Source organism: Marinobacter sp. L-13 (assembly GCF_056857715.1).
Genome location: NZ_JBSXNQ010000053.1, coordinates 57672 through 114260, shown reverse-complemented (window position 1 = coordinate 114260; position 56589 = coordinate 57672). Strand labels below are relative to the sequence as shown.

Here is a 56589-nt window from a genome sequence, read left to right as displayed (position 1 = left end):
GCAACGGCAGCTGGTCTGATCTGGGCGGTCAGCTTCAGGATGGACTGATTGATGTGGTTGCCTTCGCCGCCGGTATTCCCATTCCTGCGGTCAGCCAGCTGGAAGTGCAAACCGACGTGAACATCATCGGTATGAACGATGCCGAGGCCGAGACCATTATCAGCAACTTCCCGGTGTCCGAGTTCATCATTCCGGCGTCCACCTACCAGTCCCTGGATGCGCCTTCCCGCGTGGTATCCATGTGGAACTTCGCGATGGTCAACTGTGATGTATCTGAAAGCTTCGTGTATGAAATCACCAAGCTGACCATGGAGAACAACGACAAGATGGTCTCCATTCACAAGGCGGCCCGTAACTCGGTACCCGAGAACTACACAAAGAACAACGTCCTGCCCTGGCACCCGGGCGCTGCGCGTTGGTTCAACGAGAATGGTTACCCGATCGAAGACAGCCAGATCAAGTAACAGTGCTCGAGCAGGAGGCTGCCCTGCAGCCTCCTGCAATGTATGGCCAGCCGAGTTCTGGCTCCGATTTGCCTGCAAGCAGGGTGTGTCATGACTACCGAACAAGATTCCAAAGACCTTCCGGACATTGAAGTGGGCGAAGACCATGTACTCGCGCACAACGTGGACGAGGAACCGGTCGAAGCCAACCGCCGGCTTTTCGAAGGCGGCCTGCTGAAATTCGTCGCGCTGCTGGCGATAGCCTATTCAGCCTTTCACCTGTATTCCCTGAACATAGCGCCCCTGGAAACCTGGTCGTTCCGGATTGTGCACATTGCCGGTGCCCTGGTGCTGGGTTTCGTTCTGTTTGCCGGCGCCCGGTTTGTGTCATCGGAAGAGGGCGGCGCACGCCACCGGTGGACAACCTGGATCAGTGCCGGTGCCATGCTGCCGGCTCTCTATGTGTTGTATCAGACATTTTCGTTCTGGCAGATGGTTCAGAACGGCGCCATGCGGATTCCGGTCGAACTGGAGGTGTGGCACTTTGGCTGGCCGCTGCTGGCGGCGACCGGTGTTGGCATTGTCATGAGCTGGTTTCATCAGCGCGAGCGATCGGTATTCAGTGTGCCCGACCTGGTGTTGATCGTCTGCTCGCTGGCCGTGGCCGCCTATTTCCTGGTGGTTTATAACACGTCCATGCGGATGTCGACCGGCACCTCCTTTGCGCCGGTGGGTATCTCGTTTGCAGCCATTGCCGGCACGGCCCTGATCATGGAACTTACCCGGCGCGTGGCGGGGATGGCACTGGTGATCATCGGTCTGGTGTTTCTGGCCTATGTTTTCGCAGGACCCTACCTGCCAGGTTTCCTCGGTTACCCGGGGCTTTCGGTTCAGCGTTTCTTCAGTCAGGTGTATACCGATGCCGGAATCCTTGGGCCGACCACGGCGGTGTCTTCGACATACATCATTCTGTTCATCATTTTTGCCGCCTTCCTGCAGTCCTCGAAGGTGGGTGACTACTTCGTGAACTTTGCCTTTGCGGCGGCCGGCCGTTCCCGGGGTGGCCCGGCCAAGGTATCGATCTTTGCATCGGGCCTGATGGGTATGATCAACGGCACCAGTGCCGGCAACGTGGTATCCACCGGCTCCCTGACGATTCCATTGATGAAGAAGGTGGGCTACAGCAAGCAATCCGCAGGCGCTGTCGAGGCGGCCGCGTCCACCGGTGGTCAGATCATGCCGCCGATCATGGGCGCCGGCGCCTTTATCATGGCGGAGATTACCGGCATTCCCTACACCGAGATAGCCATCGCGGCGATCATTCCGGCGATCCTGTATTTTGCCTCGGTCTACTTCATGGTGGATTTTGAAGCCGCCAAGACCGGCATGCGCGGCATGCGTGAAGACGAGCTGCCAAAGCTCAGAACCATGATGAAGCAGTGCTATCTGTTCGTGCCGATCATAATCCTGATTGTCGCCTTGTTCATGGGCTATTCGGTGATCCGGGCCGGCACCCTGGCGACCGTTTCTGCCGCGGTCGTGAGCTGGCTGTCACCCAACAAGATGGGTCTGCGGCATATCCTTCAGGCACTGGAAATTGCTTCCTATATGGCGATCCAGATTATCGTGGTGTGCGCAGCGGCCGGGGTAATCGTGGGCGTGATTTCGCTGACGGGAGTGGGCGCGCGCTTCTCTGTGCTGTTGCTGGACGTTGCGGCCACGAGCCAGTTGCTGGCGCTGATCTTCGCCATGTTCATTTCCATTCTACTGGGTATGGGGATGCCGACCACGGCGGCCTATGCGGTAGCTGCCTCAGTGGTCGCGCCCGGCCTTGTCCAGTTGGGTATTGAACCGCTGACGGCGCACTTCTTCGTGTTCTACTTCGCTGTAGTTTCCGCGATCACACCGCCGGTTGCGCTGGCCTCCTATGCCGCTGCAGGCATATCGGGCGCCAACGCCATGGAAACCTCCGTGGCCTCGTTCCGGATCGGCATCGCAGCCTTCATCGTGCCTTTCATGTTCTTCTACAACGGCGCGTTGTTGATGGAAGCCGGCTGGTTCGAGATCGCGAGGGCGCTGGTAACCGCAACCTTTGGCGTTTACATGCTTTCTGGCGGCGTGCTCGGTTGGTTTGCGAGCATTTCCGCGTCCTGGATAACGCGACTCCTGCTGATTGCGGCCGCGTTGCTGATGATCGAGGGAGGGCTCTGGACGGATCTCACCGGTATTGCCCTGGCGGTCCTGGCGTTCGTCATCCAGAAGCAGCGTAAAACTCGCCTTGCCACAGCTGGCGCCCTGTAACGGGGGCTTGCTGTCTGGGTCAGAACAACCGTGCCATGGAAGCATCGCACGGTTGTTCTGCACCCGGCCTGGCTATACTCTAGCGGCTTTCCGCGGTTTTTCGGGAACCGGACCCTATGCCTTACCGTATTGGCGTTTTTCTCCTTTTCGTGGCGACCCTGGTGGCCGCCTGGCTGCTCGGTGGCTGGGTTGGATACCGGCAGGTGGAGCAGGAGAGCCTGGAGGAGTCCTTCCGGTATCGCCAGTTGGTGGCCAACGAACTGAACCGATATCTCCCGGTGCCCGAGCTGATGGCCGAGCATCCGTTACTGCAACGGGCGCTGGAGGCGCCTGACAATCCCTCTGCTATTCTCTCGGCCAATGAACAGATGCAGCGCATGGCCACTATCGTAGGCAGTTCGGATGTCTACCTGATGGATACTCGCGGCCTGACGATCGCAGCCAACAACTACCTGCAGCCAGACAGTTTTGTCGGGCGGAATTTCAATTTCCGGCCGTATTTCTATGAGGCGATGGAGTCGGGCGATTCGGCGATCTATTTCGCCCTCGGCCTGATGTCTGGCGTTCGGGGTCTGTATTTCTCGCATCCGGTTCGGGACGAGGGCGGCCAGATTATCGGGGTGGTCGCCGTGAAGGTTCTGGTTCACGAACTGGAATCCCAATGGGATCGCCCTACTGGCTTGCGAGAGGCGGAGATGGTCGTGCTTGATCATAATGGCATCAGTTTTCTCGCGAGCAGGCAGGACTGGCTTTACCGCAATTTCTCGGGGATGGCCGATGCCGTGCCCGACGAGTATTCCCGCCGGCGTTATCCAGGCCGTGATTTGACGCCAATGGCACTGAAAACGTTGGGAACCCCATGGGGGCTTCTCGAGCAGTCAGCAACGGTCCGTATCCAGGACAGTGGCAAACCCCGGGAATATCTGAGCGTAAGCACGCCTCTGCCAAGGATGGACTGGACGCTTCAAGTCATGGTGAGCACTCGCTCGGTCGTCTGGACCCGGTTGGGTTTTGCGGTCGGTGGGGCGGCGCTGTTCTTTGGTGGCCTGTTGACCTGGCTGTACCTGCGCGAGCGCTACCGGCGCGAGGCTGAACTGGCTCTTCGGGGCGAGCAGCTGGAGCGAAGCGTGGCCGAGCGAACCGCAGACCTGGAGAACTCCAATCGCAAACTGGTGGAGGAGATCCGGGAGCGAGAACGCACCCAAACCGAGCTGCGGGAAACACAGCAGGAGCTGATCCAGGCTGCAAAACTGGCGGTGCTGGGTCAGATGTCCGCGGGCCTCAACCATGAAATGAACCAGCCTCTGACGGCCATTCAGACCTATGCCCGAAACAGCCGCCGCTTCCTTGAGAAAGGTGCCGGGGAGATGGTGGATGCTAACCTGTCAGAAATCATCCTGCTGTGTGACAAGATGGCGGAGCTGACCCGGCAGTTCAAGGTTTTTGCGCGCAAATCCGAAGGCCCGCCAGCGGTGGTGGATCTCCGGCAACCGATTGACGCATCCCTGAAAATTATCGTTGCCCAGCAATCGAGCTCGGAAATCGATATCCAGTGGCACCGTCCGGACTCGCCGGTGATGTGCCACGGTGACCTGATCCGGATAGAGCAGGTTATGGTTAACCTGATGGCGAACGCGGTTCAGGCGGTAGAGGGTGGTGCTCGGCCGGAAATCCGGATTGATATAGAAGAAACCGAGCAGCACTGGAAATGCCTGGTGCGCGATAACGGGCCCGGATTGCAGGGCGACACCGAACAGATTTTCGAGCCCTTTTTTACCACCAAATCGGTCAAGCAGGGACTGGGTCTTGGGCTTTCCATATCGCGCCAGATTGTGGATGCGCTGGGTGGCAGCCTGACCGGTCGTAACCGCCGGGATGGGCCGGGCGCAGAATTCGTCGTAACCCTCAAGAAGCGGGAGGCCATGGAATGACAGAACCCTCGGTAATCTTTGTGGACGACGATCCACACATCCGCCAGGCTATTGCCCAGACACTGACCCTGGAGGAGTTGCCGGTCAGCTGCTTCGAAGATGCGCCATCGGCGCTGGGACATATCAACGCCGACTACGACGGCGTGGTTCTCTGCGACTACAACATGCCGGAGATGACCGGCCTGGAGTTGCTGGACCGGCTTCGAGCTATCGATAACACCATTCCCGTGATCATTCTTACCGGGCAGGGCGACATAAGCACGGCAGTAACGGCCATGCAGCAGGGCGCTTACGACTTTATCGAGAAGCCGTTTGATCATGATGAACTGATTGAACTGCTCCGTCATGCCCTGGAAAAACGGCATCTGGCCCTCGAGAACCGTCGACTGAAAGCACAGCTGCGACACCTGGCCAGACCCGGTCCACGAATGTTGGGGGATTCGCCGTTGATGCAAAAGGTCATGGCGACCGTTGATCCCATCCTCGATATTTCGGCCAATATTCTTCTGCACGGGGAAACTGGGTCCGGGAAGGATGCGCTGGCCCGATACATTCATGAGAACAGTGGACGCAGTGCCCACAACTTTGTAGCAATCAACTGCGGCGCGGTGCCCGAGAACCTGATTGAAAGCGAGTTGTTTGGCCATGAGGCCGGGGCGTTCACCGGGGCTGAAAAGCGCCGTATCGGCAAGATCGAGCACGCCCACAAGGGCACCCTGTTCCTGGATGAGGTTGAGAGTATGCCCGTGCCCTTGCAGGTGAAACTCCTGCGGGTGCTGGAAGAACAACGGGTCGAGCGTCTGGGCAGCAATCAGGTTCAGGAGGTGGATGTCCGGATCATTGCCGCCACCAAGGCGGATTTGAAAAAACTCAGTGACGACGGCGAATTCCGGCCTGATCTCTATTACCGGCTGAATGTGGTCAAAGTTGACATCCCGCCGTTGAGAGAGCGGAAAGAGGACATCCCGCTGCTGTTCCATCATTTCGTGCTGATTGCCGCGGCCCGTTACGATCGGGAGAGCATACCGCTTGATGCTGGTCAGGCAGCCCGGCTGATGCAACATTCATGGCCCGGCAACGTTCGCGAACTTCGGAACCTGGCTGAACGTTATGTCCTGCTGGGGCCGGCAGCGCTGGATGAGAACGAACCTGCGGATACGGCCAATGTGGCGGGTCGACAGACGCTCGCCGAAATGATGGACGGTTTCGAGCGTTCTGCCATTATCAGCGCCCTGAATGCCAGTCATGGCAGCATCAAGGACACCATGGTCCAGCTCGGTATTGCCCGGAAAACCCTGTACGACAAGATGCGCAAGCATGGGTTGGACAAAGCCCAGTTCAAGGATTGATGAGCAACAAAAATTTACCGGCATGGTTACAGGCTGGAAACAAACTACGCAGTATCATCAATGATATTGCCCCCGGTTTTTGCGTAGTCTTTGCGACTTTTTCCATGCCGGATCGCCCGGCGAATTGATCACTTAACCAAAAAGACTACCAGTCATGAAAAACCTGACCATCCAGACACGGGTACTGTTGCTGGCCCTGGTGCCGGTGATTGTGCTCACGGCATTCCTGACCAGTTACAACCTTAACCAGGCCAGTGCTATTGGCGAAGAGGCCGTTGCCGGTTTCTCCTCCGATATGGAAGAGAGTAAACGCCAGGAACTGCAGAATTATCTGGCCGTTGCAAAGTCTTCCATCGAGCATCTCTATAATCAGCCTGGGTCCGCAGACGATCCGGAGGTGCGCGAGAAAGCGTGGGAGATCCTGCGACAGCTTCGTTTTAACGATTCGGGAAGCACCGGTTATTTTTTTGCGTATGACACCCGGGGTGTCAATGTGATGCACGGCGTCAACCAGTCTCTGGAAGGCAAAAATCTCTGGGACTTCCAGGATCCCAACGGAACCTTCCTGATTCGTGAGCTGGTAAAGGCGGCGCGCAATGGCGGCGGTTATGTGCCTTATGGTTGGAAAAACAGCGAAACCGGACAAGTAGCGCCCAAGCTGGGCTATGCGGAAATGCTGCCCAAGTGGGGTGTGATGATCGGCACCGGCTTCTGGATTGACGGCCTTGAGGCCCAGGTAGCGGCGATGGAAAGCCAGGTGGGGACTTCACTCGAGGACGCCGTGATAGGCTCAGTCAGCACCTCACTTGTCGCATTGGCGCTGATCGTCCTGCTTGCCCTGATCGTGGTCCGCAGCATCATTCGGCCCCAGAAATCGGCCGTGTCGGCAATGAATGACATCGCCAGCGGCGATGGCGACCTGACCCGTCGTCTTGACGTTTCCGGCAAGGATGAGCTTGGACAGTTGGCGACTGCCTTTAACAGTTTCGCCGACCAGGTGCACGGACTGGTTGAACGCGTGCTGTCGTCTACCCGCACGCTGAACGAGGCCACGGCTGATTTGAACCAGGTCATGACTGAAGCCGAGCAGGGCGTCGAGCGACAGAAATCCGAGAGTGATCAGGTGGCAACGGCGATGAACGAAATGACCGCAGCTGCCCAGGAGGTTGCGAGCAACGCGAGTGAAGCCTCCACGGCCGCCGATCATGCCAATGGACAGGTTTGCGATGCCCAGGGCCTGGTACATCAGGCTACCGAAGTTATTGGCGGGCTCTCCGAGCAGGTGGGAGAGGGCGTTCGGGTTATCGAGCAGCTTGGCACTGACTCTCGCCGGATTGATAGCGTACTGGAGGTCATTCGCGAAATTGCTGATCAGACCAACCTGTTGGCCCTCAACGCTGCGATCGAAGCGGCACGGGCCGGCGAGGCCGGTCGGGGTTTTGCCGTGGTGGCTGACGAAGTTCGAACGCTGGCTCGCCGGACCCAGCAGAGCACCCAGGAAATCCAGGATATGATTGAGCGGCTTCAGTCTGGGGCAGGGAATGCGGTCAAGGTAATTGCTTCCATCAGTGAGCGCAGCGAAGCGACCGTGGAAGAAACCCGGCAGGTCAACGATGCGCTGCAGCGCATTGGTCAGGCTGTGGCAACGATCACGGACATGAATACACAGATTGCCAGCGCAGCCGAAGAGCAGACCAGCGTTTCCGAGACCATTAATCAGAACGTGCATGAGATCGTCGCGATTACCGAACAGACGGCGCAGGGAACCCGTCGGGCCGGAGATGCAACTCAACGGCTGAAGAACCTGGCGTCCGAGATGTCAGAGCAGGTCAGTCGGTATCGGGTGTAGGCATTACTGATTAAGTGAGAAAGGGGCAGAACTCGGGTTCTGCCCCTTTTTTTCGTTCTTTAAATGCTCGCCAATGTCAGAGATTGGCTTCGGCAAATTCTGCCAGTAGCGACCGGGGAACACCCTGCAGGTGGATGTGGGCGCCATGTCGAAAGCGCTTGAATCGTTCGGTCATGTAGGTGAGGCCCGAACTCAGGGCACTCAGGTAGGGCGTATCGATCTGCGCAAGGTTGCCGAGGCAGATCACCTTTGACCCGTTGCCGGCCCGGGTAATGATGGTCTTGATCTGATGGGGCGTCAGGTTCTGTGATTCATCGATAATGATCAGACTGTGCTGGAAGCTGCGGCCCCGGATGTAATTCATGGATTTGAAGTGCAGGGGCACCTTGCTGAGGATGTAGTCGACGCTGGCGGTCATGTTCTCGTCGTCCTCATGGAGCGCTTCCAGGTTGTCGACGATGGCGCCCAGCCAGGGCTCCATTTTCTCGGCTTCAGTGCCGGGCAGGAACCCGATGTCCTCGTCGAGGCCCTGGGTGGAGCGGGTGGCAATAATGCGCTTGTAGAGCTTGCTGGCCACGGTCATCTCGATACACGCAGCCAGCGCCAGGATGGTTTTGCCCGAGCCGGCGGAGCCGGTGAGGTTGACCAGGTGGATGTCCGGGTCCAGGAGCAGGTTCAGCGCCATGGCCTGATAGATGTCCCGGGGAACCAGGCCCCAGACTTCCTCGTTCATCAGGTCGTGTTGGTGCAGGTCCTTGATGATCAACTGGTCGTCGGAGAGGTCCACCACCTTGCCGACGAAGCCCATTTGATCGATGACGAATTCATTGATGTTCAGCTTCGCCAGCTCGCCTTCCCGCTTGAGGATATGTTCGGTCGAACCCTCCCGCTGAACAGTCTCCACTTTCTCGATGGTGTCCCAGAAGGAGTTGGGGAATTCCCGGTAGCCCTTGGGCAGAAGATCAATGTCATCGAGCAACTGGTCGTTGTGGTAGTCCTGAGCTTCGACGCCGAAGCCCCTTGCCTTGAGGCGCATGTTAATGTCTTTCGACACCAGGATAATGTCCCGGGACTTGTGGCGGTTCTGGAGAGCAGCCAGGGTGTTGATGATCTTGTTGTCGTTCAGATGCTCTGGCAGCGAATGGTTGCCACTGTCACCGGTGCTCATCAGGATCGAAAGAGTGCCCAGGGGTTCGGCCTTCTTGCCACGCACGATGGGAACACCTTTCTCGATCACCTTCGGGCTGGCATCGCCCAGCAACTTATCGATGTTGCGGATGGCCTGACGGCAGTCAGCGGCCACGGCTTGCTTGCCGGATTTGAGGCTGTCGAGTTCTTCGAGGACCGTCATCGGGATGATGACATCGTGTTCTTCAAAGTTGAGGAGGGCGTTCGGGTCGTGGATCAGGACGTTGGTGTCGAGGACGTACATCTTTCGGCGAGCTTGCGGTGCTCTGGGCATAAGTGGCGCTACCTCTCTGGTGGCTCAGTCGTTATCGGCGCAGCGTTGCGTGAGTTCCTCATCCGAGATCACTTTCAGCATATCGTAAGTCGTTATGATGCCGGTAATTTTTGAATCATTCGTGACAAAGATCCGGTGCAGGTGATCGCGCATCATGATATTCGCAATGTCGCGCACCGGCGTCTTCTCGTCAACCGATAAAACAATGGGGGTCATGATGTCCCGGACTTCTACCGGCACCTTGCCCATTTCCTCAAAGATCACCATTCGCAGGCGTCGGGCTTCCTCCCGTTCTTCGGGAGTCAGATGCCGGTCGGCATCGGAGCGCGTGGCGTTCCAACGGAATTCGGTGATGTCTTTAAGAGTGGCAATGCCGACAATTTCGCCGTCGTCATCGGTGACGGGGCTGCCGGTTATCTCGTTGTCGGTGAGGAAGCGGGCCAACCGGTCCATGGTCCAGGATTGCGGGACGGCCTTGATGCTGGGTGTCATGATCTCGTAGGCGAGAACGGTCATTGATCTGGGCTGCCTTCTAGAGTCCTTTCATAAAGCTTAGCGCGTGATACTCCGCGCGTCATCCCTTACTGTGCGCCGGGACTCAGGGTTTGTTCATGCGAAGGCCGGTCAGTTGGCCCTGCTCGTCATAAACCAGTTGGTACCCCTGGTACTTTTTACTGTTGGCAACGCGTTCCAGCGCTTTCATCGACCTCACGGGAATATCCACCAGCAGGGAGTTCACCAGCCAGCCGGGTAGCGCTCCGTTGGGGTCCGTGTGCTGGACCCACACCATCCGGGTGCTCTCCCCCTCCGGCGTGAACCGGTAAAGGGTGTCCGAGCGATCGACTCTCACCCGGCTACTGTTTTCCGCCCTCTGATCGGGCATGGCGTTCAGATCCATGACGATCTCACCGGAGGTCTGATCACCTCGTGTGCGTATGCGCAGGACATAGTCGCGGTCAGTAACCGGCCAGGGCATGTCATTCACGGAATAGGCAAAGCGATCGTGAAACACGCCATTGCCAAACCCATGGGATTCCGTGCAGTTGTGCACCCACTCGATGCAGGAACCGGGGTTGGCCATCACAGCCATCAGGTTTTCGATAGGCGCGTCGAGCACCGCCACGGCCTTGAAGGCCTTGAAGCTGGAGCCTGGCTGCTCGATGGTATAGACCCGGATGTGATCGGCTTCCTTGCGTAGCGTCCACGCCTCGTCGCTTTCACTGGGCAGTTCAGCACGGGCGCTGGCGGCAACAGCAAACACCAGCAACGCACAGACCAGCCCACTGATCACCGAGGCCCAGCCCGTAATGCCATGGGCTATGCTCTTTCTCATAGGGTACACTTCCTTGCAGATGGTGGGCCGAGTCTAGCATGGGGCTTTTGCCGGCATGGCCACGGAAACAGTGGATTGTGAACCAGGTAGCGACCTGTTGATTTGGTAACCGAAATTGGCCCGATCTGACGACGACTATGACCATTAAGAAACTTATCAACGGCAAAGGGCAGGTGATTCCGGGACTGCTGGATGAACCGGTAGAAGAGATCAACTACCTGGACTATGACCTGCGTACGGTGATGGACCGCCCGCGTTCAAAGCTGGCAAGACGCTGGCGGTTCAACCAGTTCCAGTTTGTCAGTGCCATGGGCCCGGGTTGGGTGTTTGGTCTGGGGGTGGTGGATCTGAAACTGCTGGGCAGCGGATTCTTCTATCTCTATGACTTCGAGACTGGCCAGATGATGGAGCAATCGTTCCTTCAGCCATTGGCCCGGCAAACCTGCATTGAGCCACGGCCAGAGGAAGGGGTGACAAGGTTCAGCAAGGGCGAGGTAGCCGTGCGAATTGCGCCTTCTGCGGATGGCCGGACAATTACGGTCTCGGCCCCGGGAGGTATTCGTATTGAACTGACGCTTTCAGAGGATCGGGACCCGCTCCGGCTGGTATGCCCGGCCGGCTACAATGGCTGGGTATTTACCCGCAAGTCGGCAGGTTTGCCGGTGGAAGGGGAAGTGCGCTGGGATCATCGTATCTGGCGCTGCGACGAGCAGACTCGGGGATCCATCGATTGGAGCTGTGGCTTCATGCGCCGGGAAACAGCCTGGAACTGGGCCTGCCTGGCCGGCCAGCTTGCGGATGGCCGGTCCGTGGGATTGAACCTTGCCGCTGGGGTCAATGAGACGGGAATGACGGAAAATGCGCTCTGGCTGGATGGTGTCTGCCACGAACTGGGCGCGGCAAGGTTCCGTTTTGATCGCTATCAACCAGGCGGCGACTGGCATGTGAGCACCGAGGATGGTCGGGTCGATCTGCACTTTGTCCCCGCTGGTGTGCGCAAGGAAAAACTGGACGCCTGGGTACTGGCATCCAACTTCCGGCAGTACGTGGGCTCGTTCAGTGGAACGGTGACGGATGAGGCTGGCGGAAAAATTGAGGTTAAAGGTCTGCGGGGCCTGATGGAAGACCACTTTGCGAGGTGGTAAGAACTGGCCTGTCCCACCCGGGACAGGCCAAATAAGCGGGTTATCGCTCCGGTAGCGTGACGTTCAGCTCCAGTACCGAGCAGCTCTCGTTGCGGTCTACCTCAACCTGAACCATGTCGTCGCTGATCTGAACGTACTTTCGAATGACCTCCAGCAGCTCCTGCTGCAGCTGGGGCAGGTAGTCCGGCTGGTCACGTTGGCCCCGCTCGTGAGCCACGATAATCTGGAGGCGCTCTTTGGCCACGCTGGCGGTGTTCTTCTTTTTACCCTTGAAGTAATCGAGGAAACTCATCCCTTAGCCCCCCTTGAACATCCGTGAGAAGAAACCCTTCTTCTGGGACGTCATGAAACGGTGTTCCCGTTCCTCTCCCAGAAGGCGTGCAACCGCATCATCGTAGGCCTGGCCGGCATCGCTGTCCTCTTCGAGGATAACCGGCAAACCCTGGTTTGAAGCGTTCAGAACAATCTGGCTTTCCGGAATGACGCCCAGCAGAGGTATCGCGAGGATTTCCTCTACGTCCGCCACGGACAGCATCTCGCCCTTTTCGACACGGGACGGGTTGTAACGGGTCAGGAGCAGGTGTTCCTTGACCGGGTCCTGGCCCATTTCGGCTCGACGGGATTTGCTCTGCAGAATGCCCAGAATGCGGTCGGAATCCCGCACCGAAGACACTTCGGGATTGGTAACCACAATCGCCTCATCAGCGTAATACAGCGCCATCAGGGCACCATGCTCAATGCCGGCAGGAGAGTCGCAGACGATGTAATCGAAGGTCTCGGAAAGCTCGTTGATGACTTTCTCGACGCCATCTTTGGTCAGTGCTTCCTTTTCCCGCGTCTGGGAGGCCGGAAGGATGTACAGGGTATCGACCCGCTTGTCGCGGATCAGCGCCTGGTTCAGGGAGGCTTCGCCCTGGATCACGTTTACGAAGTCGTACACCACGCGACGCTCGCAGTTCATGATCAGGTCCAGGTTGCGCAGGCCCACGTCAAAATCGATGACTACTGTCTTGTGGCCTCGCTTGGCAAGGCCGGTGCTGATCGAGGCGCTGGTGGTGGTTTTGCCAACGCCGCCCTTTCCTGAGGTAACGACAATAATTCTAGCCAAGGTTCTGTTCCTGTTTCTCGGTGGATTCGTCGTGTCTGCCGAATTATCCGGTCAAGTTATTGTGTTCAGCTCCAAAATCAGGCCTTGTCCAGTGGCGTTACCACCAGCAGGTCGTCCCTGAGCTGGATTTGCACAGCGCTTTTCCAGCCATTGTCCTGAAGATCTTCGGAGATTTTATAGTGTCCCGCGATGGACACAAGCTCCGCTCCCAGCGATTGACAGAAAACTCGTGCGGATTCTGCGCCATGGATGCCGGCCAGGGCCCGGCCCCGAAGCGGGCCGTAAACATGGATGTTGCCCGCCGCGAGCACTTCGGCACCGGCCTGCACCGGCGCCAGGATAACCAGGTCACCTTCCGGTGCGTGGATCTGTTGGCCGGAGCGGACCGGCTGGGAGATGATTTTGGCCGGAGGTGGGTCACCGGCAGCGCTTGTCGAGGCTGCAACCACTGCCGCTTCCGCTTCGTCCGCGGCCGCCTGTTCGGCTTCATGGGTGCGATCCCGCTGGCCGTTACCCGGCAGCAGCGCCAGTGCAGCGCCCCGGGCAAGGCGGCGCTGGTCGTCGGTGCCACCGCGAACGCCAATCACATGGATGTGGTTACGCCGGCAGGTGCCGATCATCTTGAAAAAATCCAGTTCACTGTCCAGTCCCTGGTATTTCTCAAGGCTGATGATCAGCGGAATATCCTTGAAGAACCCGGGGGCCTGGCTGATCTTGTCTCGCAGTACTTCTTCAAATTCGCTGTCGTCAAAATAATAGAGCTCCAGGGCTGTCATGGACACGCTGGCGCTTTTTAGCTGAAAACCCTGTTTTACCCCGGAGGTGGCGGTATCGCTCATGAAGGAGTCTCTTCCCTGGTCATGTTGTCGGTTGGGTTCGGGCGCTGCCGTAGTGGCACGCCTTCGAAGCGGATGCCTGACCATCCTGTACTGATAAACTGGCGAATGTTGCCGTGGCTCTCGCCGGTCGGATCGTCCAGAACCTGCTGATAGTGCTCGGCAAACAGCTTGAGCGTGTCGACTTCGCTCAGATTGCAGTACTGGCCCAGACCAAAGATCCGGCAGGAGCCGGCATTCTCGCCTTCTGCGTTTACCAGCGGGCCATTGCGGAAGCCGCAGGGCTGGTACTCGAAGTGCTGTTCAATCAGGGCCAGGGAATCTTTGAAACTGGCGTGGCCAGCGTCCAGGGATGCCAGATGAATCCTTACGGCATCGTTGACGCTCATTATTTGTGTTCCTGCTTGGGGCCTGTCTGATAGAGCGCCTTCCAGTCCTCGTACGGCATTCCGTAGATTTCTTCACGGGCCTGGGGATCTGAAATCTCGAAACCACGCTCATTCGCTTCTGCCAGATACCACTTGGACAGGCAGTTGCGGCAGAAGCCCGCCAGGTTCATCAAGTCGATATTCTGGACGTCGGTGTTTTCGCGCAAATGCCTCACCAGTTTACGGAAGGCTGCGGCTTCAATTTCGGTGCGTTCTGCTTCAGGAATCGGGTTGCTCATGATGGCCTCGCAATGGTTGATGCGCCGGTTGTTGGGTTTCCTGACATTCTCTGCATGTTAGCTTAAGATACAAGGCTGTATAAATGTACAGAAAGTCGACGCGAGCCCTCTGATTATGCCACAACGCAAGATCATCCATGTGGATTGTGACTGCTTCTACGCGGCCGTGGAGATGCGGGACGATCCCAGCCTCCGGGATGTGCCGCTGGCAGTGGGTGGTGATGGTGGCCGGGGCGTGGTAACTACCTGCAATTACAAGGCCCGCGCGTATGGTGTGCGTTCGGCGATGCCGGGTAGCGAGGCGCGTCGGCTGTGCCCGGGTCTGGTGACGGTACCGACGGACATGGGCCGGTACCGGGCGGTCTCACAGCAGGTGATGGCTATCCTGCGGGAACTGACAGACCTGGTGGAACCGCTCTCTCTGGACGAGGCCTTTCTGGACGTCTCCGATGTGACCGATCATAAGGGCAGTGCCACTCTTATGGCGCGCCACGTTCGGGAGCGGGTGCGCCAGGAAGTCGGTATCACTATTTCCGCCGGCGTGGCGCCCAATAAATTTCTCGCAAAGATTGCCAGTGACTGGGAAAAGCCGGACGGGCTGTTCGTGATTCGCCCTGAGGACGTTGGGAGTTTCGTGCAGGCGTTGCCTGTCGAAAAACTGTTCGGAGTGGGGCAGGTGACCGCCTCGAAACTGCATGCTCTGGGGGTCAAGACCTGCGGCGACATGCAGGCGCTCGGGCCCGATGTATTGATTGATCGGTTCGGCAAGCAGGGCTATCGACTCCACGAGATGGCCCACGGCCGGGATGAGCGGGCGGTGGTGGTATCGCGGATTGCCAAGTCGGTAAGCGTGGAACGAACGTTTTCCCAGGATTTGCCAGATATGGCCGCCTGCCAGACCGTCATGGCCTCACTGGTTGCGGATCTCAACCTTCGCCTGTCGCGCAAGGCCCGCCGAAAACCGATCCACAAACTCTTCATCAAGATCCGCTACAGTGATTTTTCAACCCATACCCTTGAGCGGGTTCGTGAGCAGGTCAAAGAGCCGGCTCTGGATGATTATCTGCCACTGCTGGCTGAGCTGGTCACTAACCGGGAGCGGCCGGTGCGGCTGCTGGGTCTTGGTGTGCGTTTCCGCAATGATGATGCGCCGGTTACCCAGTTGCGTCTGTTCGATTAGAAGTGCAGCCAGCTCATGGCCGCGTAACCCATCAGGCCACCGATCAGGGCGCCGGCAGCGACATCGCTGGGGTAGTGCAGGCCGAGCACCACCCTCGATGCCGCCACACTCAACGTAAACGGAAGCACGATGAGAGCCAGCGCCGGTTCCGCCACGGTCAGCATGACCTGAAAGCAGGCAGCGTGCAGCGTGTGGCCGGACGGGAAGCTGTAGCGGTCCAGGGGCGGTGTGCCGCAGTTGATGGCGGGAAAGGATATAAATGGACGTTCACGGATGAGCCAGCGCTTCAGTAACTTGTAACTGAGGGTGCAGGTGAGGCCGGTCAACGCCATAAGCAGTGCCAGCCCTGGCCCGGATTCCGGTCGGAGAAAGGGGATGAACAGAATCAGTGCGTACCAGAACCAGCCGTCGCCGAGTCGGCTGACCAGTCGGAAATACCCGAGGGCGGGCCGGAACTGAACAGCGCGGTTAATAGACTGGCAGAAAGCGACTTCCCGCTGGTCTGCCAGTTCAAAGAAGCGAGATGCTTTGCTTGTTGATGGCATGGTATCCGGCCTTTGCGGTTTGGTTGAAAACCAGTTGTTCAAATTGTTCGATCTGCGAGTTCCAGTTCTGTTCCAGAGCGTCCAGCCTTGCCTGGGCCCTGATCCGGTTCAGCAAGGTTGGTTGATCGGCCAGGCGGAGAGCGCTGTCGACGTATGCTTCATCCTCGTCCAGAGGCACCTTCATGCCGTTTTCTTCGTGGCGTATGTGTTCGGCTGCGGCGGCGTCGTCAAAGCTGACGACGCCCAGTCCGCTGGCCATTGCCTCCAGCACCACGTTGCCGAAGGTGTCGGTTTTGCTCGGAAACAGGAAGAGGTCGCCTGAGGCGAAATGGCGTGCCAGGTCGTCGCCCCGGCGGGTGCCGCAGAACACGTAATCGGGGTGGCGTTCAGCCAGCTGGCGCCGTAGCGGGCCGTCGCCAACCAGTATGAACCTGGCCTGGGGGTGAAGGCCGCGAATACGTTCGAAGCAGGCAACCGCCATCCGAAGGTTCTTTTCCGGTGCAAGCCGGCCGACATACAGAATGGCGCGGTCATTGGCCTGTAAGCCCCAGGATTCCCGCAGTGCGCTGTCTCGCTTGTGGGGAGTAAAGCGATGACAGTCCACGCCCCGACTCCAGAGGCCGGTCGCCGGAATACCCATGGCGCGGGTTGTCTGCTGCATTTTTCGAGTCGGCACCAGGGTGATGGCCGTGCGGTTGTGGAACCATCGACCGTAGAGGCACAGCAGCCTCTCCAGCATGCCGACGCCATAATAACGGCTGTAACTGTGAAAATTTGTGTGGAAGCCCGAGCTGACCGGAATCCCTATCTGCCTTGCGGCTGTGGTCGCCGCAACGCCCAACGGGCCCTGAGTGGCAACGTAGACGGCATCGGGGCGGTCAGTGGTCAGGAGCTTTTTCAGATGGCCGGTTCGGGCGAGGCCAAAGCGCAGGTCGGCGTACCCGGGTAGCGGCAATCCGGTCACCACATGTTCACGGGAGAAGAGTGCCTCGCCAGCACTGGCAAAGTGGCCTTTGCGCTCATGCTGCTGTCGCGGCCGTATAACCGTTACCCGGTGCCCACGTTGCATCAGCCCCTGGCAAAGCTGCCTGAGCGTGTTTGCCACGCCATTGATTTCCGGCGGAAAAGTCTCCGAAACAATGGTAATGTGTTGTGAGCGCCGGTTGGCCTGCATGGTCTCGGTCACGGTGTTTCCTGTGCTTCCTTTGACATGCCCCTACTATGAAAAGCCGGCATGACAGTTATGCGACACTCCCGTGACATTCCCTTTACCCGTTAACCGAACCGAATCGGAGACGATATGCAAACGCGAAAGCTTGGAAAGACCGATCTCGACGTTACCCTGATTTGCCTGGGCACCATGACCTGGGGGGAGCAGAACACCGAAAAGGAAGCATTTGAACAGCTGGATTACGCAGTCGCCGAGGGTATCAACTTTATTGATGCCGCAGAGATGTACCCTGTGCCGCCCCGGGCGGAAACCCAGGGGCTGACCGAGACCTACCTGGGAAACTGGCTTGCAAGCAGGGGCAACCGCAACGAACTGGTAATTGCGTCGAAAGTGGCGGGACCGGGCAACGGACTGAAGTACCTGCGTAATGGTCCGCGCCTGACCCGGGATCATATTATGGAAGCCTGCGACGCCAGCCTGAAACGCCTGCAGACCGACTACATTGATCTGTACCAGGTGCACTGGCCGGATCGCAGCACGAACTTTTTCGGCAAGCTCGGTTACGAGCACAACCCGGAAGAATCTTTCACGCCGATCGAGGAAACACTCGAAGCGCTGAATGATCTGGTTCGGTCCGGGAAGGTCCGGCACATCGGACTGTCCAATGAGACGCCCTGGGGCACCATGGAGTACCTTCGTCTGTCCGGCGAGAAAGGCTGGCCGAGAGTGGCCAGTATCCAGAATCCCTACAACCTCCTGAATCGTTCATTTGAGGTGGGGATGGCGGAAATTGCCCACCGGGAACAGGCCGGTTTGCTCGCCTACTCACCGCTGGCTTTTGGCATGCTCTCCGGCAAATATCTGGGCGGCAAGTGGCCTGAAAAAGCCAGAATGACCCTGTATGAGCGTTTCAGTCGCTACACCGGCAGTCGTGGCATGGATGCCACCCAGGCCTATGTTGAGCTGGCTCGGCAGAACGGATTGTCTCCGGTCCAGATGGCGCTGGCTTACGTGAACAGCCGTAGCTTTGTGACCAGCAATATCATCGGAGCAACATCCATGGAGCAGCTGCGGGAAAACATAGGGTCCGCAAAGGTCACCCTGAGCCCCGAGGTACTGGAAGCGATAGAGGCCATTCATCAGGAATTCACCTACCCCTGCCCCTGAGCCCGCCGGCTTGGTTGGCTTGAACCCCCGGCTGAGAGGCGCTGGCCGGGGGTGCTGTTACAGTCTGAAATATCGGGGATCATAAATTGACAAAAAGATGCTGATGCCGTGACAAAAAGTCGGCGTCTTTGTGTGCAGATTCACATTTTTCCGGCTCTTAATCATTAGACTTAAGCCTAAGGTATCCGTAGACTCCCGTGTCGGAAAAAAGGTCTCAGGCAGTGTCATGATTATTCGAATCTTTGTTGCGTTACTCGCTCTCAATCTTGTTGCTTTCGTCGTTCGCGCCGAAGCATCCGAGCGCGTCTTCGAACAGGTCGAAAGCAAGACAGCCAGCGAGCAGATTTTCGAAATCCAGGAACGGGTTTCCGGTGATTTTGGCGAGGACAGTTCCGATGCGTTTGCCGAAATCGGTTCCCGCCTGCTGAGCCTTACCTTCACCCGTTCGAAGCACTCCGGCAAGCATTATGCGTCAGATCCGGCCCAGGCCGACCATGGCATTGCGCTCCTGAACGAGGGTGCCTGCCTGAACCTGAAGTGGAACTTCTGAACCCCGCAATTCCCCGCACCCGGCAGTATCATCAAACCCCAGAATCATGATCTGGCGCATTGTCTGTGCCCGATGCTCGTGTGATCATCTCCGTTAACATGCTGATTAGCCAATAAGGAGCTTGGTAATGGCGGGTGATAGAGGGCAGTTATCAAATGATGTGAACGCCTGTGTTGACGAGGTGATTCGCCGGGTTGGCAAGGAGATTACTCTCGGTTTGCCGCTCGGGCTCGGAAAACCGGTTCGCTTTGTTAATGCGCTATACCAGCGGGCGAAAGACGATCCGGAAATCAGCCTGCACATTGTTACGGCACTGTCGCTGCTGGCGCCAAAGGGCGGCTCCTCGCTGGAAAAGCGTTTCATGGGGCCTTTTGTTGAGCGCCTCTATGGCCGGATTCCTGAACTGGCCTATGCCAAGGATGTATCGGCAAACCGTCTTCCTGAGAATGTTCAGGTCTCGGAGTTTTTCTTCAAAGCCGGCAGTTATCTGAACAATCGTTCCCAGCAGCGGCATTACGTGTGTACCAACTATACTCATGCCGTTCGCGATCTGATGGCGGTGGGTGTCAATGTCGTCGCCCAGATGGTGTCGCCGGGCGAGGCCCATGGGCAGCCCGGCCAGGTCAGTCTGAGCTGCAACCCGGATCTGACGCTGGACCTGATTCCCCTGCTCCGTGAGCGCGAGGCGGCTGGCACGCCGGTGGCGCTGGTGGCCGAGATGAACCAGAACCTTCCCTGGTTTGGCCATCATGCGGCGATTGAAGCAGACCGGTTCGATGTCTTGCTTGATCAGCCTTCGGGAGACTATCCGCTGTTCTCAGCGCCCCAGATGTCGGTCAGCCCGGAAGACCACCTGATCGGATTCTACGCCAGTACCCTCCTGAAGGACGGCGGTACGCTCCAGGTTGGCATCGGCTCACTGGGCGCGGCCCTGGTCCACAGTGCCATTCTCAGACACAGTCACAATAAGGCCTGGCGGCAGGTGTTTGACCATCTCCAGGTTGATCAGCATTTCCCCGTCGTTCGCGAGGACGGTGGCACCGGCCCCTTCGAGGAGGGGCTTTATGGCTGTAGTGAAATGATGGTGGATGGTTTCCTGTACCTGATGCAGGAAGGCATCCTTACCCGCGAGGTATACGATCACGCCGGTCTGCAGACATTGATCAATCGCGGTGATATTCCCAGCGAAGTGTCTCTCGCAACCCTCGATGTCCTGCGGCGCGAAAAGCTTATTGATAGCCCGTTGCGGGCAAAGGATGTTCATTGGCTGGTCCAGCACGGCATCTTTAAAGAAGCTGTCGAGTTCAAGGGCGGCCGTTTACGTATTGGTGATCAGTCGGTCGAGGGTGATCTGGACAATCCGGAGGCCCGGCAGGCCATCCAAACCCTCATCCTCGGGGAACGGCTGACTGGCGGTATCGCCATGCACGGCGGTTTTTACGTTGGTCCCGAGCAGTTTTACCAGTACCTCAGGGAAATGACCGACGAGCAGCGTGCAAAAATCTGCATGACCAGCGTGAACTTCATCAACCACCTGTATGACCACCGGTTCGGAGACCAGAAGCTGAAAGCGGCGCAGCGCGTTCATGGCCGGTTCATCAATTCGGCTATGATGTACACCCTCAACGGTGCTGGCGTATCGGATGGTCTTGAAGATGGTCGTGTGGTCAGTGGCGTCGGTGGCCAGTACAACTTCGTTGCCATGGCTCACGAGCTGCCGGGCGCACGTTCGATCCTGTCGCTGCGCAGCACCCGGTCATCCCAGGGCAAGGTACTGTCCAATATCGTGTTCAATTATGGTCATTGCACCATACCCCGCCATCTGCGGGACATAGTCATTACCGAGTACGGGATTGCCGATCTGAGAGGGCAGTCCGACGAGCAGGTCTTCCTGAGGCTGATCCGCATTGCCGACTCCCGGTTCCAGCAGGAGCTTCTGAAAAAAGCCCAGAAGGCGGGCAAGGTGGATCCTGCGTTCAAGCTGCCTGCCGACTGGTGTAACAATACCCCGCAAGCCATCCGTCGTGCCGTTGCGGCTGCGGGAGATGCCAGCCTGTTCCCTCCGTTCCCGTTTGGCAGGGACTTTACCGATGAGGAGCTGACGTTGGGGAAAGCCCTTAAGGGGCTCAAGGCCGCAACGGCCACTCGCCGTGGTAAACTGTCCACTCTGTTACAGGCCCTCCGGGCCCGGGATGACGAAGGCCGTTACGGGTCCCTGCTTGAGCGCATGGGCCTGAGTAACCCTTCAGGATTGCGGGACAAGCTGGATCAGCGACTGGTTATTCATGGCCTGCAACAGCTCGAAACACCACCGGATACAGGAAACTCGAAAACCTGATGACAGCTTCACAAGCAAGACCCGACGTTTTTACCGTTCACTATGTTTTGAAGAACAAGATCGGCGAGCTGGTTGATACTTCCGAAGGCAGTGAGCCCCTGCACTTCGTCTATGGCAGTCCCGAGATTATTGAAGGGATCCAACAGGCGGTGAAAGACCGCAACGTGGGCGATTGCCTCGAGGTAACGGTACCGCCGGCCATGGCGTACGGTGAGCACAAGCCCGAGCTGGTGCGCAAGGTGCCACGTTCACTGTTCGAAGGTATCGAGAACCTGCAGATTGGCATGAAGTTCCAGACCAACACGGGCGATGAAGCGCAGATCGTGCAGGTTGTCGGGATTGATGGCAACCTGGTTAAGGTGGACGCCAATCACCCATTGGCGGGCTTTACCCTGTACTTTGATCTGGAGATCGTTGGCCGCCGTGAAGCGACGGAAGATGAGGTAGCCCAGGGTCGTCCCCTGTTCTGAGACACTCGGTTGCCGGTCTGTCGTATTCACCACGGTATATTCGGGTCAGTCCTTCCAGAACGGTCTCTCTCAGGCTGGCGGCGAACTCTCCGGCCGGGATCTTTTCCGACGGGTGCACAGGTTCGTGGAAGACTACGTCGACCCGGGCAGAAGGCTGGGCTAGCATCCGCAACAAATGGTGGTGGAACTCATCATCACCAATGAAGGGAGCCAGATGGTCGGGGCGGCCTTCCCGGCGATAGGCAATAGTGATCGGTTGTACCGGCGTTCTGCTCTCTGGAGCGGCCTTGAGCAACAGGCCATGGAACGGCAATACCGTCAGACCTGCGCTGGTGGTTCCTTCCGGGTATATCAGGACACTGTCCCCGGCCCGCAAATTCCCGATGACCTGGTCCCGAACCCGGCGGGCCTGACCACCGCCGCGTCGAATGAAGAGCGTGCCGGCCTGTCGTGCCAGCCAGCCTATGACCGGCCACTGGCCGACCTCGGCTTTTGACAGAAACCGGATCGGTGCCAGGCTCCCCAGAATCGGAATATCTGACCAACTGATGTGGTTGCTGACGAACAGAACGGTATCGTCTGAGGGTGAGCCATGCTGGTGTATACGCAGTCCCAGGCACGGGCAGGCCCACCGGAAACAGAATCTGGCCCAGGGTGTCCGATCGATGGCTTTGCGGGTAACCACTTCACTGACCCTCAAACCGGCGGCCAGCATCGTGGTGGCTGCCAGAAAAGCCATAAAGGCAGTGATCCGAACGCAGAGTCTCAGCCAGCTCATCTCACAGACTCCCGTCTTCAGGATGCCGAGCGCATGAAGTGCCGGCTGTAGCGGCCGGCCAGTTTGCTGACCTCCAGCACAACCAACAGGTCGGCACAGCGAAAATCCGGATCCCAGCAGGGCTCACCGCAGACACGGGCACCAAGACGCATGTAGGCTCGGATCAGCGCAGGAACGTCCACCGGTCGATCGCTGTCCCGGGTGTGGGTCAGATGCGGCATCGCGCGAAGTGGCTTTACCAGAAAGGCCGGATCGGCCAGGTACTCGTTCTGGAGGTGGCGGGCGATGCGCCAGGCTTTCAGGCCTCCGTCAGACATGCCGATGCTCGCGCAGCCAATCATGTAGTCAACACCGCGCTCAACCAGATATTCGGCCACTGCCGACCAGAGCAGGCTGATGGTCGCGCCATTGCGATAATCCGGGTGAACACAAGTGCGCCCCAGCTCGGCTATGGTGCCAGGGAGTCTCTCCAGGGCGCTCAGGTCGAACTCCCCGGCCGAATAAAAGCCGCCAACGGCTGCCGTGTCTGCCTGATGCAGGATTCGCGTGGTCGCTACCAGCTCGCCGGAATCCAGGTCGGTTACGACCAGGTGGTCACACACGGTGTCGAACTCGTCGGCGTCGATGCCTGGCGTCTGTGCGCCCAGGTCGCTGCCATACTCTTCCGAAAACACCCGGTAACGCAGTCGCTGGGCTGCTTCGACCTGTCTGGGGCACCGGGTTATGTCGGTTTTCAGGCGACGGGCGCTGCGGCGGGCTTTCGCGGTTTGTGTGGTCATGGCGTCGTCTCTTTTGTTTCCATTTCCCGACAAGCCTATGAAGCCGGTATGACACATCGGTGACCACCAGGTGACGTGTCTGTGACATCGGGGTCCGATTGGAGGTTACGGGAGCTCTGTCACAGGGTGTAACGAAGCAGTAGTTCCATGTATATTTCTGAATAGCATGTATAATTGCTGTTACAGCAGGTTGCCTGTATCGTCAGGTACACAGAATGACCTGAAACCGGAATAACAAAACCAGAGATGGATGGCGTGGAACAGACAAACGAAAGTTGGCGAATTCTGATTGTCGAGGACGACGAGCGGTTGGCGGAGTTAACCCGCGAATACCTTGAAAGCAACGGGTTGACCGTCTCCCTGGAAACTCATGGTGGTGCCGCGGTAGAGCGGATCCGTAACGAGCAGCCGGATCTGGTGGTTCTGGATCTCATGTTGCCTGGCGAGGATGGGCTCTCCATTTGCCGTCGGGTGCGCCCCTTCTTTTCCGGTCCGATCATCATGTTGACTGCCCGAACCGACGATCTGGACCAGGTCCTGGGTCTGGAAATGGGTGCCGATGACTATATTGGCAAACCGGTCAAACCCCGGGTGCTGCTGGCGCGTATTCGCGCGATGCTGCGTCGGGTGACCGAAACCGGCTCGGGGTCGGCGGACGAGGCAGGGGGCGAAGAACCGGTGCGCCTCCAGTTCAATGATCTGGTTGTCGACCGCTCCATGCGGGAGGCCTGGCTGAGTGAAGAAAGCATCGATCTGACCAGCGCCGAATTTGATTTGCTCTGGTTGCTCGCCAGCAACGCGGGCCGCGTGCTTAGCCGGGAAGAAATCTTCACCGCCTTGCGTGGTATTGAATATGATGGTCAGGATCGATCCATTGATGTTCGCGTTTCCCGGATTCGACCCAAGATTGGCGATGACCCCATCCATCCGCGACGCATCAAGACCGTTCGTAGTAAAGGCTACCTGTTCGTAAAGGAAGCCTGACGATTCAGTCTCTGGAGCCGGTGTGCCATTCGCCCGCATACCGGTGTTCCATGCCAGGGTTGGTACCATGCCCCTGAAGTTCTTCCTCAAGCTTTATGCCCGCCTTGCCGGCCTGACCGCGCTGGTTGTTTTTTTATGTGTCCTGCTGTTCACCGGGATCAACTCGGTGCGCTCCCAATTCTGGCATGAACGCTTCCCCGAGCCACTGATGCGCTGGCTGGCTGCGGCCCCGGCACCATTACAGCAATACCACTGGCTGAGTTCGGCGGTTGATCTTCGCATGGGGGCTGCTTCCCGTTTCAACCTGTCACCGGTGGCTCTGGAGCGACTTGGCTACGGCCAGGTGGTTGGCATCGACAGTGACGTAGGGTATCGGGTTCTGGTAACCGGACTGAGCGGAGAAATCCTGCAGCTGCGTCTGAACGAGCCCTACCGGGATGTGTCAGAAACCATTGGGTTGATTTTCCGGTGGCATCTTGATTCAGCCTCTGCGGATGACCGTCTCAATGTTGCCTCGCAAATGGCCCGTTCTCTCAATGTCGAAGTGCAGACCCTGGACGACGCCGACCTGCTGCCGGACTCTGACGTTCTGGACCAGGTCGCCGAGCGGGGCCTTGCCTTCTACACCGACGAATCAGACGGTTGCGGACGGGTGATCGTTCAGCTATCCGACGGTGAGTTGTACCGGATTGACATGCCCGCGGGGTTTGATCCCTGGGCCTGGCCGGTTGTCCTGCTGCTGGTCCTGGTGCTTGGCGGGGTTTTGGCCGTTGCCGTTTTCCTCGCGCTCCGGGAAGTGGACAGTAATCTCAGAACCGTTGAGTCGGTAGCGGTTCGAATCGCACGTGGAGAAATGAGCGCCCGGGTCCAGGCGGGCGAGGGAACGCTGGTAACCCGCCTGGCCTCGTCATTCAACGGTATGGCCGAACACATACAGCGCCTGGTGCAGGTGCAGCGGGAAATGATTCACGCGGTTTCGCACGAATTGCGCACTCCCGTGGCCCGTATCCGCTTTGGCGTCCAAATGATCGAGGACTGCCAGGACGAGTCTGCCCTGCAAAGGCAACTGGACGGTATTGATGGCGATATCCAGGAACTGGACGAGCTGATTGATGAGATCCTGACATATGCGCGGCTGGAGCAGGGCGGCCCGGTTTTCTCGCTGCAGGAAACCTCGGTAACCGACATTGTCCGCCAGGTGGTCTCTGAGCAGCAGATGGTCCGGCCCGAGCTGAGTATCGAAGGCAACATTGATGAGGTCTCGGAACGTTGGGCGCTGTCGGATATTGAGCCTCGCTACCTGCATCGGGCGATCCAGAATCTGGTAGGCAACGCAGGACGCTACGCGGCTGGCAAGGTGCTGGTCAGCTGTCATTTCGATGAGGACAACTGTCGCGTTGACGTTGAAGACGATGGCCCCGGCATTCCAGAGGAAGACTGGGAGAAAGTGTTTACTGCGTTTGCCCGACTGGACGACAGCCGTACCCGAACCTCCGGCGGCTACGGCCTGGGTTTGTCTATTGTTCGCCGGATTCTCTACTGGCACGGAGGGCACGCCTTCGTCAGCAGGAGCGACACGCTTGGCGGTGCAAAATTCAGCCTGGTCTGGCCCAGAAAAAAACCGGTGGACTCCATTGTGTGAGCCAGACCCCATCGCCTCACCTGATGTAACAAAGCAGCTACACAAGCACTACTGAAGTTTTTGGCGGGCCGGTCAATACTGCAAAGCGTAAGGGATGACTTTTGAGGTTGTAGTTCTTACGAACTTTCCTTGTTTCATTCGTCATTTGAGGGCCGGTTTTCCGGCCCTTTTTTTATGCCTGCTCCCAAATTCCATATCGGTCACCCTTTCCCGTCTGCTCTGCTGTTAGAATTCCGGGAAACAAAAGGAGGCCGTCCATGACCCGTTATCTGCTTGCCATCGACCAGGGCACAACCAGTTCCCGTGCTATTGTTTTTGATCAAACGGGCAACAGCGTTGCAACCGATCAGCAGGAATTTCACCAGTATTTCCCGAAAGATGGCTGGGTGGAGCACGATGCTCGGGAAATCTGGGACAGCACTCTGGCGGTGTGTCGCGGCGCGCTCGACAAAGCGGGTATCGACGCCTCGGAGCTGGCGGGTATTGGTATCACCAATCAGCGGGAAACCACGGTGATTTGGGACCGCGCAACCGGCGAGCCGATCTACCACGCTATTGTCTGGCAGGACCGTCGAACCGCGTCCTGGTGTACCAAGCTGAAATCAGACGGCCATGAGGACACGGTTGTTGAACGAACCGGGCTGCTAATTGATCCCTACTTTTCGGCCACCAAGATAGCCTGGATTCTCGATAACGTGGAGGGCGCCCGCGCCCGGGCCGAATCCGGTGCACTGGCTTTTGGAACGGTGGACAGTTGGCTGCTCTGGAACCTGACGAACGGAAAATCCCACTGCACCGATGCCACCAATGCCTCGAGAACGGCTCTTTTCAATATTCACAAGCAGGACTGGGACGACGATCTTCTGGCCCTGTTTCGCGTGCCGCGGGCCTTGCTGCCGGAAGTACTCGATAGCGCCGCAGACTATGGCACCGCCGAAGTACAGTGGTTGGGCGCGCCAGTTATGATTGCCGGCATTGCAGGGGATCAGCACGCGGCTCTCGTGGGGCAGGCCTGCTTTTACCCGGGCATGGCCAAGAGCACTTACGGCACCGGCTGTTTTCTCATGCTCAATACGGGCGATAAGGCCGTTCGGTCCGAAAATCGGTTGCTGACCACCATGGCCTATCGGCTAAACGGCAAGCCCTGTTACGCGGTAGAAGGAAGTATTTTTGTTGCCGGTGCTGCCATGCAGTGGTTGAGGGACGGGCTCAAGCTGATTGCCCACGCCAATGAATCTTCCGCCCATGCGGAGGCGGTCGGAGTCGACAATCCGGTTTACCTGGTTCCGGCGTTTACCGGCCTGGGAGCCCCTCATTGGGATCCTCATGCTCGCGGCGCCATCATGGGCCTGACGCGGGATACGGGCATTGGCGAGATCGTTACCGCCGGCCTGCAGTCGGTCTGCTATCAGACCAAGGACCTGGTGCGGGCGATCCAGAACGACGGCGCCCGACTTGAATCGCTGCGCGTGGATGGCGGTATGGTGGTGAACGACTGGGTGATGAAGTTCCTGGCCGACATACTGAATGTCACCGTTGACCGGCCCCGGGTTACAGAGACAACCGCTCTCGGAGCTGCCTACCTTGCGGGACTACAGACAGGTATTTTTGACAACCTTGAGCAGATCTCCGCGCTCTGGGAATGCGAGCGGCAGTTCCATCCGGAAATGCGCCCGGCTTTGCGAGAATCTCTCTACGCTGGCTGGCTGGATGCTGTCGAGCGCGTCTGCAACAACTGAATCTCTCAATCAGCTGGTGCGTTCGAAGGCAATCAGGTGATCCGCCTCGACACGCACCGGCACATGCTCACCCAGGTTGAAATCCAGGTGACTGCGGAACAGGGCTTCGAACTCTGTGTCTTCGGAACACCGGAAACGGTAGAGCGTGGAAGTGCCGGCAAAGGTTTTCTCAACCACCTTTGGCTGCAGATCCGAGTCGGGGTCATGAACGATGTCATCGGGCCGGATCAGAACGTCTACCAGGGTGCCGGGTTCCCATTTGTAGGCCCGGTTGCCGTGGATCACGCCGAGCTCGGATTCAATAGTATCCGGCCCCAGGGCGGTGCCGGGGACGAATCCGCCCTGACCCACGAAGCTGGCAACGAAACGATTTGCCGGTTCATGGTAGAGGTTGTAGGGCACGTCCCACTGCTGGATCCTGCCGTCCCGCAACACAGCGACCTGATCGCACATGGCGAAGGCTTCCTGCTGGTCGTGGGTAACCAGAATGGCGCTGATGCCGAGCGTCTTCAGGATTTCGCGAACATCCAGGCTCAGCCGACGGCGCAGATCCGCGTCCAGATTGGAAAACGGCTCATCCAGCAAAATCAGCGTGGGCTCGGGTGCCAGGGCGCGGGCCAGGGCAACGCGCTGCTGCTGGCCGCCAGACAGTTCATGGGGATAGTTGTCGGCCAGATCCTGCAGATGCACGACATTCAGTAGTTCCATGACCTTCTGCCGTTTCTCTGCCTTGTTCAGATTCCGCAGACCGAACCCCACGTTGTCAGCGATAGTCAGGTGCGGAAACAGGGCGTAATCCTGGAACACCATGCCGATCCGACGCTTTTCCGGGGGCAGGGTGCGTCCGGGCAGGCTGATGGCCTGGGACTGCAGCGAAATCTCGCCACCACTCAGTGGAAGAAAACCGGCGAGGGCGCGCAGTATGGTACTTTTGCCGCAGCCGCTCGGGCCAAGCAGGCAGCCGATGTCGCCATGGCTCAGGGCAAAGCTGACATCCTTGACCACAGAATCCCCGCCGTAGCCGCAGGACAGGTTATTGACCTCGAGCAGCCAGTCTGCCGGAGATTGTGCGGTTGTGCTCATGGAATCAGTCCAGCCGGTTCAGGATGAGAAATTCGAGCAGTGCCTTCTGGGCGTGCAGGCGGTTCTCGGCCTCGTCCCAGACCACGGAGGCAGGATGCTCCATCATGTCCGCCGATATTTCCTCACCACGGTGAGCCGGGAGGCAATGCATGAACAGCACATCCTTATCGGCCACAGAGAGCAGCCCGGGATTGATCTGATAGCCACTGAACGCCCTTTCACGGGCTTTCTGCTCGTCTTCCTGGCCCATGGAAGCCCAGACGTCGGTCACCAGGAGCTGGGCGTTTCGGGCCGCCTCGGCCGGCTCCCGGAACACCTTGACCCGGTCTTCGTGGCCCTTGAGCATTGATTCTGCCGGCTCGTAGCCCTCAGGACAGGCGATGTTCAGGTTGAAATCGAACTGTGCGGCGGCATTGATGTAGGAGTGGCACATGTTGTTGCCATCGCCGATCCAGGCAACGGTAGCGCCGCGAATACTGCCGCGGTGTTCCCGGAATGTTTGCATATCGGCCAGCAATTGGCATGGGTGAAAGTCATCGGTCAGCGCATTGATCACCGGCACCCGTGATGCAGCCGCGAAGCGCTCCACGGTTTCATGGGCAAAGGTGCGGATCATCACCGCATCAACCATGCTGGAGATAACGATAGCCGAGTCTTCTATCGGCTCGCCCCGGCCAAGCTGGGTATCCCGTGGCGACAGGAACATTGCGGAGCCGCCGAGCTGGGTCATGCCGGCTTCAAAAGAAACCCGGGTTCGCGTTGATGATTTTTCGAAGATCATCGCAAGGACACGGTTCTTGAGGGAGTCCCGAACCTTCCCTTGCCGCCACTCGTTGCGCAATGCTGTGGCATGATCAACCAGGCTTTCCAGCTCGTTGGTTGTCATGTCATTCAATGTCAGAAAATGTCGTGCCGCCATGCAATGGCCCTTATCTCACCGAACCCCGCTGCTGGCGGGATTGCCTGAACGTTGGCTGAAAAAATGGGGCATCAAGTCTAGCCCTTCGGAGCAGGTATGACAACGCTGTGGCCGGGCTGGAACTGCCGGTGTTGCTCGAGGTCAAATCAAGGTGTTTGGTGAGGTGTTCGGCACCCGTGTACAATAGCGTCAAGAAAATTGCCGTGTGGCAAGACTGTTCCAACAGAGGTGAATGTTCATGGATATCAATGAAACCATTAAGAGCCAGCTTGAAGAGAATCCGATCATCCTGTACATGAAGGGCAGCCCACAGGCACCCCAGTGTGGCTTCTCGGCCAAAACCGTACAGGCGGTAATGGCCTGCGGCGAACGCTTTGCCTTCGTCAATATTCTGGATAACCAGGAGCTTCGTGAAGCCCTGAAGGTTTACTCCAGCTGGCCCACGTATCCCCAGCTGTACATCAATGGTGAGCTCGTTGGCGGATGTGACATTGTTCTCGAAATGTCCGAGAGCGGTGAGCTGGCCAAACTTGTCAAAGAGGCGGCGAAGCAGGCAGAAGCCTGATCACTGCCGCTCAGAGCCGTTTCGGGGTGAACAACAGTTCCACCTCGAAGCGGTTCGCGCTCCCGCTATCCTTCGGTGGCTGAGGGTAGGGGCTAGCCGCCAGCGCAGCCCGATATGCAGCTTCATCGATTGGCTTGATTCCTGTTGATTTCAGAACCCTTGCCCGGGTCAGGGCGCCATTTCCAAGCAACTGCAGTTCGACTTCCATAGCGACCGTGTCAGTGAGGCTCCTCATGGCCGGCACTCTCAGTTCTTCAAGTTGATGGGCCAGATGGACGGCCAGTTTGACCACATAGGGGTCGAGCTCGCCCGGTGACTCCGTAACCCTCGTAATGCTCTCCTCCGTTTTTTCAGGGAGCTGTTCGGGTTCTTCTCCGGCAGCAGAGCTGGCGCTTGACTGTGCGGCTTCGCTCCGGGGGACGCTGGTATTTGTTGCCTTTGTCGGGGCGGGGGTTTGCGGCTCGCGGGATGTCACAACCTCCGGTTTGGAGAGGGGTTCCGGCTCAGGAGGATCAATCTCAAACGGCGTTACCCGTGGTGCATCCCGACGAGGACTGAGGTCAGCTGACGGGTCGGCAACCGTTCTAAGAGTGCCCGGGGCTACCAGCTCAAACCTTACACTCTCCCTGTGCGTGACCGTTGGTTCTTCCTTGGGCGAGGAGATGCCTGAAAGCAGGAGCGTGTGTAGGAAAAGAGCCAGAGACAAGGCAAGCCCAAGCCGGTAGGCAGCCGGCAGGGCATTGGGACTGCTTTTTTCAGGCATTGGCGTCAGGCGGTCTTGCTCCGGAGGGTGCCGACAACCGCATCCAGGGCCCGATCAATCAATGCGCCCTGCTCAAGCAGGGTCAGCCGGCCACGGCGCATTTCGTGGGCCAGTTCAACCCGGGTTTTCTCAATCACTTTCAGCCCCATCCGGTTCACAAAGACAAAGCAATCTGCTTCATCAATGATGGCGGACAGCTTGCAGCGGAAGTTTGCACCATTGACCAGTCGAAACTCGACCCAGTTACCAATCTCGATACCGTCAATCTGGGCAACATATTCCGAGATTGCAGCGTCTTCCAGTTCCTGCTGGCGCTCAACGGCCGTCTGGTGAACGGTCGCGATTTCCTCTTCCGCCGGCTCTTCAGGAGAATCCTGTAGTGCTTCGATGGCAGCATTGGTCCGGAATGCCTCTGCCAGCTGATGCTTGAGCTGGCCCATCATTTCATCGAGTCTCGATGAGTTATAGGAGACCTCTTCAAGTCCTGACCGCAGTGATTTCAGCAGGCCAGGCACGACCCGCACCCACTGGTCTCTTTCGTCATCTTCCTGATGGGGGTGAAGACACCAGATCAGATCATCGACGACCTTCACCGTGGCATTCCACCGATGCTCCACGTCATCCCTGAGATAGGCAAGAAACATCACGCGGCTCCAGCCATTCATCAGGATGTCATGGATGGACTCCGGCAGTTTGTAACGGGACACCTTCTGTTTAAGAAGATTGTCGACGGTTTGTTGAGCCGTCTGGGACTTGATCCGACCCCGCTCGGATTCACGGGTTCTCTGCTCAACCAGAGACGCCTTTCGGTTCTCCCGTTCAAGGAACTGTTCGAATTCCTGATTGAGGGTTTCAAAAAGCGAAACATCACCGTCAAATTCGTTGAGAATCCTTTGCACAATGTTGTGAATCTGTCCGTAGAGTTTGTCCTTGGTTTTCTCGTCGCTGCTACTCCAGCCAATGCCTGCTCTCGCCAGGGAGTTCAGGAGACGTCTGGCCGGGTGCGTAGCCTGGCTGAAGAAACTCTTGTCCCGGATAACCACTTTCAGGATCGGAATCTGCAGCCTGCTTATCAACACCTGAACCGGAGCTGACAGGTTGTAGTCGTCAAGAATGAATTCAAACAGCATGGAAACCAGGTTAATGAGGTCTTCATCGACCTCGTTAAGCGCCGGTTTTCGACCATCCCCGGTATCGGTCTGGGAAAGGAGCTGTTGTACCAGCTGACGGAGATCAACGCTGACAGGTTCGCCGGCGCTCAGGTTGCCCTGGTCCTGCCGGGGGGCTGAAAGCGGCAATGAATTGAGAAGGCTTGCCAGCTCGGAGTCACCCACGACCCGGACATTCGGGTCCGAGGCACGGGGAGGTATGCCCGCATTGGCCCGTTGCAGCGCCAGCATCTGTCGGATCTGTTCGAAAACCGCGCTGCTGCTGGCGGCCTGGCCGGCCCGTTCTGCCGCGGAAGCGTCCGGCGCGCTTTCCTGTTTTGGCGCCTCTGCCGACTGGGGACTGGAGGCCTCATGCTGCTGACCGGATTTGCCGTGATAACGGAAGTTCGGAATGATCCCGGCCTGGATCAGTATGCGGTTGGCTTCGTCCAGCAGCATGCCGAGGTTGGACACAACATAGCGGTCAAACTGCTTGAGCAGGATCAGGCGCTCACGGATCTGGATCTCAAGGGCCTGTATTGCCTCTGTGAACGCACTGCAAAGGTGTTCCGGTGCCATCGGATTGACCGGTGATTCGTCGGTGGCTTCCGGGTACACCTGACTGAAACGGGTCTGGAGTTGCAGCAGTGGGCCCTGAAAGTGCGCCTTTGCCTTGGTGATCATGGCGTTGAGGGCAACCTGCTCCTCAAGGTCGTCATTGCCGACCAGGGCAAGAGTGTCGGCGCTGGCCTGCTTGCTCAGCTGTTCTTCCTGAAGAGGTCCGGTGTGAGGGGGGGTGGCAAAATATTGGGCAACGGTGTTCTGGAAATGCCGCTCGACACCCTTACGCTTGATGCGAATTTCACGCATCGCCTCGAAGTACCGGTTCTGTTCGTTGTTGCTGCGGGCATTATTGGCCAGCTCGAACAGCGAATCGTCGACGGCGTCGAAGGCGCCCTGCAGCAAATCACCGAGCCCGGCGACAACCGTGTCCCGGATGCGGGTGACCTCCGCAGGAACCGGTCTGTTACTTCCGGCTTCCCTGTGTTCGCGGAGGTAATGTATGCCGGACTGCTTGTTCATGGCAGACTCCTGTTTACGCCTCAACCGGATACATGACCGAGCTTGAAATCCTTGGATTCTCGTTATTGGTTAAATTTACCGCATTTTGCCCAAAGTTAACATGACCAAACGCTAACGTGGGAGCAAATTCAAAAAAACACGGGGTGCCCAACAGGCACCCTCGTGCAGATTACTGACTTGCAAGATAATTTGCGGTCAGTTCACGTAAACCGGGCCTATGCCCATGCTCCAGATAACAACACTGATGGCGAGCAGGGCAACGAACATAACCAGGCCAACCGTCAGGACTGCAGAAGCGAACATGAACCCCTTGTCCGCCGGGATCCTCATCAGAATCGGTAGCCCTTCGTAAAGCAGGTAGACCGCGTAGGCAACCGCCACCAGGCCTGCCAGCATATTCACCCATATGTTCGGATACGCGGCGATTACGCCAATCAGGAAAATCGGGGTTGCCGTGTACGCCGCCAGAGCAACGCCTCTGGGCGTCCGTTCTACCGCATCATACGTTGCGGCGAAAAAATCAATGAACTTGCCGAGTATAAAAATGCCGGCAAGCATGGCCGCGTAGAAAAGTGTGGAAAGCTGGAGTGCGCTCGTTACCGACAGCTTGGTGATCTGGCCATCACCAATTTGCCAGCCTACCTGGGTTGTTCCGATGAAGCCGGCAACCGCAGGGATCAATGCCAGCAGCAGAATGTGGCCGGCGTACAGTCTTGTGACAGTCTCGGATTCATTGCGGATCGCCTCCCACTCCTGGTCGGGATGGGCGAGCAGGCCAAACGTGTGTGTCAGACTCATGGACGTATTCCTTGTGATTGTTTTTGTATCGCACGCTCCTTCAGTGTTGGTGGGGGATCACCGGGGGTCAAGCTGGCGGTTAAATTTTGATCTTTCAAGAACGGGAGACGCTATAACCGAAGGGTCTATAGCGCCATAGGGAGGAGGTGTCCGGGTTTTACTGTTTCAGTGACAGAGAACGTTTTTTGCGTTTTTTCGGGTGCACAATGGCTGCTTTCACGACATTGTCCTTGATCTGCAGCACTTCTACCCGATGGCCGTCCACTTTCAGGCAGACGTTGGTGTCGGGGATGTTCTCCAGGGTTTCGGTAATCAGGCCGTTAAGGGTTTTAGGGCCATCGGTAGGGAGCTTCCAGCCCAGGGTCTTGTTGATGGTTCGAACGGCGGAAGTGCCATCAATAATGAACGTGCCGTTGTCCTGCGGAATGATGTCCGGGCTGGTGGCGGCATAGTCCGTCGTAAAGTCGCCGACGATCTCTTCAAGTATGTCTTCCAGTGTCGCGAGGCCAAGAACGTCGCCGTATTCATCGACAACAACGCCGAACCGTCGACGACCTTTCTGGAAGTTGATCAGTTGGGTGTTCAGGGGAGTGCTTTCCGGGATGAAATAGGGTTCCTGGCAAAGCTGCATGATCATGGCCTTGTTGATTTCCTCCTGTTGCAGCAGTTTGGAAGCGCTGCGCAGGTGCAGTATGCCCTGAATGTTATTGATGTCGCCCTTGAAGACCGGAAGCCGGGTATGCTGGCTGCTCCGCAGTTGGCGCAGAATGGTGTCGGTGTCGTCTTCCAGGTCGATACCCACCACCTCGTTTCTCGGCACCATGATGTCATTCACGGTCACTTTTTCCAGATCCAGAATGCTGACCAGCATGTCCTTGTGCTTGGCGGGTATCAGGGCGCCTGCCTCATTCACCAGTGTTCGCAGTTCTTCCCGGCTGAGGTGGTCGTTGGCAGCGTCTGCGGCGGAAACGCCCAGAAGTTTCAGTATGCCTCCGGTGAACAGGTTCACCGCCCAGACAATCGGATACAGGATTTTCAGCAGCGGACCGAGTATGTAACTGGCCGGGAAGGCAATTTTCTCGGGAAATAGTGCTGCAAGGGTTTTCGGAGTGACTTCTGCGAAGATCAGGATCACGATGGTCAGCAGGATGGTGGCAATCGCGATGCCGGCATCGCCCCAGACCCGAATCGCGATAACCGTGGCGATCGAAGAGGCGAAGATGTTCACGAAGTTGTTGCCGATCAGGATGACGCCGATCAGCTGGTCGGTTCGTTGCAGCAGGCCCTGGGCGCGCTTGGCACCTTTATGGCCGGTTTTGGCCATATGTTTGAGACGATATCGGTTGAGCGACATCATCCCCGTCTCGGAGCTCGAGAAGAAACCGGAAAGGAGGATCAGTCCAACCAGGAGAATAAACAGCGCGGTGAGCGATGTTTCGTTCAAAAGAGGTGTCCTTATATTGCTGACAAGTAGCGAAAATAGGGTTTCGGCGAGCGTTGTGTCAAGAGAATAACCGGTGCTTCCGGTGTCAGCCGCCGCGCTGGAAGATCAGTTCCAGCACAAACTTGCTGCCGTAGAAGGCCAGCATCAGGAGTGCGCAGCCAGCGAGGGTCCAACGGCTGGCGGTGATGCCCCTCCAGCCTTTGGTGTAACGACCAATCAGGAGCGCCACAAACACAAGCAGGGACAGGATCGAGAACAGGGTCTTGTGGGCGAGATTCTGGGCAAAGAGATCCTCTATAAAGAGGGCGCCGGTCACAATGGCCAGAATCAGCATGACGACGCCAGCCCAGACCATCTCGAACAGCAGCGACTCCATGGTTTGAAGAGGTGGCAGGTTACGAACCAGCAGGCTGTTGTAATTGTGCTTCAGTTGGCGATTCTGGAAGTAAAGTAGAACTGCCTGGATGGCCGCCAGAGTAAAGAGGCTGTAGGCTGTCACCGAAAGCGCAATATGGGAGAGCATGCCGTAGCTTTGCTCGGACACCAGTCTCGAGGGTCCATGGGTAACCAGGGCGAGAATAATGGTGAGGCCGGCCAGCGGGTACACGCCGAGAAACAGGCTTTGCACCGGCTTTTTAAGGTTGAGTCCCAATAGAAGGAAGACGATCAGCCAGGAAATAAGCACGGAGCTTTTGAAAAAACTGAAATCGAAGCCGCCGTCGTGGTGGACTGTCTGGCCAATGAGAAGTCCGTGGCTGGTCAGGGCGAGAACGCCAATCAGGGTAGTAATGGCAATGTTGCTTTGAACCCGGCCCCTGAAATGCAGGGCCTGCAGCGCGGTACCGACGCTGTAAAGAAAAAGAGAGGTGACCGCGAGAATCAGCGTTCCCATGACTTCCTTATTAACCACTGTTCTGACTGGGGATCGGCGCTGGTTTGCGCCGATTTGACCGGGCTGGTCGTTTCAGGGCGATAGTCTGGTTATAATGTCGCGATTATGCAACTGGAATCAAGGAGTCGTCGCCGGCTCTGCCGATTCACGCACTCAATTTATCCGGGGTACGGAAGAGCAACATGTTTGAGAACCTCCAAGACCGACTTTCCGGCAGTCTGCGCAAGATTTCCGGCCAGGCGCGCCTCACTGATGACAATATAAAGGACACCCTGCGGGAAGTGCGCATGGCGCTGCTGGAGGCGGATGTCGCCCTGCCGGTGGTGAAGGACTTTGTTGAGGGCGTCCGCAAGCGTGCCATTGGCCAGGAGGTGCAGCGCAGTCTGACGCCGGGCCAGGTCTTTGTGAAAGTTGTCCAGCAGGAGCTGGAACGCGTCATGGGCGAGGGTAATGAATCCCTCAATCTGAACGTCCAGCCGCCGGCCGTAGTCATGATGGCGGGTCTGCAGGGTGCAGGTAAGACGACCACGGTCGCCAAACTCTCGCGCTTCCTTAAAGAGCGGCAGAAAAAATCCGTCCTGGTGGTCAGCGCCGACGTCTACCGTCCGGCGGCGATTCGCCAGTTGGAAACCCTCGCTGGCGAAGTGGGTGTCGAGTTCTTCCCGAGCAGTGCCGATCAGGACCCGGTTGATATTGCCGAGGGTGCCATTGCCGCGGCCAGGAAGAAGCACATTGATGTGGTAATTCTTGATACCGCCGGCCGACTCCACGTCGACGAACAGATGATGGGAGAGATTGGTCGGCTGCATAAAGCGGTCAACCCGGTTGAAACCCTGTTCGTGGTCGATGCCATGACGGGCCAGGATGCCGCCAACACCGCCAAGGCGTTCAACGATGCCCTGCCGCTGACCGGCGTGGTGCTGACCAAAACCGATGGCGATGCCCGTGGCGGTGCCGCCTTGTCTGTTCGTCACATTACCGGTAAGCCGATCAAGTTCCTGGGTGTTGGTGAAAAGTCTGATGCGCTGGAGCCGTTCTATCCGGACCGGGTTGCCTCCCGGATCCTGGGTATGGGCGATGTGCTCTCGCTGATTGAAGAGGCAGAGCGCAAGCTTGATCAGAAGAAGGCCCAGAAGCTCACCAAGAAAATCAAAAAGGGCAAAAGCTTCGATCTGGAGGATTTTCGGGATCAGCTTCAGCAGATGAAGAACATGGGTGGCATCGGTGGCCTGCTCGACAAGTTGCCCGGCATGGGGCAGATGGCCCAGGTGGCGCAGCAACAGGTCAACGACAAGTCCATGGGGCAGATGGAGGCGATCATTTGCTCCATGACGCCAAAAGAGCGGCGTTACCCGGATGTGATCAACAATTCCCGCAAGCGCCGTATCGCCACGGGGTCTGGAACCCAGATCCAGGACGTCAATCGTCTGCTGAAACAGCACAAGCAAATGCAGAAGATGATGAAAAAGTTTGGCAAGAAAGGCGGTATGGCGAATATGATGCGCGGCATGGGCGGCATGATGCCCCCTGGCGGCGGTGGGGGAGGCGGAATGCCCCCGTTTGGCCGTATGTAAAAAGCCTTACATGGAAAACGGGGAAACAACTGGTTTTGCTGTTTTCTTTGGCGCTTTTTTAGCATAGAATAGCGCCCCTTTCGAGTATGGGTCTTCGCGTCAGCTGGTGTTCAGCAGGCGTGAATCGTACAAAGTTCGTTCAACAGAACAGGATATTGGTTAAATGGTAATTATCCGTTTGGCTCGTGGTGGCTCCAAGAAGCGCCCGTTCTACCATCTGACAGTCACCGACAGCCGCAAATCTCGCGACGGTCGTTTCATTGAGCGTGTAGGTTTCTTCAACCCGGTTGCCCGTGGTCAGGAAGAGAGCCTTCGCGTTGATCGTGAGCGTGTCGATTTCTGGCTCGGTCAAGGCGCGCAGACCAGCGAGCGCGTTGCACAGCTGCTGAAGGCTGCTGGGTAAGACAGTACTGATACCGGGGTTTATGGCATGACACAGAATTCGCAGGAAACTGTGATCGGCCGGATTACCTCGGTGTTTGGGGTCAAGGGGTGGCTCAAGGTCTTCTCCTACACCGATCCCAAAGACGGAATACTGAACTATCCCGATTGGACGCTTGATCTGGATGGTAAGCGTATTCCGGCCAAGCTTGAGGAAGGTCGCCGCCAGGGGCAGGGGATCGTCGTCAGGCTGAAAGGTATTAACGACCGTGATCTGGCCCGCACGTATTGCGGTGCCGAAGTCAGGGTCTCGACAGCTGAGTTGCCGGAACTTCCTGAAGGGGAGTTCTACTGGTTTCAGCTGGAAGGTCTTGATGTGTATACGGTCGATGATGAGTGCCTTGGTAAAGTGCACCATCTTATGGAAACCGGATCCAACGATGTTCTGGTGGTACAGGCTACGGCAGGTTCCATCGATCAACGTGAGCGTCTGATTCCTTATCTGCCTGGCGAAGTGGTCCAGAATGTTGATCTGGATTCAAAGCGCATGGTGGTGGACTGGGATCCGGAGTTCTGACGGGTGTGGATTGGCGCAGTCAGTCTGTTCCCGGATATGTTCAGTGCGGTAACGGATTACGGGATTACGGGAAGGGCAGTCCGGGATGGTCTTTTGACTTTCCGCAGCTGGAATCCCCGTGAGTTTACCCACGACCGGCATCGCACGGTAGACGACCGGCCATATGGCGGTGGCCCGGGTATGCTGATGAAAATTCAGCCTCTCCGGGACGCAATCCATGCGGCAAGGGAAGCAGCACCCGGAAGCCCTTGTGTGGTTTACCTCTCGCCCCAGGGCGAGACTCTGAACCAGTCTGTTGTCGAGTCGCTTGCTGCAGAGCAGCAGTTGATTCTGGTGGCGGGCCGGTACGAGGGTGTTGATGAGCGCCTGATAGCGACGGAAGTCGATCGGGAAGTGTCACTGGGTGATTTTGTGCTTTCCGGTGGCGAATTGGCAGCGATGGCTGTTATCGATGCGGTTACACGCCTCATCCCCGGAGCGCTGGGTCATGCGCAGTCGGCAGAGCAGGATTCTTTCGCCGACGGTTTGCTGGATTGTCCGCACTACACCCGGCCCGAAGTTTACGAAGGTCAGGCGGTGCCGGATGTTTTATTGGGCGGTCACCATGATCAGATCCGGCGTTGGCGGCTGAAGCAGTCGTTGAGGCGAACCCGGGAGCGACGCCCCGACCTGCTGGAAAAGCGGGTGTTTACGGACGAAGAGCGTGAGCTGCTGGAAGAGATTTTGAACGAACCGGGTGCCTCTGAATGATCAGGGCATTAACAGATTGGGTATCAGGAGCATTACGATGAGCGGCAAGAACAACATCATCAGTCAACTTGAAGCAGAACAGATGACCAAGGAAATCCCTGCGTTTGCGCCGGGCGACACCGTGGTCGTTCAGGTTCGCGTAACCGAGGGTAACCGTGAGCGTCTGCAGGCGTTCGAGGGTGTCGTCATCGGCAAGCGTAACCGTGGCATGAATTCCTCTTTCACCGTACGTAAGATCTCTTACGGTGTTGGTGTTGAGCGTACCTTCCAGAGCTTCTCCAAGCTGATCGACAGCATCAGCGTGAAGCGTCGCGGCGATGTTCGCCAGGCCAAGCTCTACTACCTGCGCGACCTGTCTGGTAAGGCGGCTCGTATCAAGGAAAAGCTGGGCTGATCAGCAGAGCGCTGAACAGCAGGCAGAAAAAGGCAGCCCCGGGCTGCCTTTTTTGTGTCTGACGTTCCGGTATGCTTGTCGTAGGACGTTCGAAGTCTGGGAACTTGCCATGAAAGCGGAAGATGAATCAGTCATTGTGCGGTTCGTTGATGCCATCTGGCTGGAAGACGGGCTTGGGGAAAAGACACGGCAGGCCTACCGGAGTGATTTGTCGCGATTGGCGGAATGGCTGGAAAGCCAGCCTGGCAAGCCCGCGCTGACTGATGTTCGCCGAACCGACCTTCTGGCCTGGATGTCGCGGGGGTTGGCGGAAGGGATCAAGAGCTCTACGGCGGCCCGGCGGCTGTCCGGACTTCGGCGTTTTTACCGCTTTCTGCTACGCGAAGGGCTGATCGCTGAGGATCCGACCCTGCGGATCGACAGCCCGAGGTTGCCCCGGCGTCTTCCGGATTCTCTCACCGAGGAAGAGGTGGATGCGCTGCTTTGCGAACCGGACCCGAGTGTTGCCATCGAGCTCCGGGACAAGGCCATGCTCGAGATACTCTATGGTTGTGGTCTGAGGGTCTCAGAGCTGACAGAGCTGCGGGTTGATCAGGTAAATCTGCGCCAGGGCGTCATTCGGATCACCGGCAAGGGTGACAAGGAACGGCTTGTGCCCCTGGGGGAGGAGGCGGTGGACTGGCTGCTGAAGTACATGAAGGAAGGCCGGCCGGAGCTTCTGAAAGGCCGCTCCTGCGATGCGCTGTTCCCGGGTAATCGGGCAGCGGCGATGACCCGCCAGACATTCTGGCATCGCATCAAGCATTACGCTGTGCGAGTCGGTATTCGCAAGCACCTGTCTCCCCACACCCTGAGGCATGCGTTTGCCACGCACCTTCTGAATCATGGTGCGGACCTCCGTGTTGTACAGATGCTGTTGGGTCACTCGGATCTGTCAACGACCCAGATATACACCCATGTGGCTCGTCAGCGTCTCCAGTCGCTGCACCAGGCTCACCATCCCAGGGGCTGATGAAGCGGCTGTTTGCGCGTGCGGGGGTGAACTTTCTTTTTCTGTACTTGTCGCATTGAATTGATTCCCGGCCTGTGCCAATACTGCCCGGGTTGTTTAACTGTTTACTGGAAAAGGTTGTTTGCCAGAATGAATATGAAACATGTGGTTGTGGCGCTTGGAGTTGTCCTGGGTGCCTTTGGCGCGGCGAGCGTCAGTGCCGGTGAAGTGGAAGACCGGATTTCCGAGCGTCTGACCCAGGCCGTCCCCGGCCTCAAGGTGGTGTCGGTAAAGGAATCCGAAGCCAAGGGCCTCTATGAGGTTCAGAGCAACAATGGCGACACCATCTACGCGACCGAGGACGGCCAGTACCTGATGACGGGAGATCTTCTCAAGATTACCGATCAGGGCATTGCCAATGTCACCGAAGCCGCCCGCACGGAGGCCCGTCGCGAAATGATGGCGGACTATGGTAACAAGGGAGTTATCAGCTTCCCGGCGAAAAACGAAAAGGCCGTGGTAAACGTGTTTACTGATATCGACTGCCCTTACTGCCGGAAGCTGCATGACGAGGTGCCGCAGTTGAATGGCTATGGCATTACCGTCAATTACTACGCGTTTCCACGGTCCGGCCCCAATACAGCGTCTTTCAAGAAGTATGAGTCGGTCTGGTGTGCTGACGATCAGCAGGCGGCCATGGACGCAGCCAAGGCCGGCCGCTCAGTACCCGACGCAAGTTGCGAAAATCCGGTGGGCGAGCAGTATGAGCTTGGTGGCCGGGTAGGGGTCACAGGGACACCTGCCATTGTTCTGGAAGATGGCAACATGGTTCGTGGCTATGTCCCGGCCCAGCGTCTGGCGGAAGGCCTCGGGCTACTCTGAAATCCTGGCGCACCTATCGTACGGGATGCGTTACACGGTATTTTCGAAGGATCCGATTCAGGGCTTATTCAGTGAGGCCTGAATCGGTATACTATGCCCGCCTAATATAATTCATCAGCACCCCTTCGGGATCAGAGGTGAGAGTTTGAAAGACGTCAGTGTCGGAATCTGCGGATTGGGAACCGTCGGCGGCGGTACCTTTAATGTCTTGACCCGCAACGCCAGGCTGATTGCCGGTCGGGCCGGATGCAATATCCGGATTACCCGGGTTGCCAGTCGCCGGGCTCGCGAGGATATGGACCTCGGCGATGTGCCCTTCAGCACCGACATTTACGACGTGGTGAACGATCCCGACGTGGATATCGTGGTCGAGCTCATCGGTGGTTATGATGCGGCCAAAGAGCTGGTGCTGGCGGCAATCCGCAACGGCAAGCACGTGGTTACCGCGAACAAGGCCCTGATTGCCGTCCACGGCAACGAAATCTTCGAGGCGGCCGAGAAGGCTGGTGTTGTGGTGGCTTACGAGGCGGGTGTCGCCGGCGGTATCCCGGTCATCAAGGCTGTTCGTGAGGGTATGGCGGCAAACCGCATTGACTGGATTGCCGGCATCATCAACGGCACCGGGAACTACATCCTGACCGAAATGCGTGCCGGTCGGGAATTTTCCGAGGTTCTCAAAGAAGCCCAGGATCTTGGGTACGCCGAAGCAGATCCGACCTTTGATGTGGAAGGCATTGATGCCGCCCACAAGCTGACCATACTGGCATCAGCCGGGTTTGGCGTGCCTCTTCAGTTCGAGAAAGGCTTCACCGAAGGCATTTCGAAGATTACCCCTTACGACATTGCTCACGCCGAATTGCTGGGTTATCGCATCAAGCACCTCGGCATTGCCCGTCGCCGCGATGATGGCATCGAGCTGCGTGTGCATCCGACCCTGGTGCCCCAGAGTCATCTGATTGCCCAGGTTGATGGTGTCCTGAACGCGGTCCTGGTGGATGGCGATGCCGTTGGCCAGACCATGTATTACGGTCCCGGAGCAGGGGATGAGGCAACCGGGTCGGCTGTTATTGCCGATATCGTCGATGTGGCCCGTGCCGTGGCGACCGAAAGCAAGCTGCGTGTGCCCTACCTTGGCTTCTCACCGGACGCCATGGAAGACCTGGATGTGCTGTCCATGGAGGACATTCAGTCTGCCTACTACCTGCGCATTACCGCTCTGGATCGTCCGGGTGTGCTGGCCAAGATTGCCTCCATTCTGAGTGAGCATGGCATCAATATCGAGTCGATCATGCAGAAGGAATCCGAGCTGAAGGACGGACGTATTCCGGTGATCATCCTGACCCATACCGTTCAGGAGCGCCAGATCAACCGTGCGATCGAAGAGTTGGAAGCTCTGTCCGACACCGATGGCCATGTTGTCCGCATCCGCGCTGAAAACTTCAACTGACAGGTACGAACGTGAGATACATCAGTACGCGGGGTGAAGCGCCCGCACTGGGCTTTGAGGATGTTCTGCTGACCGGTCTGGCGACAGATGGCGGCCTCTATGTTCCTGAATCCCTGCCACATTTTGATCTGGAAGAAATCCGGAGCTGGCGCGGGCTTTCGTACAGTGAGCTGGCGTTCAACGTCATGTACCCGTTCGTGGATGACGCTATCCCTGCGGATGATTTCCGCAAGATGCTGGACGAGACCTACTCGGTTTTCGCCCACAAGGCCGTGGCCCCGCTGGTTCAGCTGGATACCAACGAGTGGGTGATGGAGCTTTTCCGCGGTCCGACGCTGGCGTTCAAGGATTTCGCCCTCCAGCTGTTAGGGCGTCTCCTCGACTATGTTCTGGAAAAGCGCAAGCAGCACGTGGTTATCATGGGAGCGACTTCCGGTGACACCGGCTCGGCTGCCATTGAGGGTTGTCGCAGGTGCGAGCACGTGGATATTTTCATTCTGCACCCCTACCAGCGGGTGTCAGAGGTTCAGCGCCGTCAGATGACCACCGTTCAGGGTGAAAACATCCACAACATTGCGGTGCGTGGCAACTTCGACGACTGTCAGCGCATGGTGAAGGAGAGTTTCGGCAACCAGTCGTTCCTGGGTGGCAAAACCCAGCTGGCAGCTGTCAACTCCATCAACTGGGCCCGGATCATGGCCCAGATCGTCTACTACTTCCATGCCTCCCTGGCACTGGGCGGTCCGGATCGGAGCATGGCGTTTTCCGTGCCCACCGGGAACTTCGGCGATATCTTTGCCGGCTACCTTGCCAAGAAGATGGGGCTGCCAATCTCCCAGCTGGTCATTGCCACCAACCGTAACGATATTCTGCATCGCTTCATGAGTGGCAACAAATACGAGCAGCACCAACTCGAACACACCCTGTCTCCGAGTATGGATATCATGGTGTCCAGCAATTTTGAGCGCCTGCTGTTTGATCTCCACGGCCGGGACGGGCTGGCGGTGAAAACCCTGCTGGAAAACGCTGCGAAGGGGCCCGTCAGTATTGAGGACTATCGCTGGAAGCATGCGCGCAAGCTTTTTGACAGCGATGCGGTGGACGACAAGGCCACCTGCGACACCATTCGTGAGATCTACGAGCAGAACGAGTATCTGCTGGATCCTCACACCGCCATCGGCGTCCGTGCAGCGCGCAACTGCCGCCGTGATCAGGTGGTGCCAATGATTACCCTGGGTACCGCACACCCGGCCAAGTTCCCGGATGCCGTGGCAGAGTCTGGCGTCAGTGTAGAGCCACCGCTGCCGGCGCATATGGCCGACCTGTTCGAGCGGGAAGAGCGGTATACCGTATTGGATAATAATATCGACGGTGTGCAGGCATTCATTGCCAAGCACTGGAAAAACGCCTGATCGGGTATGACACCAAAAAAGATCCTGCGTCGCCCCCAGCCCGATACCCTTCCGGACTGGGGGCAAAACCTGCCTCCCTTGCTTCGCCGCCTCTACGCTGCCCGTGGCGTAACTTCTGATGAGCAGCTGAGCTACACCCTGAAACACCTGGCTTCACCCCTGTCTCTGAGAGGTATTGACCGGGCCGTTGAGCTTCTTGCCGAGGCTATCGATCAGCAGCAGCGGGTGCTTGTGCTCGGCGATTTCGACGCCGATGGTGCTACCAGTACAGCCGTTGCCATGCTTGGACTCTCCATGCTGGGTCTGCAGAGTATCGACTTTCGCGTGCCCAGCCGGTTTGCAGATGGCTACGGCCTGACGCCGGGTATTATTGAACGCCTGCGCGACGAGGGTCAGCTCCCGGACCTGATGGTCACCGTTGATAACGGCATATCCGCGGTTGAAGGCGTTCGCGCGGCCAAGGAACTTGGCGTGAAAGTGGTGGTGACCGATCACCACCTGGCCGGCGAAGAGCTTCCGGATGCCGATGCCATCGTCAATCCAAACCAGCCGGGTTGTCCTTTCCTGAGCAAGAACGCGGCCGGTGTTGGCGTCATGTTTTACGTGCTCACAGCGTTGCGCAAGCAGCTCCGGGAAACCAATCGCCTGCCTGATCCCGAACCCAACCTGGGGTGCCTGCTGGACCTCGTGGCGCTCGGTACTGTGGCTGATGTTGTGCCTCTGGACCACAACAACCGGATCTTCGTGGAGCAGGGCTTGCGCCGGATACGCCAGGGTGAGGCCCGTCCCGGTATCCTGGCGCTGCTGGAAGTCGCTGGCCGGGACCACACGGCGATCAGCTCAACCGACCTTGGATTTGTGGTCGGGCCCCGCCTGAATGCCGCCGGGCGGCTGGATGACATGAGTATCGGGATTGCCTGCCTGCTGGCAGACAGTCCGGACGAGGCTCGCCGACTGGCCCGGGAGCTGGATACCTTCAACCGGGAACGTCGCACCATCGAAAAGGACATGAAAGCCCAGGCCCAGGATCTGCTGTCTTCAATGTCGCTGGACCTGGATGGACTGCCCTGGGGGCTTGCGCTTTTCGATACCGATTGGCACCAGGGCGTTATTGGAATTCTGGCTGCCCGTATCCGTGAGCAGACCCATAGACCGACCATTGCCTTTGCGCCGGACGAAAACGGCGAAGACATCAAAGGTTCTGCTCGCTCCATTCCCGGGCTTCATATCCGGGATGTGCTTGCCGTGGTCGACTCACGTCATCCGGGGATCATGAAAAAATTTGGCGGTCACGCGATGGCTGCGGGCATGACCCTCGCCAGGGATGATCTGGATGCCTTTTCCGAGGCCTTCGATCAGGCCGTTCGAGACACCCTCTCGGCCGAGGATCTGGAGGCGGCGATCACAACCGATGGGCCTCTGGGCGCAAGTGAACTGTCGTTGGACACCGCCGCGCTGCTCAAACGCGCCGGCCCATGGGGGCAGCATTTCCCGGAGCCACTGTTCGACGGCGAGTTCCGGGTGGTCAGCCAGCGGATAGTCGGCGAAAACCATCTGAAATTGGTGTTGCAACCTGTCGAAGGCGGCGGGATCATCGACGGTATTGCCTTCAATACCGGGCCGGAAGTGCCTGATTACACGCGCACCGGTGCGCGGGTGGTTTACAAGCCGGATGCCAATACCTTCCGGGGGCGCACCAATCTCCAGCTTCTGGTGGATTACCTCGAGCCTCTTGCCTGATTCACGGAAACCCGCAGGCTGATTTACAAACCGATTTCCGGTAGAATCCCGCCTCTGTTTTTACTCTCCATTTTCTAGAGCGAGTAAGGGTTTCATGGAAATTAATCCCATTGTGACGAAGATTAAAGAGCTTCGTGAGCGCACTGAAGCGCTCAGGGGGTATCTTTGACTACGATCAGCGTAGTGAGCGACTGACCGAAGTTGAGCGCGAACTGGAGCAGCCGAGTGTTTGGGACGACCCCGAGCGGGCTCAGGCTCTGGGCAAAGAGCGCGCCGATCTTGAGCTGATCGTCAAGACCATCGACAACCTCACCTCCGGCCTTGAAGACGCTGAGGGCCTGCTGGACATTGCCGCAGAAGAAGAGGATGAGGGCACCGTTGCCGAGATCGAATCAGATCTTGAGGCCCTTGATAAAGAGCTCGAGAAGCTTGAATTCCGCCGCATGTTCTCCGGCGAAATGGACGCCAACAACGCCTACCTGGATATTCAGGCTGGCTCTGGTGGCACCGAAGCCCAGGACTGGGCCAACATGCTCCTGCGCATGTACCTGCGCTGGGCAGAGCGTCGGGGCTTCAAGGCCGAAATTGTCGAGCTGATGGAAGGCGATGTGGCGGGTATCAAAAGCGCCACCATTCACATCCAGGGCGACTACGCCTATGGCTGGCTGCGTACCGAAACCGGCGTTCACCGTCTGGTGCGTAAGTCACCATTCGATTCCGGCAACCGTCGGCATACGTCTTTCTCTTCCGTGTTTGTGTCACCGGAAGTGGATGACAGCTTCGAAATTGAAATCAATCCGGCGGATCTTCGGGTGGATGTTTACCGTGCCTCCGGCGCCGGTGGTCAGCACGTTAACCGGACCGAGTCGGCGGTGCGTCTGACGCACAATCCCACCGGTATTGTCGTGGCCTGTCAGGCTGGTCGAAGCCAGCATCAGAACAAGGACCAGGCCATGAAACAGCTCAAGGCGAAGCTGTTTGAGCGTGAGATGCAGGAGCGCAACGCCGAGAAACAGAAAGCCGAGGACGCCAAGGCCGACATCGGTTGGGGCAGCCAGATCCGTTCCTACGTTCTGGACGACAGCCGTATCAAGGACCTGCGCACCAAGGTAGAAACCAGTAATACCCAGTCGGTGCTGGACGGTGACATTGACAAGTTCATCGAAGCCAGCCTGAAGATGGCGCTGTAACCAGCGCCTTTGCCACGCTAACCCGGACAACCCGATTCCTAGTGAGCCAAAATGACTGATCAAACTCAGAATGCCGCACCGCATGAGGACAACAAGCTGATTGCCGAGCGCCGCGCCAAACTGTCAGAAATGCGCGACCAGGGCAACGCCTTCCCGAACGACTTTCGTCGTGACGCCACCGCCGCCGAACTGCAGGCGAAATACGGTGAAAAAACCAAGGAAGAGCTGGAGTCCCTCGGTATCAAGGTGGCCATTGCCGGCCGCATGATGCTCGATCGCAAGGCATTCAAGGTGGTCCAGGACATGACTGGCCGGATCCAGATCTACGCGTCCAAGGATGTCCAGAAAGACACCAAGCACTGGGATCTGGGGGACATCGTGGGAGTGCGAGGCACCCTGTCCAAATCAGGCAAGGGCGATCTGTACGTGACCATGGACGAGTACGTGTTGCTCACCAAGTCCCTGCGCCCGTTGCCTGAAAAGCACAAGGGCCTGACCGATACGGAAGCCCGTTACCGCCACCGCTACGTCGATCTGATGGTCAACGAGGACAGTCGTCGGGTGTTCTATGCGCGCTCGAAGATCATCAGCGCCATGCGTCAGTACTTCACCGACCGGGACTTCATGGAAGTTGAAACCCCGATGCTGCAGGTGATTCCTGGCGGCGCCACGGCGCGGCCCTTCGTGACCCACCATAACGCGCTGGGTATCGACATGTACCTGCGTATTGCCCCGGAATTGTTCCTGAAGCGTCTTGTCGTCGGCGGCTTTGAGCGGGTGTTCGAGATCAACCGGAACTTCCGGAACGAGGGGCTTTCCACCCGTCATAATCCAGAATTCACCATGGTGGAGTTCTATCAGGCCTACGCGGACTACAACGACCTGATGGATCTGACCGAAGACATGCTGCGCAGCATTACGCAGAAAGTGCTGGGTACGACGACCGTCGTGAACACCCGCACCCTGGCGGATGGCAGCGAAGAAACCGTCGAGTACGATTTTGGTAAAGCCTTCGAGCGCCTGACCGTGGTCGACGCCATCCTGCGCTACAACCCGGACATCAAGCCGGAACAGCTGGCGGACGACGCCAGTGCCCGCCAGGTGGCGAAAAACCTTGGTATTCATCTCAAGGATGGTTGGGGCCTGGGCAAAGTCCAGATCGAGATCTTCGAGGCGACGGCGGAGCATCGCCTGATGCAGCCGACATTTATCACCGAGTACCCGAAAGAAGTGTCGCCCCTGGCCCGCTGCAAAGACAGCAACCCGTTCGTCACCGAACGTTTCGAGTTCTTCGTGGGCGGTCGCGAAATCGCCAACGGCTTCTCGGAGCTGAACGACGCCGAAGATCAGGCGGAGCGCTTCCAGGCCCAGGTGGCCGAGAAAGAGGCCGGTGACGACGAAGCCATGTTCTACGATGAAGACTACGTGATGGCCCTGGAATACGGCCTGCCGCCCACCGCCGGTGAAGGTATCGGAATCGACCGGCTGGCCATGCTGCTGACCAACTCCGCATCAATCCGCGACGTTATCCTGTTCCCGGCCATGCGCCCCGAGCACAAGGCCGACAGCCGTAAAGACGAGGAGTGATCCATGAGCCCGGTTGAGGTACTGGCCAGCCAGCTCAGGCCCGACCGGGGCTGGAAAGAGCATCTCGCGGAAGAATTCCGCCGGCCCTACATGCAGGGCCTGGCGGAGTTCCTCGCCGCCGAGGAACAGGCCGGCAAAGTCCTGTTCCCCGCCAGCCAACACTGCTTCAACGCCCTCAACAGCACGCCACTGGATAACGTGAGAGTGGTCATTCTCGGCCAAGACCCCTACCACGGTCCAGGCCAGGCCCACGGCCTGTGCTTCTCCGTGCGCCCGAACGTGGCCATCCCGCCCTCACTGGTGAACATCTTCAAGGAAATACAGGACGACCTGGGTATCGCTCCCCCGGACCACGGCTGCCTGCAGCCCTGGGCCGAGCAGGGCGTACTGCTGCTCAACAGCGTTTTAACCGTCGTTCAGGGCCAGGCCGGCGCCCACCAGGGCAAAGGCTGGGAAACCTTCACCGACAAAGTCATCGAAACCATCAACCGGGAACGGGAAGGCGTGGTATTCCTGCTCTGGGGCAGCTACGCGAAAAAGAAAGGCCAGCACATCGACCGCACCAAACACTTGGTCCTAGAGGGCCCCCACCCGTCACCCCTGAGTGCTTACCGGGGCTTCTTCGGTTGCAAGCACTTCTCAAAGGCGAACGACTGGTTGCAACAGCAGGGAAAGCCCACGGTTGACTGGGCGCTGCCAAGCAAATCTGAGTTGATCGAGAGATACAAGCAGAGCTGAAAGGACAAGTCAGGAGCGCCCTTCCAATTTTTGATCGGTGTGGGGGTGGTCAGTCTTTTCCGACAGGAAAAGCTGTCTGAGCGAAGCGAGTTCTTTTCCCGAGGGAAAGACTGACCACCCCCGCGCCAGCCCCCAAAGGGTGAGGGGCCAAGGGGCAGGGCAGGTATTACTGAAGCAGCGCCATAGCCGCTTCCATCTGGGCGTTCAGATCCTCTTCCTCGCTCATGTCGATATTCGGATCCAACCCCAGACGATCAAAGGCCGAAATCTTCGTCCAGTCCATCTCCGTCCACGGATGCTCCGAACCCGCAACCAGCTGCAGGTTGGCAACCATCACGAGATCCGCATAGTCGGCCGCCGGCACCTCACGGTTGAAGTTGGCGTATTCTAGGGGAACGTTCTGAAGCTCCTTCGGGAAATCCCACTTCTTAAGGATTGTCGCCCCGATCTTCGGATGCAGTTCATCAACCACGTTGTCCAGCATGATGCTGCTGATCTGGATGTCCTGGTCTTCTACATAGCGCAGGATGGGCAGTACGCCGATCAGATGCACAAGGCCTGCAAGGGTAGCCTGGTCCGGCTTGAGTTTGGTGTAGTGTTGCGCCAGAACGTGGCAGACGCCGGCCACTTCGGTACTGGTCTGCCAGGTGGCCCGCATGCGCTTGTCGATCATGTCGGACGTGGCCTGGAACATCTGCTCCATGGCCAGGCCCATGGCCAGGTTGCTGGTGTAGGCCATACCGAGGCGACTTACCGCCATGTTCAGGTTCTCAATGGCTCGGCTGCCCCGGAACAGCGGGCTGTTGGTCACCCGGATGATGCGTGCGGACAGGGCCGTGTCATTGCTGATGACCTTTACCAAGTCGGCTATTGAAGAATCCTCGGATTGCGCAATGTCTCTGACCTGAAGGGCTACCTCCGGAAGGGTGGGAAGCACCAGCTTGTCATTTTCGATGGCTGCGTTGAGATCGGCTTTGATGGTTTCAACAATATTCGACATGGTCAGTAAAGGTCCGCTTAAAGATTTCGAAGAATGGCCAGAATGCCTGGGCCACTGTCCGAACAATCAAATATGTGAGCTGCTGCATAGCAAAATAGCAAATTCTGGCGCGTTTGCCTGTCAACTTATGTATCTGATTGTGCGCTTTTTTCCCTTTCGGGCACCGGGTAGGGCAGTGGCATTGGCTCCAGCGTCACCTGTGACAGGCCCTCCGGATGCAAGGCGTTTTCAGCGGCATCGTGGCGAACCACCGCAAGTAATTCAACGCTGCCGTCGCGGTATTTGATCGCATTGACCACTTCTCCGACTGACCGCTCGCCAGCAAATAATGCGGTTCCGGGGGTTGGCAAGTCTTCTGACTGTTCAATACGGAAGCGGAAAAGGCTCTTTTTCAATTGCCCAAGGAAGTGCATGCGGGCAATCACTTCCTGACCCGTGTAGCAGCCTTTCTTGAAATGCACGCCGCCCACATGCTGCCAGTTCAGCATCTGAGGCACGAAGGACTCTTGTGTGGCGGTAGTCAGGGAGGCGACGCCCGCTGCGATTTCGGAGGCCTGCCAGTCGGCCGCCGACATACGGGCGCTGGCGGGAAGTGCTGCTTCGCCCTCTTCAGTGTGCCAGAACTCGAAGCGGGGCGTGCCCTCGGCTGTCGATTGCGTCTTCACGAGGATGCCGTCAGGGAGTGTGCAGGCGTCCCCGGGCTCTTTCAGAGAATCCAGTGGCTTTCCGGCGAGCGTTTCTGCCAGGCCGTCGCCCAGAATCCCTATAATCTTCGTTTCCTGAACCACCTCCATAGTGGTTCCACGAAACAGCATCAGATATTTGCGCAAGTGGCTGATGATGTCGTCAGCGAGTTCGGCGGGAAAGTCCATCAGGATATCGTCGCCTGAACGGACCATACGTGTGAGGCAGTAGGCGCGACCCTTGGGCGTTGCTGCGGCCGCGCGCGGCGAATACTCCGGGATTACCTCATCGAGGTTCTGGCTGAACTGGCCCTGAAGAAACTTGTCGGTGCCCGGGCCGCTGACGCATACAACCACGCGGTTGTCGAGATCCGCCCAACCGTTGTCCGGCAGGGGATACTCTGCAACGGCAGATACAGAAGCGTCTGTGTCGGTCATGGCGTACTCCAGGTTATTGAATCAGTGAGATGATCGCCGGGGGCGGCCCAGTCTGAGCCAGACCCTGAGACGACGGAAATCCTCCGCCGGAACATTGCCCGGGCTTCCGGGTACTGGTGCCAGCAGGAGTGAAGTGTATGACCGGAATCTGGTGCCGGCAGGCCGAAGTTTCAAGAGTGCCAGGCCTGACCAGATCCGGCTGGAGGCAAGTGGAATAACCTCTACCCTCTGCTTGTCTCCGATTCTGGCATACATTTTATCGTGTTCGATCAGGAGACCACTCACGGAACCACAGCCCATAAGTAACCCGTTTGACCGATACTGCAGGGCGGCGCCCCACAGTGCAATGGGGATTGCAACGAGAAGCCAGAATTTGTCTGCCAGTAGCGCCATCAACAGGAAAGCCAGCAGCAAAACCCATGGCAGCACCGCAAGCAGGCCAACCAGCAGCGAGGGCGTGAGCGTTAGTTCAATCCGGCTGGACACGTTTGAGAATGATGTCGACCATGCGTTGAAGATCGGGATCGGCCGGGCGGCTGCGTTGCATGAACCACTCAAACATGTCGTTATCTTCGCAGGTGAGCAGTTTCTTGTAGCGGGCCTGGTCTTCAGCGTCCAGATCGCGGAAGGCCTCTTCCATGAAGGGAATCAAAAGGTTGTCCAGCTCCAGCATGCCTCTACGGCTATGCCACCAGAGGCGGTTGAATTCTGCTTTTTCAGACGATGCAGGTGTCTCTGACATAGTGTTTACCATTGAATCCTGTGTAAAAACGGTGTTCGTTCAGGGCGCGAGTGTACGGTAGGTGGTGGGAACCAGCACGGTATCACGCACCTCATTGATCAGTCCCGGATAATCGAGAGTGTAGTGCAGCCCTCGGCTTTCCCTGCGCTGCAGTGCCGAACATATGATGAGATCAGACACGGTGACCAGGTTACGAAGTTCCAGCAGGTCATTGGTGACACGGTAGTTGCTGTAGAACTCGCCGATTTCCGCAGACAAAAGATCCACCCGGTGCTTGGCCCGCTGCAGCCGCTTGGTGGTTCGCACAATGCCGACGTAGTCCCACATGAAATGGCGAAGCTCGTCCCAGTTGTGGGAGATTACCACGTCTTCGTCAGAGTCCCGCACCTGGCTTTCATCCCAGTCTGGTGCCTCTGGCGGTGGTGGAATGTCGGCTTCCCGGCGGGCAATATCCGCCGCAGCCGCACGGCCATAAACCAGGCATTCCAGCAGGGAGTTGCTGGCCATTCGGTTGGCCCCATGGAGCCCGGTGAAGGCAGCCTCGCCGACCACGTAGAGCTGGTTAACATCGGTTCGGGCACGTTCATCGCTCATGATTCCGCCACAGGTGTAGTGAGCGGCTGGAACCACGGGAATGGGCTCCCGGGTAATATCGATACCGAAGCCCAGACACTTCTCGTAGATGGTGGGGAAGTGGTGCTTTATAAAGTCGGCGGGTTTGTGGCTGATGTCCAGGTAGAGATGATCAGCACCCAGTCGTTTCATTTCGTGGTCAATGGCCCGGGCAACGATATCACGGGGCGCCAACTCGCCACGCTCGTCAAAGCGATCCATAAACCGGGAACCATCCGGCAGTTTCAGCAGGCCGCCCTCGCCCCTCACGGCTTCCGTGATCAGGAAGGATTTGGCGTGGGGGTGATAAAGGCATGTAGGGTGAAACTGGTTGAACTCCATGTTTGCCACCCTGCAGCCGGCCCGCCAGGCCATCGCAATCCCGTCTCCGGAAGCGCCGTCCGGATTGGTTGTGTAGCGGTAGGCCTTGGAGGCGCCGCCGGTGGCAATCACTGTGAATCGTGCCCGGAACAGCTCTACATGGTTGTCTTCAAGGTTCAGGATGTAGGCACCGACGCATCGGTTTCCCGGCAGGGACAGTTTGCGATTGGTGATCAGATCCACAGCCACCCTACCAGACATGAGTTCTATGTTAGGTCGTGCCTCTGCCTGGGAGGTGAGGGTGGTTGAGACCGCATGCCCCGTGGCATCGGCTGCATGAATGATGCGCCGATGACTGTGGCCGCCCTCACGGGTCAGGTGGTAGTGGGCGTCCTGATCCCGCGTAAAATCGACACCGGAATCGATCAGCCAGTTGATGCTTTCCCTGCCATGTTCGACCGTGAACCGCACGGCGTCCTCATGGCACAGGCCTGCGCCAGCATTGAGGGTGTCGGAGATGTGGTTTTCGGTGGAATCCTGATCATCCAGAACTGCGGCGATACCGCCTTGTGCCCAGAGCGTGGCGCCGCTGCTGATCTGGGCCTTGCTCACCACGCAGACCTTCAGGTGCTCCGGCAGATTGAGCGCGACGGTGAGGCCGGCAGCACCACTGCCGATAATGAGAACATCGTATTCGAAGGACTGTGGCATCGGGTCGTTATCGCAGGCCATAATGTGGACGTGTATTGAACTAAACTTTACGCTTGCTGTCTATTTGGCCTGACAGGGTGAGCCGCCTGACCGGTGGTCTAGCCCGTTTCATGAACGGACGCCGGATAGCATCAATGACGCAGCGAAACTTGGTACAGGCCGGACAGCTGGCCATCAAATCAGGGAACCCCGGCAACCAGTCCATGACTCCTGATACAGAGAAACAACAGGGCGATCACCCGGACAGCCAGACGGATCTGCAGCTGGTGCGCAAGGTCCGTAATGGTGATCGCGCCGCCTTCGATCTTCTGGTGGTCAAGTACCAATCCAGAGTCGCATCAATTATCAGTCGGTACGTCTACGACAGTCAGGAAGTCATGGATCTGACCCAGGAGACCTTCGTAAAGGCGTTCAGGGCGATCGAGCGCTTCCGCGGGGACAGCGCCTTCTATACATGGCTGTACCGGATTGCCGTCAATACCGCGAAGAATTACCTGGAATCCCGCGGCCGGCGGCCGCAGGGCAGTGCCGACTCGGCGGAAGCGGAGAATTTCGATGACGGTTCACGGCTGCGTGACACCGCTTCGCCTGAACGGCTCCTGCAACGGGAACAGCTCCAGAAAGAATTGAACAAGGCGATCGCCCAGCTTCCTGAGGAGTTGCGCTCTGCCTTTCTGCTCAGGGAATACGATGGGCTGAGCTATGAGGATATCGCGGGTATCCTCGAGTGCCCGATCGGTACTGTCCGTTCAAGAATATTCAGGGCCCGGGATGCGGTTGATCGGCATCTCGGGCCTTTACTCAATCACTCGGTGACGTAATTGAGGTTGCATCCCATGGATGATCGTCTCAGAGAAACACTGTCCGCCATGATGGACGACGAAGCTGACGAACTTTCGGTACGTCGCCTGCTTTCCCACGATCGCCAGGACGAGGTTCGGGCGCAGTGGCAGCGTTGGCAGGATGTTCGCGACCTTATGCATGACGGCCACTCGCCGGCCCACGGTATGGACGTCAGTGTGGGCGTCCGTGAACGGCTTGACGGGCGGGGCACCACCGCGGTCAGGCCTGAAGCTGCCGTACAGGCCACCAGGTCCGGCCGCTGGCACTGGCCGGCTGCCGCCATGGTTGCCATGGCGCTGCTGGTCGGGTTCGGTGCGGGTGCCGGTTGGGATTCATCCGCGACCGGGCCGGTTCAGCCGGTGACCGCAGCTGCACCAGAAACGCCTGTGCAGGACCAGCCGGTCAGGGAAATTGCCCTGCAGGGTCTTGATGAGGAACAGTGGGAGTATATGAGTCGCTACCTGCTGGAACACGCACAGCACAACAGTGTTGGCGCCGGGCGGGGCGCCGTCGGCTATGCCCGTCTGGTCAGTGCCAATGGTGCCGGCTACTGAACCCCGGAGCGAGAGTTTAATCATGCCTCGAGTCTTAATTAATGTTGTCCCAAGCCGTGCGTTGTCCATGCTCGTGGGTTTTTTGCTCGCGCTTGCTGGGTCGCTGCCGGCTGCCGCGGACGAAGACGAGGCATCCGCCTGGCTTGAAAGGCTGGGTCCGGCCCTGAACATGACGTCCTACCGCGGTGTGTTCGTATACGCCCGGGGCGAGAGCGTACACTCAATGCAGATTGCCCATCGTTACAATGATGGCGTTGTAGAGGAGCGGCTGGTTCTGCAGGACGGCGGCAGTGGAGAAATTGTTCGCAAAGGCATGAATGTGGTCTGCGTGCTCCCTGAGACAGGCCGCGTCAAGCTTGACCAGGTGATTCCTTCAGGCCCGTTCGCCGAAGCGTTCACCAGTCAGCTGATGCCGGTCAGCCACTGGTATCGGGCGGAAATGAAAGGTGAGGACCGGGTTGCAGGGTATGACGTGGTTTCAGTGGCGCTAAGCGCCAAGGATTCCTACCGCTACAGTCATCGGCTTTGGCTGGAGAAATCCACCGGTCTTCTGGTCAAGA

The 56589-nt window shown here is 57.9% G+C and carries 55 protein-coding genes (2 of these 55 running past the window's edge); 31 read left to right on the top strand and 24 right to left on the bottom strand.

The features are described 5' to 3' along the window. The 5 genes from AC13DD_RS10385 to AC13DD_RS10365 form a co-directional block, all read left to right on the top strand. A protein-coding gene (locus AC13DD_RS10385; RefSeq protein ID WP_008176323.1) for a TAXI family TRAP transporter solute-binding subunit crosses the window boundary here: on the top strand, nucleotides 1-464 show its final stretch. It extends 514 nt beyond the left edge of the window; the window shows 464 of its 978 coding nt (coding positions 515-978); its start codon lies beyond the left edge, outside the window; the stop codon is at nucleotides 462-464. A 90-nt stretch (nucleotides 465-554) separates the two neighbouring features. Further along, entirely contained in the window at nucleotides 555-2744 is a 2190-nt protein-coding gene (locus tag AC13DD_RS10380; RefSeq protein WP_014576235.1) for a TRAP transporter permease, read from the top strand. Between the two features lie 116 nt (nucleotides 2745-2860). Further along, nucleotides 2861-4675, top strand: a complete 1815-nt coding sequence (locus AC13DD_RS10375) for a sensor histidine kinase (RefSeq protein WP_288367791.1) — start codon at nucleotides 2861-2863, stop codon at nucleotides 4673-4675. Further along, nucleotides 4672-6024 carry a sigma-54-dependent transcriptional regulator gene (locus tag AC13DD_RS10370; RefSeq protein ID WP_092030297.1) on the top strand — a complete coding sequence of 451 codons (1353 nt, stop codon included), beginning with the start codon at nucleotides 4672-4674 and terminating at the stop codon, nucleotides 6022-6024. Before AC13DD_RS10375 ends, AC13DD_RS10370 begins: the two co-directional genes overlap by 4 nt. A 154-nt stretch (nucleotides 6025-6178) precedes the next feature. After that, nucleotides 6179-7873 (top strand): methyl-accepting chemotaxis protein, encoded by a 1695-nt coding sequence (locus AC13DD_RS10365; RefSeq protein ID WP_482931104.1) that lies wholly within the window; start codon nucleotides 6179-6181, stop codon nucleotides 7871-7873. A 76-nt stretch (nucleotides 7874-7949) separates the two neighbouring features. Here AC13DD_RS10365 and AC13DD_RS10360 read toward each other — a convergent pair whose 3' ends face one another. From AC13DD_RS10360 to AC13DD_RS10350, 3 genes are all read right to left on the bottom strand, one after another. Beyond that, the gene (locus tag AC13DD_RS10360) at nucleotides 7950-9335 is read right to left on the bottom strand and encodes a PhoH family protein (RefSeq protein WP_041644998.1); all 1386 of its coding nucleotides are present in this window, start codon (nucleotides 9333-9335) and stop codon (nucleotides 7950-7952) included. Nucleotides 9336-9359: 24 nt separating this feature from the next. Then, a complete protein-coding gene (locus tag AC13DD_RS10355) occupies nucleotides 9360-9851 on the bottom strand; it encodes a CBS domain-containing protein (protein ID WP_273156365.1) in 492 nt (163 codons plus the stop codon). Between the two features lie 82 nt (nucleotides 9852-9933). Next, entirely contained in the window at nucleotides 9934-10668 is a 735-nt protein-coding gene (locus AC13DD_RS10350; protein ID WP_482931103.1) for an START domain-containing protein, read from the bottom strand. A 137-nt stretch (nucleotides 10669-10805) separates the two neighbouring features. On the opposite strand from AC13DD_RS10350, the gene AC13DD_RS10345 reads away from it, so the two are divergent. Beyond that, nucleotides 10806-11813 (top strand): DUF2804 domain-containing protein, encoded by a 1008-nt coding sequence (locus tag AC13DD_RS10345; RefSeq protein WP_482931102.1) that lies wholly within the window; start codon nucleotides 10806-10808, stop codon nucleotides 11811-11813. 40 nt (nucleotides 11814-11853) lie between these two features. On the opposite strand, the gene minE is transcribed toward AC13DD_RS10345, so the two are convergent. From minE to AC13DD_RS10320, 5 genes are all read right to left on the bottom strand, one after another. Beyond that, nucleotides 11854-12105, bottom strand: a complete 252-nt coding sequence (gene minE / locus AC13DD_RS10340; protein WP_008176301.1) for a cell division topological specificity factor MinE — start codon at nucleotides 12103-12105, stop codon at nucleotides 11854-11856. A 3-nt stretch (nucleotides 12106-12108) separates the two neighbouring features. After that, complete coding sequence (gene minD, locus AC13DD_RS10335; RefSeq protein ID WP_008176299.1) at nucleotides 12109-12921, bottom strand: septum site-determining protein MinD; 813 nt, start codon at nucleotides 12919-12921, stop codon at nucleotides 12109-12111. A 77-nt stretch (nucleotides 12922-12998) separates the two neighbouring features. Next, a complete protein-coding gene (gene minC / locus AC13DD_RS10330) occupies nucleotides 12999-13760 on the bottom strand; it encodes a septum site-determining protein MinC (RefSeq protein ID WP_482931101.1) in 762 nt (253 codons plus the stop codon). After that, on the bottom strand, nucleotides 13757-14146 hold the full coding sequence (locus AC13DD_RS10325) for a HopJ type III effector protein (RefSeq protein WP_014576244.1): 390 nt from the start codon (nucleotides 14144-14146) through the stop codon (nucleotides 13757-13759). Before AC13DD_RS10325 ends, minC begins: the two co-directional genes overlap by 4 nt. Continuing rightward, a complete protein-coding gene (locus AC13DD_RS10320) occupies nucleotides 14146-14424 on the bottom strand; it encodes a DUF1244 domain-containing protein (protein ID WP_014576245.1) in 279 nt (92 codons plus the stop codon). Before AC13DD_RS10320 ends, AC13DD_RS10325 begins: the two co-directional genes overlap by 1 nt. Nucleotides 14425-14539: 115 nt before the next feature. Between AC13DD_RS10320 and dinB the strand changes: the two genes are divergently transcribed. Continuing rightward, a complete protein-coding gene (dinB, locus tag AC13DD_RS10315; protein WP_482931100.1) occupies nucleotides 14540-15604 on the top strand; it encodes a DNA polymerase IV in 1065 nt (354 codons plus the stop codon). On the opposite strand, the gene AC13DD_RS10310 is transcribed toward dinB, so the two are convergent. Both AC13DD_RS10310 and AC13DD_RS10305 read right to left on the bottom strand, forming a co-directional pair. After that, entirely contained in the window at nucleotides 15601-16149 is a 549-nt protein-coding gene (locus AC13DD_RS10310) for a phosphatase PAP2 family protein (protein WP_062785572.1), read from the bottom strand. The two genes, dinB and AC13DD_RS10310, sit on opposite strands and share 4 nt — an antisense overlap. After that, nucleotides 16115-17323 (bottom strand): glycosyltransferase family 4 protein, encoded by a 1209-nt coding sequence (locus AC13DD_RS10305; RefSeq protein ID WP_008176287.1) that lies wholly within the window; start codon nucleotides 17321-17323, stop codon nucleotides 16115-16117. Before AC13DD_RS10305 ends, AC13DD_RS10310 begins: the two co-directional genes overlap by 35 nt. Nucleotides 17324-17449: 126 nt before the next feature. Between AC13DD_RS10305 and AC13DD_RS10300 the strand changes: the two genes are divergently transcribed. The 4 genes from AC13DD_RS10300 (at nucleotide 17450) to AC13DD_RS10285 (ending at nucleotide 21845) form a co-directional block, all read left to right on the top strand. Further along, on the top strand, nucleotides 17450-18487 hold the full coding sequence (locus AC13DD_RS10300) for an NADP(H)-dependent aldo-keto reductase (protein ID WP_008176285.1): 1038 nt from the start codon (nucleotides 17450-17452) through the stop codon (nucleotides 18485-18487). Nucleotides 18488-18713: 226 nt separating this feature from the next. Beyond that, nucleotides 18714-19037, top strand: a complete 324-nt coding sequence (locus tag AC13DD_RS10295) for a hypothetical protein (protein ID WP_482931099.1) — start codon at nucleotides 18714-18716, stop codon at nucleotides 19035-19037. A gap of 127 nt (nucleotides 19038-19164) precedes the next feature. Then, nucleotides 19165-21375: an acetyl-CoA hydrolase/transferase C-terminal domain-containing protein gene (locus tag AC13DD_RS10290; protein ID WP_104270168.1), complete on the top strand. Its 2211-nt coding sequence runs from the start codon at nucleotides 19165-19167 to the stop codon at nucleotides 21373-21375. Then, nucleotides 21375-21845 carry an FKBP-type peptidyl-prolyl cis-trans isomerase gene (locus tag AC13DD_RS10285; RefSeq protein ID WP_008176279.1) on the top strand — a complete coding sequence of 157 codons (471 nt, stop codon included), beginning with the start codon at nucleotides 21375-21377 and terminating at the stop codon, nucleotides 21843-21845. Before AC13DD_RS10290 ends, AC13DD_RS10285 begins: the two co-directional genes overlap by 1 nt. On the opposite strand, the gene AC13DD_RS10280 is transcribed toward AC13DD_RS10285, so the two are convergent. Next, nucleotides 21763-22623: a lysophospholipid acyltransferase family protein gene (locus AC13DD_RS10280; protein WP_482931098.1), complete on the bottom strand. Its 861-nt coding sequence runs from the start codon at nucleotides 22621-22623 to the stop codon at nucleotides 21763-21765. The two genes, AC13DD_RS10285 and AC13DD_RS10280, sit on opposite strands and share 83 nt — an antisense overlap. A 17-nt stretch (nucleotides 22624-22640) precedes the next feature. Continuing rightward, complete coding sequence (locus AC13DD_RS10275; RefSeq protein ID WP_482931097.1) at nucleotides 22641-23402, bottom strand: GNAT family N-acetyltransferase; 762 nt, start codon at nucleotides 23400-23402, stop codon at nucleotides 22641-22643. 246 nt (nucleotides 23403-23648) lie between these two features. On the opposite strand from AC13DD_RS10275, the gene AC13DD_RS10270 reads away from it, so the two are divergent. From AC13DD_RS10270 to glpK, 3 genes are all read left to right on the top strand, one after another. Beyond that, the gene (locus tag AC13DD_RS10270) at nucleotides 23649-24386 is read left to right on the top strand and encodes a response regulator (protein WP_014576254.1); all 738 of its coding nucleotides are present in this window, start codon (nucleotides 23649-23651) and stop codon (nucleotides 24384-24386) included. A gap of 22 nt (nucleotides 24387-24408) precedes the next feature. Beyond that, nucleotides 24409-26028 (top strand): ATP-binding protein, encoded by a 1620-nt coding sequence (locus tag AC13DD_RS10265; protein WP_227507729.1) that lies wholly within the window; start codon nucleotides 24409-24411, stop codon nucleotides 26026-26028. A gap of 257 nt (nucleotides 26029-26285) precedes the next feature. Next, nucleotides 26286-27767, top strand: a complete 1482-nt coding sequence (glpK, locus tag AC13DD_RS10260; protein ID WP_008176268.1) for a glycerol kinase GlpK — start codon at nucleotides 26286-26288, stop codon at nucleotides 27765-27767. Between the two features lie 9 nt (nucleotides 27768-27776). On the opposite strand, the gene AC13DD_RS10255 is transcribed toward glpK, so the two are convergent. Further along, entirely contained in the window at nucleotides 27777-28850 is a 1074-nt protein-coding gene (locus tag AC13DD_RS10255) for an ABC transporter ATP-binding protein (RefSeq protein WP_008176266.1), read from the bottom strand. Between the two features lie 4 nt (nucleotides 28851-28854). After that, nucleotides 28855-29769, bottom strand: coding sequence for an ornithine carbamoyltransferase (gene argF / locus AC13DD_RS10250; RefSeq protein WP_008176263.1), 915 nt, complete (start codon nucleotides 29767-29769; stop codon nucleotides 28855-28857). A 238-nt stretch (nucleotides 29770-30007) separates the two neighbouring features. On the opposite strand from argF, the gene grxD reads away from it, so the two are divergent. After that, on the top strand, nucleotides 30008-30334 hold the full coding sequence (gene grxD / locus AC13DD_RS10245; RefSeq protein ID WP_008176261.1) for a Grx4 family monothiol glutaredoxin: 327 nt from the start codon (nucleotides 30008-30010) through the stop codon (nucleotides 30332-30334). 10 nt (nucleotides 30335-30344) lie between these two features. Here grxD and AC13DD_RS10240 read toward each other — a convergent pair whose 3' ends face one another. From AC13DD_RS10240 to AC13DD_RS10220, 5 genes are all read right to left on the bottom strand, one after another. Further along, nucleotides 30345-31097: an energy transducer TonB family protein gene (locus AC13DD_RS10240; protein WP_008176259.1), complete on the bottom strand. Its 753-nt coding sequence runs from the start codon at nucleotides 31095-31097 to the stop codon at nucleotides 30345-30347. A gap of 5 nt (nucleotides 31098-31102) precedes the next feature. Next, complete coding sequence (locus tag AC13DD_RS10235; RefSeq protein ID WP_008176256.1) at nucleotides 31103-33328, bottom strand: DUF1631 domain-containing protein; 2226 nt, start codon at nucleotides 33326-33328, stop codon at nucleotides 31103-31105. A 195-nt stretch (nucleotides 33329-33523) separates the two neighbouring features. After that, nucleotides 33524-34126 (bottom strand): Yip1 family protein, encoded by a 603-nt coding sequence (locus AC13DD_RS10230; protein WP_008176254.1) that lies wholly within the window; start codon nucleotides 34124-34126, stop codon nucleotides 33524-33526. Between the two features lie 157 nt (nucleotides 34127-34283). Then, nucleotides 34284-35570, bottom strand: coding sequence for an HlyC/CorC family transporter (locus tag AC13DD_RS10225; protein ID WP_008176252.1), 1287 nt, complete (start codon nucleotides 35568-35570; stop codon nucleotides 34284-34286). Nucleotides 35571-35655: 85 nt separating this feature from the next. Next, the gene (locus AC13DD_RS10220; protein ID WP_008176250.1) at nucleotides 35656-36462 is read right to left on the bottom strand and encodes a cytochrome C assembly family protein; all 807 of its coding nucleotides are present in this window, start codon (nucleotides 36460-36462) and stop codon (nucleotides 35656-35658) included. 182 nt (nucleotides 36463-36644) lie between these two features. Between AC13DD_RS10220 and ffh the strand changes: the two genes are divergently transcribed. From ffh to ung, 13 genes are all read left to right on the top strand, one after another. Further along, the gene (gene ffh, locus AC13DD_RS10215; protein ID WP_008176248.1) at nucleotides 36645-38036 is read left to right on the top strand and encodes a signal recognition particle protein; all 1392 of its coding nucleotides are present in this window, start codon (nucleotides 36645-36647) and stop codon (nucleotides 38034-38036) included. Nucleotides 38037-38199: 163 nt separating this feature from the next. Then, nucleotides 38200-38439, top strand: coding sequence for a 30S ribosomal protein S16 (gene rpsP, locus AC13DD_RS10210; protein WP_064227103.1), 240 nt, complete (start codon nucleotides 38200-38202; stop codon nucleotides 38437-38439). Between the two features lie 27 nt (nucleotides 38440-38466). Beyond that, nucleotides 38467-38994, top strand: a complete 528-nt coding sequence (rimM, locus tag AC13DD_RS10205) for a ribosome maturation factor RimM (RefSeq protein ID WP_202347113.1) — start codon at nucleotides 38467-38469, stop codon at nucleotides 38992-38994. A gap of 3 nt (nucleotides 38995-38997) precedes the next feature. Next, complete coding sequence (gene trmD, locus AC13DD_RS10200; protein WP_339622760.1) at nucleotides 38998-39744, top strand: tRNA (guanosine(37)-N1)-methyltransferase TrmD; 747 nt, start codon at nucleotides 38998-39000, stop codon at nucleotides 39742-39744. Nucleotides 39745-39781: 37 nt separating this feature from the next. Further along, a complete protein-coding gene (gene rplS / locus AC13DD_RS10195) occupies nucleotides 39782-40138 on the top strand; it encodes a 50S ribosomal protein L19 (RefSeq protein WP_048495327.1) in 357 nt (118 codons plus the stop codon). 109 nt (nucleotides 40139-40247) lie between these two features. Continuing rightward, entirely contained in the window at nucleotides 40248-41150 is a 903-nt protein-coding gene (xerD, locus tag AC13DD_RS10190) for a site-specific tyrosine recombinase XerD (RefSeq protein ID WP_273017362.1), read from the top strand. A gap of 129 nt (nucleotides 41151-41279) precedes the next feature. Then, nucleotides 41280-42011 carry a DsbC family protein gene (locus tag AC13DD_RS10185; protein WP_008176233.1) on the top strand — a complete coding sequence of 244 codons (732 nt, stop codon included), beginning with the start codon at nucleotides 41280-41282 and terminating at the stop codon, nucleotides 42009-42011. Between the two features lie 145 nt (nucleotides 42012-42156). Further along, the gene (locus AC13DD_RS10180) at nucleotides 42157-43458 is read left to right on the top strand and encodes a homoserine dehydrogenase (protein WP_014576269.1); all 1302 of its coding nucleotides are present in this window, start codon (nucleotides 42157-42159) and stop codon (nucleotides 43456-43458) included. A gap of 11 nt (nucleotides 43459-43469) precedes the next feature. Further along, entirely contained in the window at nucleotides 43470-44870 is a 1401-nt protein-coding gene (gene thrC / locus AC13DD_RS10175; RefSeq protein ID WP_008176229.1) for a threonine synthase, read from the top strand. Nucleotides 44871-44876: 6 nt separating this feature from the next. Then, the gene (gene recJ / locus AC13DD_RS10170; RefSeq protein WP_008176227.1) at nucleotides 44877-46610 is read left to right on the top strand and encodes a single-stranded-DNA-specific exonuclease RecJ; all 1734 of its coding nucleotides are present in this window, start codon (nucleotides 44877-44879) and stop codon (nucleotides 46608-46610) included. A 94-nt stretch (nucleotides 46611-46704) separates the two neighbouring features. After that, a protein-coding gene (prfB, locus tag AC13DD_RS10165) for a peptide chain release factor 2 (protein ID WP_100169522.1) occupies nucleotides 46705-47800 on the top strand; the annotation gives its coding sequence in 2 pieces (ribosomal slippage) (nucleotides 46705-46776 and nucleotides 46778-47800; 1095 coding nt in all). Between the two features lie 51 nt (nucleotides 47801-47851). After that, on the top strand, nucleotides 47852-49387 hold the full coding sequence (gene lysS, locus AC13DD_RS10160) for a lysine--tRNA ligase (protein ID WP_273017364.1): 1536 nt from the start codon (nucleotides 47852-47854) through the stop codon (nucleotides 49385-49387). A 3-nt stretch (nucleotides 49388-49390) separates the two neighbouring features. Next, nucleotides 49391-50125: a uracil-DNA glycosylase gene (gene ung, locus AC13DD_RS10155; RefSeq protein WP_092030284.1), complete on the top strand. Its 735-nt coding sequence runs from the start codon at nucleotides 49391-49393 to the stop codon at nucleotides 50123-50125. Nucleotides 50126-50291: 166 nt separating this feature from the next. Here ung and AC13DD_RS10150 read toward each other — a convergent pair whose 3' ends face one another. The 5 genes from AC13DD_RS10150 to nadB all read right to left on the bottom strand — a co-directional run bounded on the left by AC13DD_RS10150 (nucleotide 50292) and on the right by nadB (nucleotide 54632). Continuing rightward, entirely contained in the window at nucleotides 50292-51125 is an 834-nt protein-coding gene (locus tag AC13DD_RS10150; protein ID WP_008176220.1) for an HDOD domain-containing protein, read from the bottom strand. 125 nt (nucleotides 51126-51250) lie between these two features. After that, nucleotides 51251-52246 carry a CAF17-like 4Fe-4S cluster assembly/insertion protein YgfZ gene (gene ygfZ, locus AC13DD_RS10145; RefSeq protein ID WP_008176217.1) on the bottom strand — a complete coding sequence of 332 codons (996 nt, stop codon included), beginning with the start codon at nucleotides 52244-52246 and terminating at the stop codon, nucleotides 51251-51253. A 21-nt stretch (nucleotides 52247-52267) separates the two neighbouring features. After that, nucleotides 52268-52732, bottom strand: a complete 465-nt coding sequence (locus tag AC13DD_RS10140; protein WP_008176215.1) for a hypothetical protein — start codon at nucleotides 52730-52732, stop codon at nucleotides 52268-52270. Further along, complete coding sequence (locus AC13DD_RS10135; RefSeq protein WP_014576278.1) at nucleotides 52716-52988, bottom strand: FAD assembly factor SdhE; 273 nt, start codon at nucleotides 52986-52988, stop codon at nucleotides 52716-52718. The genes AC13DD_RS10140 and AC13DD_RS10135 overlap by 17 nt, the downstream gene beginning before the upstream one ends. Nucleotides 52989-53027: 39 nt before the next feature. Then, on the bottom strand, nucleotides 53028-54632 hold the full coding sequence (nadB, locus tag AC13DD_RS10130) for an L-aspartate oxidase (protein ID WP_008176209.1): 1605 nt from the start codon (nucleotides 54630-54632) through the stop codon (nucleotides 53028-53030). A gap of 134 nt (nucleotides 54633-54766) precedes the next feature. On the opposite strand from nadB, the gene rpoE reads away from it, so the two are divergent. The 3 genes from rpoE to AC13DD_RS10115 form a co-directional block, all read left to right on the top strand. Beyond that, nucleotides 54767-55453 carry an RNA polymerase sigma factor RpoE gene (gene rpoE / locus AC13DD_RS10125; protein WP_008176207.1) on the top strand — a complete coding sequence of 229 codons (687 nt, stop codon included), beginning with the start codon at nucleotides 54767-54769 and terminating at the stop codon, nucleotides 55451-55453. Between the two features lie 15 nt (nucleotides 55454-55468). After that, nucleotides 55469-56029: a sigma-E factor negative regulatory protein gene (locus tag AC13DD_RS10120; RefSeq protein WP_008176205.1), complete on the top strand. Its 561-nt coding sequence runs from the start codon at nucleotides 55469-55471 to the stop codon at nucleotides 56027-56029. A 67-nt stretch (nucleotides 56030-56096) separates the two neighbouring features. Continuing rightward, a protein-coding gene (locus tag AC13DD_RS10115) for a MucB/RseB C-terminal domain-containing protein (protein ID WP_273045818.1) crosses the window boundary here: on the top strand, nucleotides 56097-56589 show its 5' portion. It continues 482 nt past the right edge of the window; the window shows 493 of its 975 coding nt (coding positions 1-493); the start codon lies at nucleotides 56097-56099; its stop codon lies off the right edge, out of view.

Excerpts from the sequence above, each read along its gene's own strand:
- AC13DD_RS10270 (WP_014576254.1), top strand. The coding sequence starts at position 23,649 with ATGGATGGCGTGGAACAGACAAACGAAAGTTGGCGAATTCTGATTGTC.
- AC13DD_RS10360 (WP_041644998.1), bottom strand. The coding sequence starts at position 9,335 with ATGCCCAGAGCACCGCAAGCTCGCCGAAAGATGTACGTCCTCGACACC.
- AC13DD_RS10235 (WP_008176256.1), bottom strand. The coding sequence starts at position 33,328 with ATGAACAAGCAGTCCGGCATACATTACCTCCGCGAACACAGGGAAGCC.
- AC13DD_RS10305 (WP_008176287.1), bottom strand. The coding sequence starts at position 17,323 with ATGCAGGCCAACCGGCGCTCACAACACATTACCATTGTTTCGGAGACT.
- AC13DD_RS10325 (WP_014576244.1), bottom strand. The coding sequence starts at position 14,146 with ATGAGCGTCAACGATGCCGTAAGGATTCATCTGGCATCCCTGGACGCT.
- AC13DD_RS10135 (WP_014576278.1), bottom strand. The coding sequence starts at position 52,988 with ATGTCAGAGACACCTGCATCGTCTGAAAAAGCAGAATTCAACCGCCTC.
- ygfZ (WP_008176217.1), bottom strand. The coding sequence starts at position 52,246 with ATGACCGACACAGACGCTTCTGTATCTGCCGTTGCAGAGTATCCCCTG.
- glpK (WP_008176268.1), top strand. The coding sequence starts at position 26,286 with ATGACCCGTTATCTGCTTGCCATCGACCAGGGCACAACCAGTTCCCGT.
- ung (WP_092030284.1), top strand. The coding sequence starts at position 49,391 with ATGAGCCCGGTTGAGGTACTGGCCAGCCAGCTCAGGCCCGACCGGGGC.
- AC13DD_RS10370 (WP_092030297.1), top strand. The coding sequence starts at position 4,672 with ATGACAGAACCCTCGGTAATCTTTGTGGACGACGATCCACACATCCGC.
- AC13DD_RS10285 (WP_008176279.1), top strand. The coding sequence starts at position 21,375 with ATGACAGCTTCACAAGCAAGACCCGACGTTTTTACCGTTCACTATGTT.
- minC (WP_482931101.1), bottom strand. The coding sequence starts at position 13,760 with ATGAGCGATACCGCCACCTCCGGGGTAAAACAGGGTTTTCAGCTAAAA.
- AC13DD_RS10310 (WP_062785572.1), bottom strand. The coding sequence starts at position 16,149 with ATGCCATCAACAAGCAAAGCATCTCGCTTCTTTGAACTGGCAGACCAG.
- grxD (WP_008176261.1), top strand. The coding sequence starts at position 30,008 with ATGGATATCAATGAAACCATTAAGAGCCAGCTTGAAGAGAATCCGATC.
- dinB (WP_482931100.1), top strand. The coding sequence starts at position 14,540 with ATGCCACAACGCAAGATCATCCATGTGGATTGTGACTGCTTCTACGCG.
- AC13DD_RS10290 (WP_104270168.1), top strand. The coding sequence starts at position 19,165 with ATGGCGGGTGATAGAGGGCAGTTATCAAATGATGTGAACGCCTGTGTT.
- rpsP (WP_064227103.1), top strand. The coding sequence starts at position 38,200 with ATGGTAATTATCCGTTTGGCTCGTGGTGGCTCCAAGAAGCGCCCGTTC.
- AC13DD_RS10275 (WP_482931097.1), bottom strand. The coding sequence starts at position 23,402 with ATGACCACACAAACCGCGAAAGCCCGCCGCAGCGCCCGTCGCCTGAAA.
- recJ (WP_008176227.1), top strand. The coding sequence starts at position 44,877 with ATGACACCAAAAAAGATCCTGCGTCGCCCCCAGCCCGATACCCTTCCG.
- argF (WP_008176263.1), bottom strand. The coding sequence starts at position 29,769 with ATGGCGGCACGACATTTTCTGACATTGAATGACATGACAACCAACGAG.
- rimM (WP_202347113.1), top strand. The coding sequence starts at position 38,467 with ATGACACAGAATTCGCAGGAAACTGTGATCGGCCGGATTACCTCGGTG.
- minE (WP_008176301.1), bottom strand. The coding sequence starts at position 12,105 with ATGAGTTTCCTCGATTACTTCAAGGGTAAAAAGAAGAACACCGCCAGC.
- AC13DD_RS10220 (WP_008176250.1), bottom strand. The coding sequence starts at position 36,462 with ATGGGAACGCTGATTCTCGCGGTCACCTCTCTTTTTCTTTACAGCGTC.
- AC13DD_RS10185 (WP_008176233.1), top strand. The coding sequence starts at position 41,280 with ATGAATATGAAACATGTGGTTGTGGCGCTTGGAGTTGTCCTGGGTGCC.
- rplS (WP_048495327.1), top strand. The coding sequence starts at position 39,782 with ATGAGCGGCAAGAACAACATCATCAGTCAACTTGAAGCAGAACAGATG.
- AC13DD_RS10350 (WP_482931103.1), bottom strand. The coding sequence starts at position 10,668 with ATGAGAAAGAGCATAGCCCATGGCATTACGGGCTGGGCCTCGGTGATC.
- AC13DD_RS10240 (WP_008176259.1), bottom strand. The coding sequence starts at position 31,097 with ATGCCTGAAAAAAGCAGTCCCAATGCCCTGCCGGCTGCCTACCGGCTT.
- AC13DD_RS10120 (WP_008176205.1), top strand. The coding sequence starts at position 55,469 with ATGGATGATCGTCTCAGAGAAACACTGTCCGCCATGATGGACGACGAA.
- AC13DD_RS10355 (WP_273156365.1), bottom strand. The coding sequence starts at position 9,851 with ATGACCGTTCTCGCCTACGAGATCATGACACCCAGCATCAAGGCCGTC.
- AC13DD_RS10280 (WP_482931098.1), bottom strand. The coding sequence starts at position 22,623 with ATGAGCTGGCTGAGACTCTGCGTTCGGATCACTGCCTTTATGGCTTTT.
- AC13DD_RS10295 (WP_482931099.1), top strand. The coding sequence starts at position 18,714 with ATGATTATTCGAATCTTTGTTGCGTTACTCGCTCTCAATCTTGTTGCT.
- AC13DD_RS10255 (WP_008176266.1), bottom strand. The coding sequence starts at position 28,850 with ATGAGCACAACCGCACAATCTCCGGCAGACTGGCTGCTCGAGGTCAAT.
- rpoE (WP_008176207.1), top strand. The coding sequence starts at position 54,767 with ATGACGCAGCGAAACTTGGTACAGGCCGGACAGCTGGCCATCAAATCA.
- AC13DD_RS10365 (WP_482931104.1), top strand. The coding sequence starts at position 6,179 with ATGAAAAACCTGACCATCCAGACACGGGTACTGTTGCTGGCCCTGGTG.
- AC13DD_RS10150 (WP_008176220.1), bottom strand. The coding sequence starts at position 51,125 with ATGTCGAATATTGTTGAAACCATCAAAGCCGATCTCAACGCAGCCATC.
- AC13DD_RS10345 (WP_482931102.1), top strand. The coding sequence starts at position 10,806 with ATGACCATTAAGAAACTTATCAACGGCAAAGGGCAGGTGATTCCGGGA.
- AC13DD_RS10380 (WP_014576235.1), top strand. The coding sequence starts at position 555 with ATGACTACCGAACAAGATTCCAAAGACCTTCCGGACATTGAAGTGGGC.
- AC13DD_RS10230 (WP_008176254.1), bottom strand. The coding sequence starts at position 34,126 with ATGAGTCTGACACACACGTTTGGCCTGCTCGCCCATCCCGACCAGGAG.
- AC13DD_RS10375 (WP_288367791.1), top strand. The coding sequence starts at position 2,861 with ATGCCTTACCGTATTGGCGTTTTTCTCCTTTTCGTGGCGACCCTGGTG.
- AC13DD_RS10320 (WP_014576245.1), bottom strand. The coding sequence starts at position 14,424 with ATGAGCAACCCGATTCCTGAAGCAGAACGCACCGAAATTGAAGCCGCA.
- nadB (WP_008176209.1), bottom strand. The coding sequence starts at position 54,632 with ATGCCACAGTCCTTCGAATACGATGTTCTCATTATCGGCAGTGGTGCT.
- xerD (WP_273017362.1), top strand. The coding sequence starts at position 40,248 with ATGAAAGCGGAAGATGAATCAGTCATTGTGCGGTTCGTTGATGCCATC.
- ffh (WP_008176248.1), top strand. The coding sequence starts at position 36,645 with ATGTTTGAGAACCTCCAAGACCGACTTTCCGGCAGTCTGCGCAAGATT.
- lysS (WP_273017364.1), top strand. The coding sequence starts at position 47,852 with ATGACTGATCAAACTCAGAATGCCGCACCGCATGAGGACAACAAGCTG.
- AC13DD_RS10300 (WP_008176285.1), top strand. The coding sequence starts at position 17,450 with ATGCAAACGCGAAAGCTTGGAAAGACCGATCTCGACGTTACCCTGATT.